52 protein-coding genes and 1 pseudogene (1 of these 53 only partly in view) are annotated in these 56103 nt (G+C 64.1%); 28 read left to right on the top strand and 25 right to left on the bottom strand.

The window, feature by feature from the left end:
* Positions 1–919, bottom strand: the 5' portion of a protein-coding gene (locus ACI48D_RS13105; protein ID WP_435571655.1) for an NAD-dependent succinate-semialdehyde dehydrogenase. It extends 536 nt beyond the left edge of the window; only the first 919 of its 1455 coding nucleotides appear in the window; it begins with the start codon at positions 917–919; the stop codon falls past the left edge of the window.
* Between the two features lie 372 nt (positions 920–1291).
* Here ACI48D_RS13105 and ACI48D_RS13100 point away from each other — a divergent pair, with 372 nt between their 5' ends.
* The 3 genes from ACI48D_RS13100 (at position 1292) to ACI48D_RS13090 (ending at position 5027) form a co-directional block, all read left to right on the top strand.
* A complete protein-coding gene (locus ACI48D_RS13100) occupies positions 1292–2053 on the top strand; it encodes a gamma-glutamyl-gamma-aminobutyrate hydrolase family protein (protein ID WP_435571654.1) in 762 nt (253 codons plus the stop codon).
* Between the two features lie 116 nt (positions 2054–2169).
* The gene (locus ACI48D_RS13095) at positions 2170–3540 is read left to right on the top strand and encodes a glutamine synthetase family protein (RefSeq protein ID WP_435571653.1); all 1371 of its coding nucleotides are present in this window, start codon (positions 2170–2172) and stop codon (positions 3538–3540) included.
* Positions 3541–3566: 26 nt separating this feature from the next.
* A complete protein-coding gene (locus ACI48D_RS13090) occupies positions 3567–5027 on the top strand; it encodes an aspartate aminotransferase family protein (RefSeq protein ID WP_435571652.1) in 1461 nt (486 codons plus the stop codon).
* A 29-nt stretch (positions 5028–5056) separates the two neighbouring features.
* Here the strand turns inward: ACI48D_RS13090 and ACI48D_RS13085 are convergent, their stop codons facing one another.
* A complete protein-coding gene (locus tag ACI48D_RS13085) occupies positions 5057–6514 on the bottom strand; it encodes a sodium:solute symporter family protein (protein ID WP_435571651.1) in 1458 nt (485 codons plus the stop codon).
* A 135-nt stretch (positions 6515–6649) separates the two neighbouring features.
* Here ACI48D_RS13085 and ACI48D_RS13080 point away from each other — a divergent pair, with 135 nt between their 5' ends.
* Positions 6650–8134: an aldehyde dehydrogenase gene (locus tag ACI48D_RS13080; protein WP_435571650.1), complete on the top strand. Its 1485-nt coding sequence runs from the start codon at positions 6650–6652 to the stop codon at positions 8132–8134.
* Positions 8135–8345: 211 nt separating this feature from the next.
* On the top strand, positions 8346–9695 hold the full coding sequence (locus ACI48D_RS13075) for a glutamine synthetase family protein (RefSeq protein ID WP_435571649.1): 1350 nt from the start codon (positions 8346–8348) through the stop codon (positions 9693–9695).
* Between the two features lie 33 nt (positions 9696–9728).
* Here the strand turns inward: ACI48D_RS13075 and thpR are convergent, their stop codons facing one another.
* From thpR to hda, 6 genes are all read right to left on the bottom strand, one after another.
* Entirely contained in the window at positions 9729–10235 is a 507-nt protein-coding gene (gene thpR, locus ACI48D_RS13070; RefSeq protein WP_435571648.1) for an RNA 2',3'-cyclic phosphodiesterase, read from the bottom strand.
* A 2-nt stretch (positions 10236–10237) separates the two neighbouring features.
* Positions 10238–11080, bottom strand: coding sequence for a 3-methyl-2-oxobutanoate hydroxymethyltransferase (panB, locus tag ACI48D_RS13065; protein WP_435571647.1), 843 nt, complete (start codon positions 11078–11080; stop codon positions 10238–10240).
* A gap of 133 nt (positions 11081–11213) precedes the next feature.
* A complete protein-coding gene (gene folK, locus ACI48D_RS13060; RefSeq protein WP_435571646.1) occupies positions 11214–11690 on the bottom strand; it encodes a 2-amino-4-hydroxy-6-hydroxymethyldihydropteridine diphosphokinase in 477 nt (158 codons plus the stop codon).
* Complete coding sequence (pcnB, locus tag ACI48D_RS13055; RefSeq protein ID WP_435571645.1) at positions 11687–13078, bottom strand: polynucleotide adenylyltransferase PcnB; 1392 nt, start codon at positions 13076–13078, stop codon at positions 11687–11689. The genes folK and pcnB overlap by 4 nt, the downstream gene beginning before the upstream one ends.
* Positions 13071–13745, bottom strand: coding sequence for an HAD family hydrolase (locus tag ACI48D_RS13050; RefSeq protein WP_435571644.1), 675 nt, complete (start codon positions 13743–13745; stop codon positions 13071–13073). The genes pcnB and ACI48D_RS13050 overlap by 8 nt, the downstream gene beginning before the upstream one ends.
* Positions 13742–14428 carry a DnaA regulatory inactivator Hda gene (hda, locus tag ACI48D_RS13045; protein ID WP_435571821.1) on the bottom strand — a complete coding sequence of 229 codons (687 nt, stop codon included), beginning with the start codon at positions 14426–14428 and terminating at the stop codon, positions 13742–13744. Before hda ends, ACI48D_RS13050 begins: the two co-directional genes overlap by 4 nt.
* A gap of 174 nt (positions 14429–14602) precedes the next feature.
* On the opposite strand from hda, the gene purM reads away from it, so the two are divergent.
* Positions 14603–15646 (top strand): phosphoribosylformylglycinamidine cyclo-ligase, encoded by a 1044-nt coding sequence (gene purM / locus ACI48D_RS13040; RefSeq protein WP_435571643.1) that lies wholly within the window; start codon positions 14603–14605, stop codon positions 15644–15646.
* A gap of 79 nt (positions 15647–15725) precedes the next feature.
* Here the strand turns inward: purM and ACI48D_RS13035 are convergent, their stop codons facing one another.
* From ACI48D_RS13035 to ACI48D_RS13020, 4 genes are read right to left on the bottom strand one after another with little or no spacing between them, the layout of a single operon-like run.
* On the bottom strand, positions 15726–17822 hold the full coding sequence (locus ACI48D_RS13035; RefSeq protein ID WP_435571642.1) for a sodium:solute symporter family protein: 2097 nt from the start codon (positions 17820–17822) through the stop codon (positions 15726–15728).
* Positions 17819–18151 (bottom strand): DUF4212 domain-containing protein, encoded by a 333-nt coding sequence (locus tag ACI48D_RS13030; protein ID WP_435571641.1) that lies wholly within the window; start codon positions 18149–18151, stop codon positions 17819–17821. The genes ACI48D_RS13035 and ACI48D_RS13030 overlap by 4 nt, the downstream gene beginning before the upstream one ends.
* On the bottom strand, positions 18141–19718 hold the full coding sequence (locus tag ACI48D_RS13025) for a sensor histidine kinase (RefSeq protein ID WP_435571640.1): 1578 nt from the start codon (positions 19716–19718) through the stop codon (positions 18141–18143). The genes ACI48D_RS13030 and ACI48D_RS13025 overlap by 11 nt, the downstream gene beginning before the upstream one ends.
* A gap of 18 nt (positions 19719–19736) precedes the next feature.
* On the bottom strand, positions 19737–20441 hold the full coding sequence (locus tag ACI48D_RS13020) for a response regulator (RefSeq protein ID WP_435571639.1): 705 nt from the start codon (positions 20439–20441) through the stop codon (positions 19737–19739).
* A gap of 212 nt (positions 20442–20653) precedes the next feature.
* On the opposite strand from ACI48D_RS13020, the gene recA reads away from it, so the two are divergent.
* The 7 genes from recA (at position 20654) to ACI48D_RS12985 (ending at position 27421) form a co-directional block, all read left to right on the top strand.
* A complete protein-coding gene (recA, locus tag ACI48D_RS13015) occupies positions 20654–21736 on the top strand; it encodes a recombinase RecA (protein ID WP_435571638.1) in 1083 nt (360 codons plus the stop codon).
* Between the two features lie 18 nt (positions 21737–21754).
* On the top strand, positions 21755–22210 hold the full coding sequence (gene recX / locus ACI48D_RS13010; RefSeq protein ID WP_435571637.1) for a recombination regulator RecX: 456 nt from the start codon (positions 21755–21757) through the stop codon (positions 22208–22210).
* Positions 22211–22418: 208 nt separating this feature from the next.
* Positions 22419–22976, top strand: a complete 558-nt coding sequence (locus tag ACI48D_RS13005) for a DUF2889 domain-containing protein (RefSeq protein WP_435571636.1) — start codon at positions 22419–22421, stop codon at positions 22974–22976.
* Positions 22977–23047: 71 nt separating this feature from the next.
* A complete protein-coding gene (gene sucC / locus ACI48D_RS13000; protein WP_435571635.1) occupies positions 23048–24217 on the top strand; it encodes an ADP-forming succinate--CoA ligase subunit beta in 1170 nt (389 codons plus the stop codon).
* Positions 24218–24234: 17 nt separating this feature from the next.
* The gene (sucD, locus tag ACI48D_RS12995) at positions 24235–25116 is read left to right on the top strand and encodes a succinate--CoA ligase subunit alpha (protein WP_056447154.1); all 882 of its coding nucleotides are present in this window, start codon (positions 24235–24237) and stop codon (positions 25114–25116) included.
* Positions 25117–25414: 298 nt separating this feature from the next.
* Positions 25415–25882, top strand: coding sequence for a pilin (locus tag ACI48D_RS12990; RefSeq protein ID WP_435571634.1), 468 nt, complete (start codon positions 25415–25417; stop codon positions 25880–25882).
* A 75-nt stretch (positions 25883–25957) separates the two neighbouring features.
* Positions 25958–27421: an O-antigen ligase family protein gene (locus tag ACI48D_RS12985; RefSeq protein WP_435571633.1), complete on the top strand. Its 1464-nt coding sequence runs from the start codon at positions 25958–25960 to the stop codon at positions 27419–27421.
* A 2-nt stretch (positions 27422–27423) separates the two neighbouring features.
* Here the strand turns inward: ACI48D_RS12985 and ACI48D_RS12980 are convergent, their stop codons facing one another.
* The 6 genes and pseudogenes from ACI48D_RS12980 to ACI48D_RS12955 form a co-directional block, all read right to left on the bottom strand.
* The gene (locus tag ACI48D_RS12980) at positions 27424–28077 is read right to left on the bottom strand and encodes a flagellar brake protein (protein WP_435571632.1); all 654 of its coding nucleotides are present in this window, start codon (positions 28075–28077) and stop codon (positions 27424–27426) included.
* Between the two features lie 176 nt (positions 28078–28253).
* Positions 28254–30368, bottom strand: coding sequence for a prolyl oligopeptidase family serine peptidase (locus tag ACI48D_RS12975; protein ID WP_435571631.1), 2115 nt, complete (start codon positions 30366–30368; stop codon positions 28254–28256).
* Positions 30369–30514: 146 nt separating this feature from the next.
* Positions 30515–30784: pseudogene (locus ACI48D_RS12970) on the bottom strand (cyclic pyranopterin monophosphate synthase MoaC); the annotation flags it as partial.
* A 205-nt stretch (positions 30785–30989) separates the two neighbouring features.
* Positions 30990–31646: a hypothetical protein gene (locus ACI48D_RS12965; RefSeq protein ID WP_435571630.1), complete on the bottom strand. Its 657-nt coding sequence runs from the start codon at positions 31644–31646 to the stop codon at positions 30990–30992.
* Positions 31647–31759: 113 nt separating this feature from the next.
* Positions 31760–32389 (bottom strand): hypothetical protein, encoded by a 630-nt coding sequence (locus tag ACI48D_RS12960; protein ID WP_435571629.1) that lies wholly within the window; start codon positions 32387–32389, stop codon positions 31760–31762.
* Between the two features lie 338 nt (positions 32390–32727).
* Entirely contained in the window at positions 32728–33327 is a 600-nt protein-coding gene (locus ACI48D_RS12955; protein ID WP_435571628.1) for a recombinase family protein, read from the bottom strand.
* 164 nt (positions 33328–33491) lie between these two features.
* On the opposite strand from ACI48D_RS12955, the gene ACI48D_RS12950 reads away from it, so the two are divergent.
* Positions 33492–34331: a hypothetical protein gene (locus tag ACI48D_RS12950; protein ID WP_435571627.1), complete on the top strand. Its 840-nt coding sequence runs from the start codon at positions 33492–33494 to the stop codon at positions 34329–34331.
* Positions 34332–34653: 322 nt separating this feature from the next.
* Positions 34654–35406 carry a DUF4145 domain-containing protein gene (locus ACI48D_RS12945; RefSeq protein ID WP_435571626.1) on the top strand — a complete coding sequence of 251 codons (753 nt, stop codon included), beginning with the start codon at positions 34654–34656 and terminating at the stop codon, positions 35404–35406.
* A 429-nt stretch (positions 35407–35835) separates the two neighbouring features.
* On the opposite strand, the gene ACI48D_RS12940 is transcribed toward ACI48D_RS12945, so the two are convergent.
* The 3 genes from ACI48D_RS12940 to moaC form a co-directional block, all read right to left on the bottom strand.
* Positions 35836–36588 carry a hypothetical protein gene (locus ACI48D_RS12940; RefSeq protein WP_435571625.1) on the bottom strand — a complete coding sequence of 251 codons (753 nt, stop codon included), beginning with the start codon at positions 36586–36588 and terminating at the stop codon, positions 35836–35838.
* Positions 36589–37094: 506 nt separating this feature from the next.
* Positions 37095–38081 (bottom strand): integrase, encoded by a 987-nt coding sequence (locus tag ACI48D_RS12935; protein ID WP_435571624.1) that lies wholly within the window; start codon positions 38079–38081, stop codon positions 37095–37097.
* 134 nt (positions 38082–38215) lie between these two features.
* Positions 38216–38713 carry a cyclic pyranopterin monophosphate synthase MoaC gene (moaC, locus tag ACI48D_RS12930; RefSeq protein WP_435571623.1) on the bottom strand — a complete coding sequence of 166 codons (498 nt, stop codon included), beginning with the start codon at positions 38711–38713 and terminating at the stop codon, positions 38216–38218.
* A gap of 97 nt (positions 38714–38810) precedes the next feature.
* Between moaC and ACI48D_RS12925 the strand changes: the two genes are divergently transcribed.
* Complete coding sequence (locus ACI48D_RS12925; RefSeq protein ID WP_435571622.1) at positions 38811–40607, top strand: M48 family metalloprotease; 1797 nt, start codon at positions 38811–38813, stop codon at positions 40605–40607.
* A gap of 3 nt (positions 40608–40610) precedes the next feature.
* Here ACI48D_RS12925 and ACI48D_RS12920 read toward each other — a convergent pair whose 3' ends face one another.
* From ACI48D_RS12920 to ACI48D_RS12910, 3 genes are all read right to left on the bottom strand, one after another.
* Positions 40611–41213: a DUF2946 family protein gene (locus tag ACI48D_RS12920; protein ID WP_435571621.1), complete on the bottom strand. Its 603-nt coding sequence runs from the start codon at positions 41211–41213 to the stop codon at positions 40611–40613.
* Positions 41198–42223, bottom strand: a complete 1026-nt coding sequence (locus ACI48D_RS12915; RefSeq protein ID WP_435571820.1) for a YheT family hydrolase — start codon at positions 42221–42223, stop codon at positions 41198–41200. Before ACI48D_RS12915 ends, ACI48D_RS12920 begins: the two co-directional genes overlap by 16 nt.
* A 63-nt stretch (positions 42224–42286) precedes the next feature.
* A complete protein-coding gene (locus tag ACI48D_RS12910; RefSeq protein ID WP_435571620.1) occupies positions 42287–42481 on the bottom strand; it encodes a zinc-finger domain-containing protein in 195 nt (64 codons plus the stop codon).
* 159 nt (positions 42482–42640) lie between these two features.
* Here ACI48D_RS12910 and ACI48D_RS12905 point away from each other — a divergent pair, with 159 nt between their 5' ends.
* From ACI48D_RS12905 to ACI48D_RS12850, 12 genes are all read left to right on the top strand, one after another.
* Positions 42641–43390: an AzlC family ABC transporter permease gene (locus ACI48D_RS12905; RefSeq protein WP_435571819.1), complete on the top strand. Its 750-nt coding sequence runs from the start codon at positions 42641–42643 to the stop codon at positions 43388–43390.
* Entirely contained in the window at positions 43383–43727 is a 345-nt protein-coding gene (locus ACI48D_RS12900; RefSeq protein WP_435571619.1) for an AzlD domain-containing protein, read from the top strand. The genes ACI48D_RS12905 and ACI48D_RS12900 overlap by 8 nt, the downstream gene beginning before the upstream one ends.
* A 48-nt stretch (positions 43728–43775) precedes the next feature.
* Entirely contained in the window at positions 43776–44990 is a 1215-nt protein-coding gene (locus ACI48D_RS12895) for a phosphoglycerate kinase (protein ID WP_435571618.1), read from the top strand.
* Between the two features lie 55 nt (positions 44991–45045).
* The gene (pyk, locus tag ACI48D_RS12890; protein WP_435571617.1) at positions 45046–46515 is read left to right on the top strand and encodes a pyruvate kinase; all 1470 of its coding nucleotides are present in this window, start codon (positions 45046–45048) and stop codon (positions 46513–46515) included.
* 79 nt (positions 46516–46594) lie between these two features.
* A complete protein-coding gene (gene fba, locus ACI48D_RS12885; protein WP_435571616.1) occupies positions 46595–47659 on the top strand; it encodes a class II fructose-bisphosphate aldolase in 1065 nt (354 codons plus the stop codon).
* 191 nt (positions 47660–47850) lie between these two features.
* A complete protein-coding gene (locus tag ACI48D_RS12880) occupies positions 47851–48747 on the top strand; it encodes a phosphoribosylaminoimidazolesuccinocarboxamide synthase (RefSeq protein ID WP_435571615.1) in 897 nt (298 codons plus the stop codon).
* A gap of 1 nt (position 48748) precedes the next feature.
* Entirely contained in the window at positions 48749–49249 is a 501-nt protein-coding gene (gene purE / locus ACI48D_RS12875) for a 5-(carboxyamino)imidazole ribonucleotide mutase (RefSeq protein WP_435571614.1), read from the top strand.
* A 13-nt stretch (positions 49250–49262) separates the two neighbouring features.
* Positions 49263–50459, top strand: a complete 1197-nt coding sequence (locus tag ACI48D_RS12870) for a 5-(carboxyamino)imidazole ribonucleotide synthase (protein ID WP_435571613.1) — start codon at positions 49263–49265, stop codon at positions 50457–50459.
* A 26-nt stretch (positions 50460–50485) separates the two neighbouring features.
* Positions 50486–51523, top strand: a complete 1038-nt coding sequence (locus ACI48D_RS12865; protein ID WP_435571818.1) for an L-threonylcarbamoyladenylate synthase — start codon at positions 50486–50488, stop codon at positions 51521–51523.
* Positions 51524–51654: 131 nt separating this feature from the next.
* On the top strand, positions 51655–53175 hold the full coding sequence (locus tag ACI48D_RS12860; protein WP_435571612.1) for an alpha/beta hydrolase family protein: 1521 nt from the start codon (positions 51655–51657) through the stop codon (positions 53173–53175).
* Between the two features lie 223 nt (positions 53176–53398).
* On the top strand, positions 53399–54754 hold the full coding sequence (locus ACI48D_RS12855; RefSeq protein WP_435571611.1) for an SGNH/GDSL hydrolase family protein: 1356 nt from the start codon (positions 53399–53401) through the stop codon (positions 54752–54754).
* A gap of 28 nt (positions 54755–54782) precedes the next feature.
* The gene (locus ACI48D_RS12850) at positions 54783–55463 is read left to right on the top strand and encodes an OmpW/AlkL family protein (protein WP_435571610.1); all 681 of its coding nucleotides are present in this window, start codon (positions 54783–54785) and stop codon (positions 55461–55463) included.
* 65 nt (positions 55464–55528) lie between these two features.
* Here the strand turns inward: ACI48D_RS12850 and ACI48D_RS12845 are convergent.
* Positions 55529–56103, bottom strand: a 575-nt coding sequence (locus ACI48D_RS12845; protein ID WP_435571609.1) for an acyl-CoA dehydrogenase family protein, incomplete at its 5' end; no start/stop codon positions are given.

The following is a 56103-nucleotide window of genomic DNA, read 5'->3' as shown; positions in this document are numbered from 1 at the left end:
CGAATTCGTCGTACACGCCGTCCTGTACGTAGATGCGGTTGGCGCAGACGCAGGTCTGGCCGGCATTGCGGTATTTCGAGGCGACCGCGCCTTCGACCGCGGCGTCGAGGTCGGCGTCGTCGAACACGATGAAGGAGGCGTTGCCGCCCAGTTCCAGCGACAGCTTCTTGATCGTCGGCGCGCACTGTTCCATCAGCAGGCGGCCAACCGGGGTCGAGCCCGTGAAGCTCAGCTTGCGCACGATCGGGTTGGCGCACATCTCGGCGCCGATCGCCTTGGCATCGCCGATCACGACCGAGAACACGCCTTTCGGCACGCCGGCGCGTTCGGCCAGCACCGCCAGGGCCAGGGCCGAGAACGGGGTCAGCTCGGCGGGCTTGAGCACGATCGGGCAGCCGGCGGCCAGGGCCGGAGCGACCTTGCGGGTGATCATCGCGGACGGGAAGTTCCAGGGCGTGATTGCGGCGCAGACGCCGATCGGCTCCTTGGTCACGATCAGGCGGCGGTCGCGCGCCGGCGATTCCAGCACGTCGCCCTCGATGCGCTTGGCCTGTTCGCCGAACCACTCGAAGAACGAGGCGGCATAGCTGACTTCGCCCTTGGCCTCGGCCAGCGGCTTGCCCTGTTCGGCGGTCATGATGGCTGCCAGGTCGTCCGCGTTTTCCAGCATCAGGTCGTTCCACTTGCGCAGGACCAGGGCGCGTTCGCGCGCGGTCTTCTTGCGCCATGCCGGCCAGGCGGCGTTCGCGGCCTCGATCGCGCGGCGGGTTTCCTGCGCGCCCATGTGCGGCACGGTGCCCAGCGATTCGCCGGTGGCCGGGTTGATGACCTTGACGGTTTGCCCCTCGGCAGCGTCGCACCATTCGCCGTCGATATACGCTTGCTGGCGCAGCAGGGAAGGATCTTTCAGGTTCAGCATGGTTTCCTCGTGCTTGTTCGTATAGAAGGCAAAGATACCACGCAATTCGCTACGTCGTCCCCGCGCAGGCGGGGGACCCATGCTGAGATTCCGGGAATGTTAGCGGCAGCAAATCGGGACGCGGGTCATGGCTCCCCACCTGCGGGGGACGACATGTGGGCGGTCGAACGCTGCCGTTTGTGTTGGCATGGTTCTCGAGTTGACGATAAGCTTTTGCTAGCGGTTTCTGAACAGAGGAACCTATCCCCCTAGCAGATTTTATCGATGCGCAGCGGAAATTCATGCGCCTCTTGATCTGGATTAACGGCCACCCGCATTCGGATCAGATTGCAGTATGATGGTCCGTGTGCGCCTCACTTCAAGGTAGAGACCATGCGCCCGATCGTTATCGTCCCCGCTTGCACCCGCGATTTCGGAGAACATCCGTATCACGCGGCCCAGCACAAGTATATCGACGCAGTCGTCATCGGCGCCGATTGCGCCCCCATGATCCTGCCGTCGCTGGGGGAGGCGCTCGACCTGGAAACCATGCTCGATCTGTGCGACGGCATCATGCTGACCGGATCGGCATCGAACGTTCATCCCAGCTATTACTCCGAGGAAGTGCTCGACCCGAGCCTGCCGCAGGATCCGGCGCGCGACCAGACCACGCTGCCGCTGATCCGGCAGGCGGTCAAGCGCGGCATCCCGATCATCGCGATCTGCCGCGGCTTCCAGGAGATGAACGTGGCGCTTGGCGGCAGCCTGTACCAGGCGGTGCAAACGGTGCCGGGACACTTCGACCACCGCGAGAATCCCGAGCTGGGGATGGACGAGCAGTACGGCGACGCGCACAAGATCAGGATCATGCCAGGCGGGATGCTGCATGGCATCCTCGGGGCGGACGAAATCCCCGTTAACTCCCTGCACGGCCAGGGCGTCCACGAACTGGCGTCCGGCCTGACGGTCGAAGCGGTGGCCGAGGACGGGCTGGTCGAGGCGTTTTCGGTGTCGATCTCGCCGGGCTTCACCCTGGCGGTCCAATGGCACCCGGAATGGCGCATCGCCCACAATCCGCACTCGATGAAAATGTTCGGCGCATTCGGCGACGCCTGCCGCGCCCGCTTTCAGGCCAAGAAACGGAAGAACTTATGACCGCCTATGAAAAATGGGCGGCCCGCTCCGTCCCATAGCGCCCCTGTTCAGACAAGCCCGCGCGCCGCGGGCTGCGTTTGCGCGCCCGCGACCCTTCAACGAACAGAGGAATCACCATGGCAATCCGCGACAATTTTTCTTATAACGACATGGACGAGTGGCTCAACGGCAAGAGAGTCACCGAAATCGAATGCCTGGTCCCCGACCTGACCGGTGTTGCCCGTGGAAAGATTTTGCCACGTGTAAAATTTACCGAAGACCGGGGCATGCGCCTGCCGGAAATCGTGCTGGGCATGACCGTCACCGGCAATTCGCCCGAGGACGACGACGCCTTCGACCGCGCGATCTCGACCACCGACCGCGACATGATCCTGAAGGCCGATCCGGGTACGATCACGATGGTGCCATGGGCCGTCGATCCGACCGCGCAAGTCATCCACGACTGTTATTTTTCCGACGGCCGCCTGGTCGACTTCGCCCCGCGCAGCGTGCTGCGGCGCGTGCTGAAACTCTACACGCAGAAGGGCTGGAAGCCGCTGGTGGCGCCGGAACTCGAGTTCTACCTGACGGCCAAGAACATCGACCCCAACCTGCCGCTGGCCGCGCCGATCGGCCGCAGCGGGCGGTCCGAGACCAGCCGCCAGGTCTACAGCATCGACGCCGTCAACGAATTCGACCCGCTGTTCGAGGACATCTACGACTACTGCGACATGATGGGCCTGGACGTCGACACCCTGATCCACGAGATCGGCGCCGGACAGATGGAGATCAACTTCCAGCACGGCGAACCGCTCGGGCTGGCCGATAAAGTCTTCTACTTCAAGCGCACGCTGCGCGAGGCAGCGCTCAAGCACGACATGTACGCCACCTTCATGGCCAAGCCGATGGCCGGCGAACCGGGTTCGGCGATGCACGTGCACCAGAGCGTGGTCGACGGCGAGACCGGCCAGAACATCTTCAGCAAGGAGGACGGCTCGCCGTCCGAGCTGTTCCGCTGGTATGTGGGCGGCCTGCAGAAGTACATGCCGTCGGCGATGGCGATCGTCGCGCCCTACGTAAACTCCTACCGCCGCATCGTGCGCCGCGCCGCCGCGCCGATCAATTTGCAGTGGGGCGTGGACAACCGCACGGTCGGCATCCGCGTGCCGGTATCGGGCTCGCAGGACCGGCGCGTCGAGAACCGCGTGATCGGCGCCGACGCCAACCCGTATCTGGCCCTGGCCGTGACCCTGGCCTGCGGCTACCTCGGCATCCAGGAGCAGCTCGAACCGACCCCGATGGTCGAGGGCAGCGCCTACAAGATGGCCGTGGAACTACCGCAGGGCCTGCCGGAAGCGCTGACCCTGCTGCGCCGCGAAGACCGCCTGCGCGACATCCTGGGCGAGCGCTTCATCGACGTGTATTCCGCGGTCAAGGAACTCGAGCACCAGGAGTTCATGACCGTGATCAGCCCGTGGGAACGGGAACATTTACTGCTCCATGTGTAAAGAACGGATAACAATGGGAGTCCATCATGGCAAGCGACATCATTGCGGGGGCAGACGTGCTCGCGCCGGTCCGGGAGGTCGACAGCCCGGGATTTGAGACGTCGGGTTTTGACACGCGCGCACTGCAGGAGCTCGACAGCGCGCACTACCTGCATCCCTTCACCGACCACGGCGCGCTGCGCGAACGCGGCGCGCGCGTGATGGTGCGCGGGGACGGCATCTATCTGTGGGATTCGGACGGCCACAAGGTCATCGACGGCATGTCGGGCCTGTGGTGCGTGAACGTCGGCTACGGCCGCGCCAGCATGACCGCCGCCGTCGCCAGGCAGATGGACACGCTGCCCTTCTATAACAGCTTCTTCAATACGACCAACGTGCCGGCGCTGATGCTGGCGGCGCGCCTGGCCGGGCTGGCGCCGCCGGGCATCGAGCACGTGTTCTTCACCGGTTCCGGCTCGGAAGCCAACGACACCATCGTGCGCATGGTGTGGCGCTACTGGCAGCTGATGGGACAGCCGCAGCGCCAGGCCATCATCAGCCGCCGCAACGCCTACCACGGCAGCACGGTCGCCGGGGCTTCGCTGGGCGGGATGGCGGGCATGCATGCGCAGGGCGCGCTGCCGATCCCCGGCATCCACCACATCGGGCAACCGCATTTCGCCGAGCACGGCCAGGGCATGAGCGAGGCCGAGTTCGGCCTGCGCGCGGCCGGCTGGCTGGAAGAGAAGATCCTCGAACTGGGGCCGGAGAATGTCGCCGCCTTCATCGGCGAGCCGGTGCAGGGCGCCGGCGGCGTGATCATCCCGCCGCCGACCTACTGGCCCGAGATCCAGCGTATCTGCGACAAGTACGGCATCCTGCTGGTGTCCGACGAGGTAATCTGCGGCTTCGGCCGCCTCGGCACCTGGTTCGGCTGCCAGCTGATGGGCTTCCGGCCCGACCTGATCGCCTTCGCCAAGGGCGTGACCTCGGGCTACGTGCCGCTGGGCGGCGTGCTGGTAGGCAGCCGCGTGGCGCACGTGCTGGTCGAGAAGGGCGGCGACTTCAACCACGGCTTTACCTATTCCGGCCATCCGGTCACTTGCGCGGCGGCCCTCGAGAACCTGCGCATCATGATCGACGAGGGCCTGGTCGAACGGGTGGCGCTGGAGACCGGGCCGCACCTGAAAGCGGCGTTCGCGGCACTGGCCTCGCACCCGCTGGTCGGGCATGCCGAAAGCATCGGCATGGCGGCGGCCCTGAACCTGGTGCGGCGCAAGGGAAGGACCGTGCACGACTGCGAAGCCTTCGCGCCCGGGCTGGCGGTGGGAATGGTATGCCGCGGGCACATGTTCGACAACGGCGTCATCATGCGCGCGGTGGGAGACCGGATGATCGTGGCGCCGCCGCTGGTGATGACCTGTGCGCAGATCGACGAGATGGTGGAGCGGATCAGGTTTTGTCTGGACCTGACCTTGGAAGACGTGGAACGGCGAGGATGGAGGTAGGGTGGGCACACCGTGCCCACCCTACGTGTTTAGACGCTCACTGCCGTCTTGTGCGGCTCATGCCGGTTCTTCAGCACCTGCGGCGCCAGCGAGCCCGCGATCATGCCCGCGAACGCCGCGATCAGGCCCGCCAGCTGGCCGGGGAAGGCTTCGCCCAGCGAGGAGATCTGCGGGAAGTACACGATCCAGGTGGTGATGCCGGCCGCCAGCGACAGGATCGCGCCCTGGGTGGTGGCGCGCTTCCAGTACAGGCCCATCACCAGCGGCACGAAGGCGCCGACCAGGGTCACCTGGTAGGCCGAGGACACCAGGTCGTAGATCGAGGTGCCCTTCATCGCGACCGCATAGGCCAGCACCATGGCCGCGAACACGACGATGGTCACGCGCATGGCCAGCAGCTGCTGGCGGTCGGTCATGCCCGGACGCAGGTTCTTGAGGATGTTCTCGGTGAAGCTGGTCGACGGCGCCAGCAGTGTGGCCGAGGAGGTGCTCTTGATCGCCGACAGCAGGGCGCCGAAGAACAGGATCTGCATGATGAGCGGCATGCGGGTCATCACGAAGGTCGGCAGCACGCGCTGGTAGTCGCTCTTGGCCAGCTCCATCGCTTCGTTGCCCATCACGATCACGGCGCAGGCGACGATGAACATCGGCACCGCGGCGAACAGGATGTAGCTGGCGCCGCCGATCACGGCGCCGGCGCGCGCGGTCGGCGCATTTTTCGCCGACATCACGCGCTGGTACACGTCCTGCTGCGGGATCGAGCCCAGCATCATCGTCACGGCCGAGCCGACGAAGAAGGCGACGTCGGTGAACTTCGCCTTCGGCAGGAAATTCCACAGGTCCTTCTGCTGAACCATGTGCAGCACGGCGTCGCTGCCGCCCGCCAGTTTCGACGAGAAGAAGGCGATGATGGACAGGCCCACCACCAGCACGATCATCTGGATGAAGTCGGTGATCGCCACCGCCAGGAAGCCGCCCACGACCACGTAGATCAGCACGGCGAGCGTGCCGACGATCATGCCGGCGGTTTCCGACATCGCGCCGCCGGTCAGCACCGAGAACACCAGGCCCAGCGCGGTGATCTGCGCCGCCACCCAGCCCAGGTAGGACAGGATGATGGCGGCCGAGCAGAACACTTCGATGCCCTTGCCGTAGCGGGCGCGGTAGTAGTCGCCGATGGTCAGCAGGTTGAGCTTGTAGAGACGGGCGGCGAAGAACAGGCCGACCAGGATCAGACAGGTGCCGGCGCCGAACGGGTCTTCGACCAGCGCGCCCAGGCCGCCCTGCACGAACTTGGCGGGAATGCCCATCACGGTCTCGGCGCCGAACCAGGTGGCGAAGGTCGTGGTGATCACCATGATCAGCGGCAGGCTGCGGCCGGCCACGGCAAAGTCGGCGGTATTCTTGATCCTCGTACCGGCCCAGACGCCCAGGCCGAGCGTTCCCAGCAGATAGAGCACGACAGACGAAATCAGGATGGTGTTCATTGCACTTGTGCTCCGGGCGAAAGAGGAATTTCGGGCGGGAAAAATTCGCGATTATAGCGGCATAAATCGGCAATCGGATCGATTTTGTTTGCTAGTATCGACCAGACAACAGCAACGCATCCAGAAGGAGACAAGATGACGTCGAACTCATGGCATGAACGCTCCAAAACAGTGCACATCGACGGCCGCGCGGTCATCGAAGGCAAGCGTATCGACGCGGCGTCCGGCGCCCGCTTCGACTGTATCTCACCGATCGACGGACGCAAGCTCGGCGAAGTCGCGCGCTGCGGCCTTGACGACGTCGATGCCGCCGTCGCCAGCAGCCGCGCCGCCTTCGAGGACGGCCGCTGGTCCGGCAAGGCGCCGGCCGAGCGCAAGCGCGTGCTGATCCGCTTTGCCGACCTGATGCTGGCGCACAAGGACGAGCTGGCCCTGCTGGAAACCCTCGACATGGGCAAGCCGATCCGCTACAGCCGCAGCGTCGACGTGCAGCTGGCCCAGAACTGCATCCGCTGGTACGGCGAGGCGATCGACAAGCTGTACGATGAAATCGCGCCGAGTCCGCAGGACAGCCTGGCCCTGGTCACGCGCGAGCCGGTCGGCGTGGTGGCCGCCATCATCCCCTGGAACTACCCGATGCTGATGGCCGCCTGGAAAATCGGCCCGGCCCTGGCCGCCGGCAACAGCCTGGTGCTGAAACCCTCGGAAAAGGCGCCGCTGACCGCGCTGCGCCTGGCCGAGCTGGCACTGGAAGCCGGGGTGCCGGAAGGCGTGTTCAACGTCCTGCCCGGCTATGGCGACGAAGCGGGCAAAGCCCTGGGCGTGCACATGGACGTCGACTGCATCGCCTTCACGGGTTCGACGCGCGTCGGCAAGCAGATCCTGCAGATGGCGGGCCAGTCGAACCTGAAGCGGGCCTGGACGGAGCTGGGCGGCAAATCAGCGAACATCGTCTGCGCCGATTGCCCGGACCTCGACGCGGCGGTGGCCGGCGCGATCGGTTCGATCTACTTCAACCAGGGCGAAAGCTGCAACGCGCCGTCCCGCCTGTTCGTCGAGGAATCGATCCGCGAGGCCTTCCTCGACAAGGCCATGGCCCTGATGCCGAAGTACGCGCCGGGCGACCCGCTGGACGAATCGACCGTGATGGGCGCGATCGTCGACGCGGTCCAGATGAAGACGGTGCTCGGCTATATCGAAGACGGCAAGGCGGCCGGCGCGCGCCTGCTCGCGGGCGGGCGCGCCGCACGCGCGGAGACGGGCGGCCTGTACATCGAGCCGACCCTGTTCGACGGCGTCGACGCCGGCATGCGCATCGCGCGCGAGGAGATCTTCGGGCCGGTGCTCTCCGTGCTGTCGTTCACCAGCCTGGACGAGGCGGTGCGCCAGGCCAACGGCACGCCCTACGGCCTGGCGGCGGCAGTCTGGACGTCGGACATGAGCAAGGCGATCCGCACTGCCCGCAGGCTGCGCGCCGGCACCGTGCACGTGAACCAGTACGACAGCGACGACATCACCGTGCCCTTCGGCGGCTACAAGCAGTCGGGCAATGGCCGCGACAAGTCGCTGCACGCGTTCGACAAGTACACGGAGCTGAAGACGACCTGGATACAAATTTGAAGAGACGGAGCGCTGCGATCGGCCTGCTGTCCTGATACGTCGTCCCCGCGAAGGCGGGGATCCAAATTTGCGTGAACGTTGTTAGCAAACGCTAGGGGGCGTAAGGCCCTTGGGTTCCCGCCTGCGCGGGAACGACGGTGTGTGTCTCGCGCGCGCAGTGGCGGCGCCTGGTGCTATATTTGACCCGCATCGGGGCAAGGCGGAGTCGATGATGAGCGAGGCGAGCGGCGGTTCGATGCGGGATTTTCTGCGTGACCACAACATCCACGAGGTGGAGTGCGTGATCGCGGACATGACCGGCATCGCCCGCGGCAAGATCCTGCCGAAAGACTTGTTCCTGTCCGGCGAGCACATGCGCCTGCCCAAAAGCGTGCTGCTGAACACGGTCCACGGCGAACAGCCGAACAATATGCCTTACGTCGGCGCGATCGACCCCGACATGGTCTGCGCGCCCGATCCCGCCACCATGCGGGTCGTGCCCTGGGCCACCGAGCGGGTCGCCTGCGTGATCCACGATTGCCAGAACTTCGACGGCAGCCCGGTCGAGCTGGCGCCGCGTTCGGTGCTGCGGCGGGTGCTGGCCAAATTCCGCGAACGCGGCTGGAAACCGGTGGTGGCGCCCGAGATGGAGTTCTACCTGGTCGCGCGCAACACCAACCCGCACGAACCCTTGAGCCCGCCGACCGGCCGCAGCGGCTTTACGGAGCAGGGGCGGCAATCGTATTCGATCGACGCCGTCAACGATTTCGACCCCTTCTTCCTGGAACTGTCCGCCTTCTGCAAGCAGCACGAGCTGGGCGTCGAAACCCTGATCCACGAGGCGGGTGCCGGCCAGATGGAGATCAATTTCACGCACGGCGACGCGCTCGAACTGGCCGACCGCGTGTTCCTGTTCAAGCGCGCGGTGCGCGAGACCGCCCTGCGGCACGGCATCTTCGCCACCTTCATGGCCAAGCCGATGGAAACCGAGCCGGGCAGCGCCATGCACGTGCACCAGAGCGTGGTCGACCTCGCCACAGGCCGCAACATTTTCTCGAACGAGGACGGCAGCGAGAGCACCTTGTTCCGTCAATTCATCGGCGGGCTGGAAAAATACGTGCCCCCAAGCACCTTATTATTCGCGCCCCATGTCAATTCCTTCCGGCGCCTGTCGCGCTTCCAGTCGGCACCGATGAACGTGCACTGGGGCTACGACAACCGTACTTGCGGCATCCGCGTGCCGAATTCGACGCCGGCCAGCCGCCGGGTCGAGAACCGCGTGCCGGGCGTGGACGTGAACCCGTATCTCGCGATGGCGGCCACCCTGGCCTGCGGCTGGCTCGGCATGACGGAAGGGCTGCAGCCGGCCGCGCCGACCGCGGAGAGCGCCGAGCACGTCCACGGCGAACTGCCGCGCAACCTGGAAGACGCGATCTTCCAGCTGCGCGCCTGCCCGGCACTCGGCGCGATGCTGGGGCCGCTGTTCGTGGCGGCGTTTTGCGAGGTCAAGGAGCTGGAGTTCGCGACGTTTTCGCGGGTGATCAGTTCGTGGGAGAGGGAGCATTTGATGCTGCTGGTGTAATGCTCCGTATGCCAGGGCAGCGTCACGCGGGCGTCAGCGATATTCGCGCAACACGGTATAGCCGCCGCCATCGCCCGGCCGCGATTCCACCAGCGTGTAGTGGTCGACCTGCCAGTCGATCGGCGGTCCATTCTGCGGAATCTCGGCACCGCGCGCGCGCCGCGCCATGGTCACGTGCGGCCGGTAGGTGCGCGCCTCCGGCTGCAGGCCAAGGCCGGGCAGGGCCGCCGACAGTGCCGCATGCAGGTCGAGCAGCTCCGGCGGCGGCGAAGGCGGCGACAGCACCGCGATCCCGTTGTGCCACAGTTCGGCCACGCCCAGCTGCAGCCGGAACGGCGAAAACGGCACCGCCAGGCCATCGAGCAGCGCAGGGAGCGAGTCGCTCGGCTGGTTGCCGAGGAAGTGCAGGGTCAGGTGCAGCTTGTCCGTGTGGACCGGCGCCGCGCCGCGCGGCCAGTCCCACAGGTCGCGCCACTCGCGCAATTGATGGCGCACGCCCGGATCGGGCCAGAGCGCCAGGAATAGTCGAGTGGTGCCCATCGTCAGAAGCAGTGTTCCGGCGCCGGGAAGCTGCCGTCCTTGACCGCCGCCACGTAGGCTTCGACGGCGGCGTCGATGCTGGTTTGTCCCTCCATGAAGTTCTTCACGAAGCGCGCCTTGCGGCCCGGGAAGACGCCCAGCAGGTCGTGCATCACCAGCACCTGGCCGGAGCAGTCGGGGCCGGCGCCGATGCCGATGGTCGGCACGTGCAGCAGCTCGGTCACTTCCTTGCCCAGCGCCGCCGGCACCGCTTCCAGCAGCACCATCGCCGCGCCGGCGTCCTGCAGCGCCCGCGCATCGCGCTTGAGTTGTTCCGCACCTTCATCGGTCTTGCCCTGCACCTTGTAGCCGCCCAGCTGGTGCACGAACTGCGGGGTCAGGCCGATGTGGGCGCACACCGGAATGCCGCGCTCGGTCAGGAAGCGTACGGTGTCGGCCAGCCAGGCGCCGCCCTCGATCTTGATCATCTGGGCGCCGGCCCGCATCAGGGCGGAGCAGCTGTCGTAGGCCTGCTGCTTGGTGCCGTAGCTGCCGAAGGGCAGGTCGGCCAGCACGAAGGCGTGCTTGCGGCCGCGCACCACGGATGCCGTGTGGTAGGCGATGTCGGCCACCGTTACCGGCAGGGTCGAGTCGTAGCCGGCGCATACCATGCCCAGCGAGTCGCCGATGAGCAGCATATCGACGCCGCAGCGGTCCATCAGCGATGCGAAGCTGGCGTCATAGCAGGTCAGCATGGCGATCTTCTGGCCGGCCGCGCGCATCGCCAGCAGCGAAGGCAGGGTCACGGCCTTGCGGGCCGGTTGTTCCGGGGTAGAAGTGTCCTTGCCCTGCAAATATCCGCTCATATTAATCCTTTGCAAATCGTAAAAAAGCCGCCGGGAACATGCACCGACGGCGTAGTGTAATGCCAACACAGGATTCCTGCCGGGGGTGCCCCGACCAGGCACACCGGCTAGGTGATCGCCTGCTGCAGGATCGTCATTTCAGTTTTTCGATGCCTTGGTCCGCGACGCCGGGCAGCAGGTCCGCCGCGCGTCCGCGGCCGGGAATGTGGAGCCCCGGCGCGAGTTCGGCCAGCGGCGCCAGCACGAAGGCGCGCTCGTGCATGCGCGGGTGCGGGACCACCAGGGTAGGGGCCTCGTCGATGAGCTCATCGCCGTACAGCAGCAGGTCGAGGTCGAGGGTGCGCGGGGCGTTGCGGTAGGGGCGCTCGCGGCCGTGGGCCTGCTCGATATCGTGCAGTGCGGCCAGCAGTGCACGGGCGCTCAGCGAGGTATCGACTTCGGCCACGGCGTTGATGTAATCGTCGCCGCAGGAATCGATGGGCGCAGTGCGGTACAGCGAGGAGGCGCGCAGCAGGCGCACGCCCGGCACCCATGCCAGGCGCTCCAGTGCATCGAGCACGTTCGTCTGGGCGTCGCCCAGGTTGGCGCCGATGCCGACCCAGGCGCTCATTCGCTGTCGGGGGCCGCGGACTGCGGCGCGCCGGAATCGAGCGGGAACGCGCTTTCCCCTTCGGTCTTGCGCGGACCGCGGCGGCGCGGGCGCTTCTTCTGGGCGGCGGCGCCCTGCGGTTCGCGCGCGGAGCTGATCAGGCGCTCGCGCTCGTTGACGTCGGCGCCGTAGAAGGTGGCCCACCAGTTGCCCAGTTCCGCATCGAGCTCGCCGGATTCGCAGCGCAGCAGCAGGAAGTCGAAGCCGGCACGGAAGCGCGGGTGCTCCAGCAGTTTATAGGGCGACTTGCCGGTGCGGCGTTCGAAGCGCGGCTGCATCGCCCAGATGTCGCGCATGTCGGTGGCGATGCGGCGCTGCAGGGCCAGGCTGTCGGTCTGGTTGTCGAGCACGTCGTCGGCGGCCAGGTGCAGGGCCGGGATCGGCGCTTCGCCGGCGGCGCGGTAGGCGTTCCACTTTTCCAGCACCTGGTGCCACAGCAGGGAGGCGAACAGGAAGCCGGCCGAGACGCCCTTGCCGGCCCTGACGCGGGCGTCGGTCGATTCCAGCGCCAGGGTCACGAACTTCATGCCGATCGGCTGTTCCAGCACCACGTCCAGCAGCGGCAGCAGGCCATGGTGCAGGCCGGAGGCGCGCAGCTCCTTCAGGCAAGCCAGCGAGTGGCCGGACTGCAGCAGCTTGAGCATCTCGTCGAACACGCGCGCGGCCGGCACGTTGTTGATCAGGGGTGCCATCACCGGGATCGGCGCGCGGGTGGCCGGCTCGATCGTGAACTGCAGCTTGGCCGCGAAGCGCACCACGCGCAGCATGCGCACCGGGTCTTCGCGGTAGCGCGCTTCCGGCTGGCCGATGATGCGCAGGACCTTGTCGCGGATGTCCTGGATGCCGCCGTGGTAGTCGAGCACCGACTGGGTGGCCGGGTCGTAGTACATGGCGTTGATGGTGAAGTCGCGCCGCTCGGCATCCTCGTGCTGCGGGCCGAAGTCATTGTCGCGCAGGACCCGGCCATGCTCGTCCTTCGGCGCGTTGACGGCGGCGTTGCCGCGGAAGGTGGTCACCTCCAGCAGCTCCTGGCCGAACATCACGTGCACGATCTGGAAGCGGCGGCCGATGATGAAGGCGCGCCGGAACAGCTTCTTGACTTCCTCCGGGGTGGCATCGGTGGCGATGTCGAAGTCCTTCGGCTTCACGCCCAGCAGCAGGTCGCGCACGGCGCCGCCGACGACAAAGGCCTTGAAGCCGGCTTCCTGCAGGGTCTGGGTAACGCGCACCGCGTTGGATGAGACGAGCCTGGGGTCGATGCCGTGCACCTCCGGGCCGAGGATCACGGGCTGGGTGGGGTCGCGCTGGTCTTTCACGCCAAGGATTTTACGGATGAATTTTTTAATCATTGAACAGATGGAGTAAAGGCCAGCCAAGGGTGCTTGCGTGTTCGGCCAGACGGTCGCTCGGGTTGGTCGCCACCGGGTGCGAGACGACGGACAGCAGCGGGATATCGTTGTGCGAGTCGCTGTAGAAATAGCTGCGCTCGAAAGCGCCGAAGGGCTTGCCCAGTCCTTCGAGCCAGGCATGCATGTGGGTGACCTTGCCGTGGCCCTGGGTAGGGGTGCCGAGCAGTTTGCCGGTCGGGTGGCCGCGTTCGTCGAGTTCCGGGCGTGCCGCGATCAGGTGTTCCACGTTCAGCGCGCGCGCGATCGGCGCCGTCAGCCAGCCGTTGGTGGCGGTGATGATGGCGACCAGGTCGCCGGCGTCGCGGTGGCGCCGCAGCAGTTCCACCGCGCGCGGGCGGATCGCCGGCTCGATCACTTCGCGCATGTACTGCGCGTGCAGGTCCTTCAGGTGCGCGGGGTCGAAGCCGGCCAGGGTGCCGAGCGCGAACTCCAGGTATTCAACCGGGTCGAGGGTGCCGGCCTGGTACTGGGCGAAGAATTCTTCGTTGCGGCGCTGGTAGGCGTCGCAGTCGACCACCCGGTGGCGCACCAGGAACTGGCCCCATTCGAAGTCGGAATCGATGGGAAGCAGGGTATGGTCGAGGTCAAACAGCGCAAGGTTGCTCATTCTTTTAAATCGGTGTGCGGGTTTCCCTGAAGCAGCAAGTCACGCAGCAGCGGCAGCGTGACCGGACGCTGGGTCTCGAGCGAGTATTGGTCGAGTGCATCCAGCATGGTCGACAGGGAGCGCATGTCGCGCTTGAAATGGGACAGCAAGTAGGGTAACACGCTGGCCGACAGCGTCAAACCGCGCGCCTCGGCGGCCTGGGTGAGGGCGGCGATCTTCTCGTCGTCCGACAGGCCGTGGATCTGGTACACCAGGCCCCATCCCATGCGGGTACGCAGGTCCTCGCGCACCGGCAGCACGGCCGGCGGGACCGGGCCCGTGCAGACCATGTAGGCGCCGTGTTCGCGCACCTGGTTGAACAGGGCGAAGGCGTCGATCTGCTGCTGCGGCGACAGGCGGTCGATGTCGTCCACCAGGTAGAGGCTGACGTCGGGCGCGTAAGTGAATTGTTCCGTGGAGGCATCGAACGCGATATAGCGCGAACCCGGGGTGGCGGCCAGGCCATGCAGGATGTGGGTCTTGCCGGCGCCGGTTTCGGCCCAGAGGTAGCAGAAATGCTCGCGCGAGGCGCGTTGCGCGAACTGGTGCATCAAGTGCGCCATTTCGGCATTCGCTCCTATCTGGAAGGTGTCGAGGCTCTGTGCCGGGTCGGCCGCGCCTAAATCGAGCACCAGCTGTTTCATGGCTTGCATCTCATCCGGGCAGAGGGAAAATAGGCATGTTGTTCTTGTTTTCGCGTTGTGGCGGGGCCGTTTTGCTAGAATAGCGGATTGACCAGTTGGCCGTTCCCGGCAGTGACGCGGGTGCGCTCAGTTGATCTGCCGCTATCTATTTTACCGCCTCTGCTGCCAAATATCATGAGCCAACCGTCTAATGTTTCTCTCTCCTACCGCGATGCGGGTGTCGATATCGATGCCGGCGACGCCCTGGTCGAAGCGATCAAGCCCTTTGCCAAGCGCACCATGCGTGAAGGCGTGCTGGGCGGAATCGGTGGTTTCGGCGGGCTGTTCGAGATCAGCAAGAAGTACAAGGAGCCGGTGCTGGTGTCCGGCACCGATGGCGTCGGTACCAAGCTCAGGCTCGCTTTCGAGCTGAACCGCCACGACACGGTCGGCATCGACCTGGTCGCCATGAGCGTGAACGACATCCTGGTGCAGGGCGCCGAGCCGCTGTTCTTCCTCGACTACTTTGCCTGCGGCAAGCTGGACGTGGCCACCGCCACCGCGGTCGTCAAGGGCATCGCCCTGGGCTGCGAGCAGTCCGGCTGCGCCCTGCTGGGCGGCGAAACCGCCGAGATGCCGGGCATGTACCCGGACGGCGAATACGACCTGGCCGGCTTCGCCGTCGGCGCTGTGGAAAAATCGCAGATCATCGACGGCAGCAAGATCGCCGCCGGCGACGTGGTGCTGGGCCTGGCGTCGTCGGGCATCCACTCGAACGGCTACTCGCTGGTGCGCAAGATCATCGAGGTTGCCAAGCCCGACCTGGAAGCCGACTTCCACGGCCGCAAGCTGGCGGACGTCCTGATGGCGCCGACCCGCCTTTACGTCAAGCCGCTGCTGGCCCTGATGCAATCGATGGAAGTGAAGGGCCTGGTGCACATCACCGGCGGCGGCCTGGTCGAGAACATCCCGCGCGTGCTGCAGGATAATCTGACTGCCGTGCTGGACGCGAAGTCCTGGACGATGCCGCCGCTGTTCCAGTGGCTGCAGCAGCATGGCGGCGTGGCCGACGCCGAGATGCACCGCGTGTTCAACTGCGGCATCGGCATGACGGTGATCGTGTCGAAGGAAAACGCCGACGCCGCCATGGCACGGCTAGCGGAGGCCGGCGAGACCGTCTACCGCATCGGCGAAATCCGCGCCCGCAACGAGGGCGAGGCGCAGACCATCGTCGTCTAAGGTAGGAACCGCCAATGAAGAATGGGCGCCCGGGTGGATCACCCCGGCGCCCATTGTCTTTGGCGGATGCGCTAGATGTTCACACCTCTTCCGGCGCCCGGATGTGATCGACCAGCCCGGCGCTTTCGCGCGGAGGCGCCGGCGTCAGCAGGCTGACCGCGACCAGCACCGCCAGGCCGGCCGGCACCCCGAATACGCCGGCCGAGATCGGCGCGATGTGGAACCAGGCGCTGTCGGCGTTCCCGCCCAGGATCGGATTCGTGTGCAGCATGTAATAGAGGCAGACCAGGAAGCCGGCCAGCATGCCGGCGATCGCGCCCTGGTGGTTGGCGCGCTTCCAGAACACGCCCGCCACCAGCGCCGGGAACATGGTCGAGCCGGCCAGCGAGAACGCGGCGCCGACCAGCGACAGGATGTCGGCCGGCTTCTGCGAGGCGACGTAGGCGGCGATGAAGGCGACTCCCAGCAGCAGCAGCTTGGAGATCGTGACCCGCTTCTGGGTCGAGGCGCCCGGATCGACTATCTTGAAGTAGATGTCGTGCGACAGCGCGTTCGAGATCGCCAGCAGCAGGCCGTCGGCGGTCGACAGCGCGGCCGCCAGGCCGCCGGCCGCAACCAGCCCCGAGATCACGTAGGGCAGGCCGCCGATCTCCGGTGTGGCCAGGGTCAGCACGTCGCCGTCGATCGCGATCTCGGCCAGCTGCACGATGCCGTCGCCGTTGATGTCGGCGATGCTGATGAGCGGATTGGCCTTGTCGACGTTGGCCCAGTACGACACCCAGGTCGGCAGCGAGGCGTAGTCGGTGCCGACCAGGGAAGTGTAGATGTCGTACTTGGCCAGCACCGCCAGCGCCGGCATGGTCAGGTAGATCAGCAGGATGAAGAACAGGGCCCAGAACACCGACACCCGGGTCTCGTCCACCGAGGGCGTGGTGTAGGCGCGCATCAGGACGTGGGGCAGGGCGGCGGTGCCGAACATCAGGCAGAACACCAGCGCCAGGAAGTTGTTGCGGCGCTGGTTCGATTCCTCGCGGGTCTTGCCGGGGAAAGGCTCGGCATGCGGCTCGGGCGGCTGGGCGCGCTCGAGGTTGGCGGCGCGCTGCTCGATCCACACATGCGCGGCTTCGTCGGCGGTGCGCGGATAGGCGATCAGTTCGCGCTCGGCGTTGCGGATCTCGCCGAGCGAGGCATTGCGGCCGCGCGCGGCGTCGAGCCGGCGCTGGGCCTCGACCCGGCCGGCCTCCCAGGACCGCGGCAGGCCGGCCAGGCGGGCGGAATATTCGTCGGCCTTGGCCTTGAAACGCGCCCGCACCTCCTGTTCGCGCGGGTCGAGCGCGAGCTGGGCTTCGCGCTTGGCCAGCTTGGGCAGCACCGAGCCGTAGGCGACCTGCGGCACCGGGTTGCCGGCGAACTTCACGGACAGCCACATGGTCGGGATCAGGAAGGCCACCAGGATGATGATGTACTGCGCCACCTGGGTCCAGGTGATGGCGCGCATCCCGCCCAGGAACGAGCAGACCAGGATCGACGCCAGGCCGAGGAAGATCCCGACCGAGAAGTCGACCCCGGTGAAGCGCGAGGCGATCAGGCCGACCGCGTAGATCTGCGCCACCACGTAGGTGAAGGAGACCACGATGGTGGCGCTTACCGCGAGCGCGCGCACCACGTTGCCGTGCCTGGCGCTTCTGCCGTCGCCGGTGCCGCCGTAGCGCGCGTCCAGGAAGTCGGGCACCGTGTACTGGGCAAACTTGCGCAGGTAGGGCGCGATCAGCAGCGCCACCAGGCAGAAGCCGCCGGTCCAGCCCATCACGTAGGCGAGGGCGTCGAAGCCGTGCAGGTAGAGCGTGCCGGCCAGGCTGATGAAGCTGGCCGCCGAGATCCAGTCGGCGGCCGTCGCCATGCCGTTGAACAGGGCCGGCACGCGCCGTCCGGCCACGTAGTACTCGGACACGTTGGAGGTGCGCGCCACCACGCCGATGGTGGCGTACAGCGAGATGGTGGCGAACATGTACAGGTGGCCGATCCACTGGCGCGGCATGCCCTCGTTTTCCAGGATCCCCAGCGCCACCAGGAACATGCCGAGGCAGGCCGTGAACCACAGGTAGTAGCGCGACAGGCGCCGGAAGTAGCTGCGCGTTTTCGCCTTGCCCGGCGCGGCATTGCTTGCGCCGGTCACGTGCTCTCCTTCAGCATCTTGCGGAAGTCGCGGTCCAGCACCCGCATGCGCCAGGCGTAGGCGCCGATGATGGCCAGGAAAATCAGCGACGCGCCCTGGGCCGCCAAATAGAACGACAGCGGCCAGCCGAACACCGACATGTGGGCCAGGTCGCGCGCGAAGAACACGGTGCCGAAACCGGTCGCCAGCCACAGCCCCAGCAGGGCCAGGATGAGGCGCCGCGCGCGGCGCCAGTGCAGGACGCGCGCGGCGACGATCCGCTCGCGGCGCGGCGCGGCGGCATGGCCGGAAGGGGGCGGGGGAGAAGCGGCGGCGCGGTCAGTCGGCATCGGGGACGGGCGGGGCGGATGGTGGCGGGAAGGTCAGCCGGAACAGGCTGCCCGGGTATTTCTTGCTGGTGCTGCGCGGGTTGTTGAAGATCTCGATCTCGGCGCCGTGCTGGCGCGCGATCTCGCGCACGATCGCCAGCCCGAGGCCGGAACCGGAGGCGCTCGAGCCGAGGATGCGGTAGAAGCGCTCGAACACGCGCGGACGCTCGCCCGGCGCGATGCCGGGGCCGGTGTCCTCGACCTCCAGCAGGGCCAGGCCGGCGTCGCCGCGCACGCGCACGGTGACGCTGCCGCCCGGCGGGGTGTAGCGCAGCGCGTTGTCGATCAGGTTCGACAGCAGCTCGCGCAGCATCATGCCGTCCCCTAGAATCTCCAGCGCGCCGTGAGGGTCTTCGTAGCCGAGGTCGATCTCGTGGGTGAACGAGGCCGGCACCCAGTCCTGCACCACGGCGCGCGCCAGCAGCGACAGGTCGAGCGGATCGAGCGCCAGGCCGGCGTGCGGCTGGTTTTCGGCGCGCGCCAGCGCCAGCAGCTGGTTGACCAGGCGCGTCGCCGATTCCGAGCTCTTCGCCAGCTGCTCCAGCGAGCGGTGGATCTCGCCGGGGTCGAGCTGGCGCAGCGCCAGTTCGGACTGCATGCGCATGCCGGCCAGCGGGGTCTTCATCTGGTGCGCGGCGTCGGCGATGAAACGCTTCTGGGCGTCGATCGTGTGCGCCAGGCGCGCCAGCATGTCGTTCAGCGAGCCCACCAGCGGCGAGATCTCTTCCGGCACCTGGCGCGAATCGATCGGCGACAGGTCGTCCGGCGGACGCGCGCGGATCCGCTCCTGCAGCTGGGCCAGCGGCGACAGCCCGCGCGACAGGGCAAACCAGACCAGGGCCAGGATCACCGGCAGGATGATGAACTGGGGCAGGATCACGCCCTTGATGATCTCGTTGGCGAGCTGGGCGCGCTTTTCCAGCGTTTCCGCCACCTGCACCAGGGCCAGGTGCGGCTCCGCGCCCTGGCCCGCACCGGCGCCGGTGTCCGATGCCAGCGGCTGCAGGTTGACCCAGGCATAGGCGATCCGCACCGGGGCGCCGTGCAGGCTCTCGGTGCGGAAGTGCACCCGGCCGCTGCGCTCGGCGTCGTCCTGCGGCGGCAGCGGCAGGTCGCGGTCGCCTTCCACGACCTCGGCGCGCGGCCCGGTGATCTGGAAGTACACGCTGTCGACGTCGTCGGCGCGCAGGATGTCGCGCGCGCTGGCGGGCAGGCGCGCCACCACCTTGCCGTCGACTTCCTTGACCTGCTGGGCCAGCACCGTGACGTTGTCTTCCAACGCATGGTCGAAGGGCTGGTTGGCGATCGACTTCGCCACCAGGTAGGTGATCGCGATGCTCATCGGCCACAGCAGCAGCAGCGGGGCCAGCATCCAGTCGAGGATCTCGCCGAACAGCGAATGCTGGATGCTCTCTTCGGGCTCGGGCCGGGGCGGCACATACAGCGGTTCCAGCGCCGCATCGGGCTCAGGCTCGTAGAGTGATTCCGCCTCGATGGCGCCGGCGCTGCGCCGCTGCAGGGACTTCATGCCGGCTTGCCTTCGGTCTTACTTGCCGCCGGCGGTGGAGGCCTTGCGCGTGCTGTCGGCATACCGCTCCAGGCAGTAGCCCAGGCCGCGCACGGTGGCGATGCGGATGCCGCCGGTCTCGATCTTCTTGCGCAGGCGGTGCACGTAGACCTCGATGGCGTTGTTCGACACTTCCTCGCCCCACTCGCACAGGTGGTCGACCAGCTGTTCCTTGGAGACCAGGCGCCCGGTGCGCGCCAGCAGGATCTCGAGCAGGCCCAGTTCGCGCGCCGACAGGTCGAGCATCTGGTCGTCGATGTAGGCGCTGCGCCCGACCTGGTCGTAGGCCAGCGGACCGTGGCGGATCACGGTCGAGCCGCCGCCCTGGCCGCGGCGGGTCAGGGCACGCACCCGCGCCTCCAGTTCGGACAGGGCGAAGGGCTTGGCCATGTAGTCGTCGGCGCCGGCGTCGAGGCCGCCAACGCGCTGCTCGATCGAGTCGGCGGCGGTGAGGATCAGCACCGGGAGCAGCGAGCCGCGCGCGCGCAGGCGGCGCAGCACGTCGAGCCCGGACAGTTTCGGCAGGCCGAGGTCGAGGATCAGCAGGTCGAACTCCTGGGTCGACAGCGCCGTATCGGCATCCTGGCCGTTCTTCACGCAGTCGATCGCATAGCCGGACTGGCGCAAGGAGCGCGTCAGGCCATCGGCGAGTACGCTATCATCCTCGGCTAGTAAAATACGCATCGCATCTCCCTTTTGGTGGCCCTGTTCGCTTACTTTTTTATTCGTTGGAGCTAGCTTACCCGCATATTGTGTGTGATGTTTCGCAACATGTCGAATCGATCAGGCGACGGTAAATATCGCTTGCCAAAACTACTGGGATTTTATACAGTACTACCTATTGAAATCGCGCGAGCGGTCCCTATCTTGGTTCACTCTAGGACTGAAAGAAAATTATGGACGACAAAAAATCCGCAGTAAACGCAGCAGAGAAGGGCAAGGCGCTGGCAGCAGCCCTCGCGCAGATCGAAAAGCAGTTCGGCAAAGGCTCGGTCATGCGCATGGATATCAATGCGCCGGTCGAGGAAGTGCAAACCGTGTCCACCGGCTCGCTGGGCCTAGACATCGCGCTGGGCGTCGGCGGCCTGCCGCGCGGTCGTATCGTCGAGATCTACGGTCCGGAGTCGTCGGGTAAAACCACGCTGACCCTGCAAACCATTGCCCAGATGCAGAAACTGGGCGGTACTTGCGCCTTCATCGACGCCGAGCACGCGCTGGACGTCGGCTATGCGCAGAAGCTGGGCATCAAGCTGGACGAGCTGCTGATCTCGCAGCCGGACACCGGCGAGCAGGCGCTCGAAATCACCGACGCGCTGGTGCGCTCGGGCAGCGTCGACCTGGTGGTCATCGACTCGGTGGCGGCATTGACCCCGCGCGCCGAAATCGAAGGCGACATGGGCGACTCCCTGCCGGGCCTGCAAGCCCGTCTGATGTCGCAGGCGCTGCGCAAGCTGACCGGCTCGATCAACCGTACGAACACCCTGGTGATCTTCATTAACCAGATCCGTATGAAGATCGGTGTCATGTTCGGCAGCCCGGAAACCACGACCGGCGGTAACGCGCTGAAGTTCTACGCCTCCGTGCGCCTGGACATCCGCCGTACCGGTTCGATCAAGTCCGGCGACGAGGTGATCGGTAACGAAACCAAGGTCAAGGTCGTCAAGAACAAGATCGCTCCTCCGTTCAAGGAAGCCCACTTCGACATCCTGTATGGCGAAGGCACTTCCCGCGAAGGCGAGATCATCGACCTGGGCGTGGACAACAAGATCGTCGAGAAGTCGGGTTCGTGGTACAGCTATGGTGGCGAGCGCATCGGTCAAGGTAAGGACAATGCACGCCAGTACCTGAAAGACCGTCCGGCCCTGGCCCGCGAGATCGAAAACAAGGTCCGTGCCGCCCTGGGCGTGCGCGAACTGGGCCCGGTTGCTGCCGGTGAGGCTCCGGCCGCGGCAGCTGCCGCAGTCGGCGGCGACGAGTAATCGTCGGCCCGCGCCCCGGTGAGACAGGTTCTGAGCTTAAAGGCTCGCGCACTCAAGTATTTGTCGATGCGCGAGCACAGCCGGATCGAGCTGGGGCGCAAGCTGGCTCGCCATGCCGAGGAGGGCGACGACGTCGAAGCCCTCCTCGATTTCCTTGAAAAGAACAACTGGCTGTCGCAGGAACGCTTCGCCGAATCGCTGGTGCACCGCCGTGCCGGCCGCTACGGCAACAGCCGCGTGCTGGCCGAACTCCAGCAGCACGGCCTGAAGGGCGAAGAGCTCGACGAGCTCAAGTCCGGCCTGAAGGAAACCGAAACCACACGCGCCAGGGAAGTCTGGCGCCGCAAGTTCGGCCGGGTTCCGCAGGACGCCGAGGAACGCAGCAAGCAGATGCGCTTTCTCATGGCGCGTGGTTTTTCGCAGGGCGCGATCCGCAGCGCACTGCAGGGACGCGACGAGGACGACGAGTCCTGACGTTGAAGCGCGTCTAACAAAGCCCTTAGAGCTTTCCCTCCTAAACTGCCTGCCGAATTGGCGACCGGGTGCATCCGCCTGCTTGCTGTGCTAAACTTTCGTGGTTTAAGCAGCGCCGCAAGAGCGGTTGTTGCCGTAGAAGCTGCGGCAACGTGCATCAGGCACAACGGCTGCATACTTTTTTCGCCGCATTCCGGCATTGGTGTTTATGCCCCTGTCTTCCCCCACTCCGCGTAAGCTAAGGCACACGCGCGCCATTACCGTCGAAGCGTACGCGCGCGACGATGGGCTGTGGGACCTCGACGCTTGCATCCGCGACATCAAGACCCACGATCTCGACCTGCCTTCCGGCCGTCGTCCGGGCGGCCTGCCTGTGCATGACCTCAAGCTGCGCGTGACCATCGACCGCGACATGGTCATCACGGACGCCGAAGCCGCTTCGGATGCCGTACCCTATCCCGGTTATTGCGACACCATCGCTCCCGCCTACAAGAAATTGATTGGCTTGTCGCTGCTGAAACATTTCCGGCTGCACCTGAAAGACCGCCTGTCCGGCGTCCTCGGATGCACCCATTTGACCGAGCTGGCACAGGTCCTGCCCACTGCGGCAATCCAGGCCTTTGCCGACGACGCCATGGAAAAACGCGAGGCCGCGCAATCGGCCGAGCGTCCTTACGAACTCGACCGCTGCCATGCGCTGCGCATCGACGGTCCCGCCGTCGCAAAGTACTACCCGCGCTGGGCCTTGAAGGTGGTGTCGGGGTAGTATTCGACTCTTGTAGCTCTATATTTATTCAACCGTATTTCTAAATCAGTAACAGAAGAAGGGAAGCCAGCATGAAAATCCATGAGTATCAAGGCAAAGAGATCCTCCGAAAGTTCGGAGTGACCGTTCCGCGCGGCATTCCGTGCATGTCGGTGGACGAAGCCGTCAAGGCAGCTGAAGAGCTGGGCGGCCCGGTCTGGGTAGTCAAGGCGCAGATCCATGCTGGCGGCCGCGGCAAGGGCGGCGGCGTCAAGGTCGCCAAGTCGATCGACCAGGTTCGCGAATATTCGAACCAGATCATGGGCATGCAGCTGGTGACCCACCAGACCAGCCCGGAAGGCCAGAAAGTCCGTCGCCTGCTGATCGAAGAAGGCGCCGACATCAAGAAAGAACTGTACGTGTCGCTGGTCACCGACCGTGTCACCCAGAAAGTCGTGCTGATGGCCTCGTCGGAAGGCGGCATGGACATCGAAGAAGTCGCGCACAGCAACCCGGAAAAGATTCACAACGTCGTGATCGAGCCGTCGGTCGGCCTGACCGATGCGCAGGCTGACGACGTCGCCCGCAAGATCGGCGTGCCGGAAGCGTCGATCGCCGACGCCCGCGCCAACCTGCAGGGCCTGTACAAAGCCTACTGGGAAACCGACGCCTCGCTGGCCGAAATCAACCCACTAATCCTGACGGGCTCGGGCAAGGTCATCGCCCTGGACGCCAAGTTCAACTTCGACTCGAACGCTCTGTTCCGTCACCCGGAAATCGTCGCCTACCGCGACCTGGACGAAGAAGATCCGGCCGAAGTCGAAGCATCGAAATTCGACCTGGCTTACATCTCGCTGGACGGCAACATCGGCTGCCTGGTGAACGGTGCCGGCCTGGCCATGGCCACCATGGACACCATCAAGCTGTTCGGCGGCGAGCCGGCCAACTTCCTGGACGTGGGCGGCGGTGCGACGGCTGAGAAAGTCACCGAAGCATTCAAGATCATGCTGAAGAACCCGGGCCTGAAAGCCATCCTGGTCAACATCTTCGGCGGCATCATGCGCTGCGACGTGATCGCCGAAGGCGTGATTACCGCATCGAAGGCCGTGTCGCTGCAAGTGCCGCTGGTCGTCCGCATGAAGGGCACCAACGAAGACCTGGGCAAGAAGATGCTGGCCGACTCCGGCCTGCCGATCATCTCGGCCGACACCATGGAAGACGCAGCGAAGCAGGTCGTTGCCGCCGCTGCTGGCCAAGCCTAATTCGCAAAGGAAATAACATGTCGATTCTGATTAACAAAGACACCAAAGTCATCACCCAAGGTATCACCGGCAAGACCGGCCAGTTCCACACCCGCATGTGCCGCGACTACGCGAACGGCCGTGAAGCCTTCGTGGCCGGCGTGAACCCGAAGAAAGCCGGTGAAGACTTCGAGGGTATCCCGATCTTCGCCAGCGTCAAGGAAGCCAAGCAGAACACCGGCGCCAACGTTTCCGTGATCTACGTGCCGCCGGCAGGCGCCGCCGCCGCGATCTGGGAAGCCGTCGAAGCCGAGCTGGACCTGGCAATCTGCATCACCGAAGGCATCCCGGTCCGTGACATGATGGAAGTCAAGGACCGCATGGCCAAGGCCGGTTCGAAGACCCTGCTGCTGGGCCCGAACTGCCCGGGCCTGATCACCCCGGACGAGATCAAGATCGGCATCATGCCGGGTCACATCCACAAGAAGGGCCGCATCGGCGTCGTCTCGCGTTCGGGCACCCTGACCTATGAAGCAGTCGGCCAGCTGACCGCGCTGGGCCTGGGTCAGTCGTCGGCAGTCGGCATCGGCGGCGACCCGATCAACGGTCTGAAGCACATCGACATCATGAAGATGTTCAACGACGATCCGGATACCGATGCGGTCATCATGATCGGCGAGATCGGCGGCCCGGACGAGGCGAACGCTGCTTACTGGATCAAGGACAACATGAAGAAGCCGGTCGTCGGCTTCATCGCTGGCGTCACCGCGCCTCCGGGCAAGCGCATGGGCCACGCCGGCGCGCTGATCTCGGGCGGCGCCGACACCGCGCAAGCCAAGCTGGAAATCATGGAAGCCTGCGGCATCACCGTCACCAAGAACCCGTCGGAAATGGCGCGCCTGCTGAAGGCCATGCTGTAATCCACCGGTTCAGCAAGCAGTAACAAAGGATGGGGAGCTTCGGCTCCCCGTTTTTTTGCGGGTGCGGCGACAATTTCTGTCAGCTGGACAATTTTTGACAGGCCTGGTGACGAAAATTGTCATGCGATAAGGATAATGCTGACAAAAATTGGTACGGATACGGCATTTCGATGTCTTCATGCAAACGATTCCGTATGGAAATGACCTGGCACAGGCTTTGCATATAGTAGAGGGCAGAAGCAAGCAGTACCGGACAAGCAGTACCCCATTCAACGTTGTACCAAACTGGAGAAATACCATGAAAGCACCGAAAATGATCAAGAAGGCCCAGGCCGGTTTCACCCTGATCGAACTGATGATCGTCGTCGCGATCATCGGTATCCTGGCAGCAGTCGCTATCCCGGCTTACAGCGACTACACCGCCAAGGCCAAGGCTGCGAATGCCCTGTCTGCTGCTGACCCGTACAAGACTGCTGTCGCCATGTGCGCACAGGAAGCCGGTGCTGCCACCAATTGCAATACCACCGACAATGCCAGCCTGTTTGCCGCTTTCACCCCGACCAAGGAAGTCACCGGCATGACCGTCACCGGCGCCGGCGTCGTCACCATGACGCTGGCAGACATTGGTAAGAACACGTCGGGCACTACCGTGATCTTCACCCCGTACCTCGGCACCAGCGCCGTGACCTGGGCAATCGTTTCCAACAGCACGAACGCCGCCGTGAAGGCAGCCTTCGAGAAGAACTCGGTTGCCGCCGGTTCGTAATCCCCGGCAGTAGCATGCAAAGCCGCCTTCGGGCGGCTTTTTTATTCTCGGTCCATTTGCCCCAGCGAGTAGCCGATGCCCTGGTACGATACCGCAGCAGTTCGAAAGCCCGTCAGCCTGGTTCTCCCGGCGGCCCCCTTCATCACTTTGGCCGTGCTCGGCGTGCTTTGCCTGAACTTCGTGTGGGCGTACCGCCACGACGAGCAGCGCTGCATCGAGATCGTGCTGTTGTGCGCCGGCGCCCTGACGATCCTGGGGTGCGTCGTCATGGGCGGGGCTGTTTCCATCCGGCTTTCCGCCCACCGGCCTCTGCTGGCGTTCTTTATCCTCGGCCTGCTTTCGACCGCGTCCGCCTTGTCGCTGCGCCACGCCATCTACGAATGGTCCAGTTTCGTCCTGCTGGCCTTGCTCGCTGGCGCCATCGCCACCGAACTGGCGAAGAGCGGCACCACCGGCCTGTCCGGCATTCTGCAACTCGCCGGGATCGCCTGCGCGCTGCATTCGCTGCGCGTGTTGATCATGTACGCAGCCTCCCTCGCCAGCGGTTACCAGCCCGACATGCACGCTCTGGCGGTCGGCTTCAGCAATGCCCGCTTCCTCAACCACACACAGACGGCGCTATTGCCTCTGATAGTCCTGCTGAGCCTCCAGGCGCCGGCCGCCTCGGCTGCACGCCGCACGTGGTTCGTACTGGCTGCGTTCTGGTGGTCCCTGTTGTTCGTCAGCGAAGCGCGCGCGACCATTCTCGCGCTGGGCGCCGGCGGCGTCCTGGCGCTGGCGCTGCGCGGCTCACACGCACGCGGTTTTCTCCGGACGATGGCCTTGGCCGCGCTTGCCGGCGCCATCCTTTACGTGTTGGGATTCATCCTGCTGCCGACGCTGGTGGGTCTGCATCCGGTCGGCATGCCGTCGAACGTGGTGGCGCGCACGGCTTCCGACCCATCCTCCGGCCGCACGCTCTTGTGGACGCTGGCGCTGCAGTGGATCGCTGCCCATCCCTGGCTGGGCATCGGTCCCCATCATTTCGCGCACGTAGGCCACAAGCTGTACATCGGCGCCCATCCGCACGACTGGCTGCTCCAGATCGGCGTCGAATGGGGAATTCCAGCGCTGCTGTGCCTGCTGGGCGCGCTTGCACTCGGGGCACGCGCACTGGTGCGCAGCGGTCAACGCATCGCCGACGACGACTTGCGCAACCAGCGGATCCTGGTCGCCTTGCTGACGACGTGCGCAGCCATTTTTGTCGACGGCCTGTTTTCAGGCGTGCTGGTCATGCCGCAGAGCCAACTGGCCATCGCACTGGTCATCGGCTGTGCCGCCGGCTGGGTACGTTCGCTCGGCGCAGCCGCCGAGACGGCGCCGTCCCGGTGGACCCGTCCCATAACCGGCGTGCTGGCCGCGGCCGCGCTGTGCGGGCTGGTGTGGTCGGTGGCCCCCAGCTTCATGCAGCATGCGCGGGGCGAGCCGCTCACGCCCGCCGAGCAGGCCATCAACGACAAGGTGAACTGGCCCCGCATGTGGGAAGCGGGTTATTTCTAGATCTAGACGATATTCTGCCGGTCCGCCAGCAGCACCTCATACGTCAGGTTCTGCAGCATGGTGTAGTGCACTGGGTCGAGCTCCAGGAACTGTACGCCATAAGCGAAGAATTCCGCCCCATCCGACTCGCGGCGCAGCGCGTTCACGTTGCGTACCGCGGCCCGCGTCCTCACCTGCACATCGCGGTCGCCCAGCGGTGACGGCAGGCCGAACTCCACCATGATCTCGCCGCCCTCGGGCAGGCTGCTCGGCGACTCGATGCGCGCGCCGTTGACGCTGACGTTGGTGAGCGTACAGCCGACCGCGGCGCCGCCCTGCGCCGGCAGGATCCGGGCCGGAATGTCGACCTTGACCCGCATCGCCGCGCGCAGGCTGGTTCCCTGGATCGAGTCGGGGAAGGAGAGGTGGACGTAGAGCAGGGGACGGTCGAACACGCGCTCGACCGTGCAGGCGAAGGAGCACACGTTCACGCCCGAGAACACGCGGATCGTGATCCGTTCGCCTTCCACTAGGCTGGCCGGGGTACCGTTTTCCAGCGGCACCTTGACGATCAGGTACTCATCCTTGACGTAGCCGATGAGGGTCGAAAAATACTGCACCGGCTTGATGCGCCGGTAGGTGATGAACTGGAGCCGGACACCGACTTGCAGGTTCATCGACTCGAATCCGAATTCCTTTGACGCGAGTTCCCGCTCCGTCTGCATGTTGCTTACTATCATCTTACCTGTCCCGCTTGCACATCCGGCGCGCATCATAGCATCTGCATAACTTCGTGACATTGTCTAGACGAAAAAATGCCCGCACGAAGCGGGCATCTGTGGCGAAAATGCGATTAAGGCTTGACGTGCTGGTCGAGCCAGTCGATGACGGTGTGGTGCCACAGCAGCGAATTGGCCGGCTTCAGCACCCAGTGATTCTCGTCCGGGAACACCAGCAGCTTGCTTTCGATGCCGCGGCGCTGCAGGGCGGTGAAGGTCGACAGGCCCTGGGCGGTCGGGATGCGGAAGTCCTTGTCGCCTTGAACAACCAACATCGGCGTTTTCCACTTGTTGACGTGCAGGACCGGGTTGAAGCGCTCGTGCTTTTCCGGCACCGAGAAATAGGGACCGCCGTTTTCCCAGTCGGTAAACCACTGTTCCTCGGTCGAATAGGCCATGCCGCGGGTGTCGAATACGCCGTCGTGGTTGACGATGCACTTGAAACCGTCCGGCCAGTTACCCTCGATCCAGTTCATCATGTAGCCACCATAGGATGCGCCGAGGGCGCAGGCCTTCGAGCGGTCCAGCCACGCATATTTCGCCACGGCCGCCGCCAGTCCCTTCTTGAGGTCCTCGAGCGGCTTGCCGCCCCAGTCGCCGCTGATGGCATCAGTGAACTTCTGGCCGTAGCCGGTGGATCCGTGGAAGTCGATGAACACGGTGGCGTAGCCGGCGCCGGCATACACCTGCGGATTCCAGCGGTAGCTCCAGCCGTTGCCAAAGCTGCCCTGCGGGCCGCCGTGCACCAGGAAGGCGATCGGGTATTTCTTGCCCGGCTCGTAGTTCCACGGTTTCATCACATGGCCGTACACGGTGTCGCCGTTCGCGCCCTTGAACGAGAATTGCTCGTACTCGCCCCAGCGCACGTCGCCCAGGCGCTCGGTGTTCACGTCGGTCAGCCTGACCGGATTGCCGGTACCAAGTTTCATCGCGTACAGCTGCGCGCCGGACGCCAGGCTGGTCTGGGTGAAGGCGACGGTGTCGCCGCGCACGTCGAAGCCGCCGATCGAGCCCTTGTCGGTCAGCGGCGTGACCTTGCCACCGGCCACGTCGATCGAGAACAGGCGGTGCTGCCCGATGTCTTCGGCATCGGCAATCAGCGCCTTGCCGTCGCGGGTCCACTGGATGCTGCCCGGCGAGCGGTCCCAGCTCTCGGCAATGTTGCGCTTCTTGCCGCTGGCCAGGTCGAGCAGCACGATGTGGTAGCGGTCGGCTTCGAAGCCGGGACGCGTCATCGACAGATAGGCGAGAAGGCGGCCGTCCGGCGAGAACACGCCCTTGGCGTCCCAGGCTTTATTGTCCGCGGTCAGGTTGCGCGGCTGGCTGCCGCGGTCCGGCATCCCGGCGGCCGGGACCGCGTACAGGTCGAAGTTGGTCGACCAGGCTTCGGTCTTGCCGGCGATGCGTACCGAGAACACGACGGTCTTGCCGTCCGGGCTGAAGTGGAATTCCTCGCGGTCGCCGAAGGGTTTCGACGGCACGTCGCCGTCCAGCGAGCCGGACAGGCTGACGGGCGCGCCGCTCACGCGGCCATTGGCGTCGAGCGGTGCGGAATAGAGCACGGCGTTGCGGCCATCGGCCCAGGTATCCCAGTGGCGCACGAACAGGCGGTCGTAGACCTGGCCGGTGGCCTTGTCCTTCTCCTTGGCGTCGGCCCTGGCCTTGGTGCAGGCGAGGTCCGGGCAGTCGCGGAACACCGACATGCTGAGCGCGATACGGTCGCCAGTGGGCGAGACGCGGTAGGCATCGACGTCGATCGGCATGTCGGTCACACGGACGGGTTCGGGCAACTGAGCGCCGCCATCGGCCGGCACGCGCCAGACCTGCGACGAGCCCGAGCGGGCGGACAGGAAGTAGACCGCATCGCCGGCGGCCGACCATTCCGGATCGGTGCTGCTGGCGGCGTCCGAGGTCAGGCGCCGCGGCGCCGGGGTGGCGGCGCGCAGGTCGACCATATACAGATCGGTATGGCCCTTGTTCTTCGCCATGTCGGTGCTGCGCACCGTGTAGACGACGCGGGTACCGTCGGGCGACACCACGGGCGAGCCGATGCGCTCCATCGACACCAGGTCCTCGACCGTGAAACCGCGTCCGGTGCTTGCGGTGGCGGTGGCTGCTGTTGCCGTCGACGCCATGGTGACGGCGGTCGTGGCAAGGGTCGCGGCAACGGTGGCTGCCAGCGTTAGCATGCGTACTTTCATCCTGTCCTCGTGCTTCAGTGAAAGGAAGCAATTTAACATGTGGAAAGGATAAAGGGATAAGTTGTTCTCACACAGAATCCTCTGCGTGGGCTGAACCAGGTTGACCACGCAGCCGCCTCCTGGACCCGGATCGATTACTGATCGATTTCCGCGGTCCAGTCCCCCGACTTCCCGCCGTGCTTCTCCAGCACCCGCACATTGGTCATGACCATGCCCCGGTCGGCCGCCTTGCACATATCGTAAATGGTCAGCAGCCCCACCTGCACCGCCGTCAGCGCCTCCATCTCGACCCCGGTCTTGCCGACAGTTTCGACCTGCGCCCGGCAGTGCACACTATTATTAGCTGCATCGATCTCGAAATCGACCGCCACCCGCGTCAGCGCCAGCGGGTGACAGAGCGGCAGACACTAAGCTAAGAAATCTTCGTTCTCGTCCCACGAGTGGGACAAAAATGGGACAGGATTATTGCCCTGTCTCCGCCCAGTGTAAGGCTTCAAATAGCCGTTATCAAGTTCGCATAGAATTAAGTACTATTGCGACCGGCACAGCGCTAAGGCTGCTGTGATCCACGCACGTCGCCGCGATACCTCGGCTGCTGTAAGATGGGCGTTAAGGCAGGAATCCACTCTGCGGCAGGTGCCCTTGCCTCAGCAGAGTAAATGCAATTCTGCCCCCGATAGTCGGGTCGGTTTGCCCAGCGAATCTGACTGTCTGGGCTGCAACTTGAAGTAGGGTCGGAATAATAGTCCGGTGATCACTAACGCCAGACGCGAATGTATGCCTAACAAGCTCATCAAAGTAAGTAGAAGCGCCAGCTTCTTCGCCGCCAAGGAAAAACCGTATCAGCGTAGTGTCGACACATCGAGAGGTTGATGAACTTGTTTCCCTCGTTTCTGAACTGAACACTGCGCCAGTCAAATATGCTCCGTTAGTGTCGATGCCTCCAGCAATCAAACCGACACGGAGCTTAAGTGGCGTTACTGGATCAGGTATCACTTGCTGAAGAACAGAGCTGCCGGCAGCGAATACACAACCATGAACACGCGTGGCCATCTCATCGCCAACAACTGGCGCTCCCCCCTGCTGTACCCACTGCAACGCGAGACTAGAACCAATTACAGCGCCAAAACTGATAACGGCAAGATCGTCGCGTATAACAGTAATCTTCTCCGTTGTTTCCGATTCCACTTTTCCAGCGCACGTCGTTCTCCCATCAGCAACAAGTAATATAGTGTCTGATGTAGCTATAGCGATGCCGATAGTCATCTTGCGCTCCCCAGAATGGATTGCGAAATATTAACACTGTGCGTCCGGAGCAACCTCAAGGTTTTTATGTAAGCGGTTCTTAATCGGCTTTCTGAGGCTGTGGCGCAGTGTGTTTACTGGACTGTATAGTGCAACTCTTCAAACCCGGCACTACGTAAGCGGACCTGATCGCCAGATGCGAACTGGACGCCTTCGAGATAGCCGATCTCAACCTTCTTACCGGGTGCAACTTGAAATGATTTTTCCTTTACAGCTTCGGTTGTCGGGTTACGGGTTGCCATCAAGACGGACAGTTGCATGGCCGATGTGTTCGTGAACATCGCGACGAGGCCGCGACCAACGGCAGAACGGCGCATCTCGATTCGGACTGGTACAGGGGGCAGACGGGCCTTTTCCTGATCGAGCGCCGCCTGTACGGACTCTGCCCTCGATTTCTCCGCTGCTAGCGCCTGCTCTTTGCTTTCCACTTCGGATGAAAGCTGGGCTGACTTCGTTGCTTGAGTCTGGGCGTCGGAACGTGCGGCGTTCAGGTCTGACTTGAGTTCGGCAGCGCGCGCTACTTCCTTGGCAAGCTCCAACTGCAAGCCGGCGACGGTTGCCTTCTGGGTTTCGATGTCGCGGGTAGCTTGGTAGTAGAGCGCGCCCAGCGCCACGGACGTGACGGTAAGAGCGGCCACGGCGACCTTCAAAGCAATTGGCGAAGTGCGTTGCTGAGGCTGGATTACAGACGCTTGTAAACTCATGGCTTCCTTCTGGGGCAGTAGGGTCGAAGTGGCGAAAGCAGGAATCAGTCAGTGTAGCGGTTGACACAGTAAGTGTCCAATAAGCAATACAACAGACGACATGAGGTGGCCTGTCGTTTCAGACGACAAGACAAAAAATAAAAAAAATTTCCGGGGATGTGCCTGTAGCGGCAGGAGTCGGGCAGCTCGGAAAAGTATCTGAGGTCGGAAGTGTGGCTTAACGCGGTCGGGGCGTGGTTATATTCGCGCTGGCGCTGGGAAAAATATCGTTCGGCGCGCTTCGCGGCGCTAGCGAGGGGTGAGCCACGACCGGGGCGGGATCGTGGCTTATAGGCTTCTCAGGCGGCTTGAGCGGCCTTATCGGTGCAATAGCGCTTGATGGTCGATTCTGACAACTCGAAGTGCTTAGCGGTGGCGCTGATCGACGCCTTGTTCTTTTCTTTCCATTCCTTCACGGCTGCTGCATCTCCTTTCGCAGGACGGCCCAGCGATTCCTTACCCTTGTGCGTCTTTCCGGTAGCGGCCAGCGTTGCCTTTGCCAGTTCGCGGCCCGATGCCGTACGCTCGTTGATACGCTGGCGCTCCATGTCTGCGACCTGAGCCAGCACGGCAACGATCAATTCTCCTACGCCGGGTGCAATCTGGCCCAGCCCGCGAACCTCTACAGTCACCTTCTTAGCCAGCAGGGCGCGGATGGTGGTCTGTACGTCGATGGCATCGCGGCCCAGACGGTCTACAGCGTACACATGGATAGTGTCACCTTCCCGCACGTAGTCCAGCATGGCAGCGAAGCCCGGACGGTTGGCAGCAGGGACAGCGCCCGATACACCTTCATCCGAGAACTCGCGGTCGAACTGGCGACCGTTCGACAGTGCAGCGCGCTGCGCGTCAATCGACTGGCTGTTGCTGCTGACACGGTAGTAAGCGATCTGGGTCATGTTAGTGTCTTTGCGGGTCAGAAGTTAGTTGCGCAATTATGACCTAGTTCATAAGTCGTGAATAGTATCTTTTGAGCTAAGCAGCTCGGCTGTTTTAATGGTGGGTCAGAAGGTACAAGATTCGAGCCAGTCATTTGCTCGGCTAAAAATGAATTTGCGGGACCGTGTACAATAAGATTTTGCTAACCTGCTATTTCTTCACTATGTCAGCTGCTCCCAAAGCAAGTCTCGACCCTGCTGAGTTCTACATCAATGCCCCATTGTACGAAGTGGTAACGGTCGCAGAAGACGATAGCGTAGCGGCCCATGCCCTCATCTATTATCAAGGCCCGTTAGACACCTTCTGTCCAGAATGCGGAACGCATAGTATTTTCCATCGGTGGCTTCAGAACGTGCCCAATCTCATTACTGCATGGATGAACGACAGACGCCCAGATGTGGTGTTGCACTGCTCCCGAAATGCTTCACATCAACTTTCATTTCTATTAAAGGTCGACAAGGAAAAACGTACCATCCAGAAGATCGGACAGTATCCATCGCTTGCCGCCCTGAATATGTATGACGTTAGGAAGTATTCGGAAGTGCTTGAAAAGGCAGTTTTTAAGGAGCTGACCAAGGCAATCGGTCTTGCTGCCCACGGCGTCGGCGTTGGATCGTTTGTATATCTACGGCGTATCTTCGAGAGCTTGGTGGAGGAAGCGCATCAAGCGGCCACGAATGATGCGGGCTGGGACGAGGGCGAGTATCAAAAAGGAAGAATGGGTGAGAAGATCCTCCTGCTGCGCGGACATCTGCCTGAGTTCCTTGTTGAAAATCGAGCGATCTACGGCATTCTCAGTAAGGGTGTACACGAACTTTCCGAAGACGAATGCCTTAAAGCGTTCCCGGCCGTGAAGGTAGGGATCGAAATCATTCTTGATGCGCAAATCGAGGAAGCTGCCCGTCGGAAGAAACTGGAAGCGGCCACAAAGTCGATCCAAGCGCTTGCCGCTAACAATCGCTAGTTCTCAGAAGTAGTCACGATTCTGCGCGTCCGCTTCCTCGCCCTTGGCAGCGGTAATCCCAGCTTCATACTTAGCACGGTTCGCGTTGGCGATCTGCTCGGAGGTAAAGCCTTCACACTCCGGGTTCGGGGGCGGGTTGACCGTGATACTGTAGCCGCTGCTCGGAGCGTGAACGGGTAATGGAGGCCGTGAGCGGCAAGATCGGCCTACTACGTAGTCGGCTAACGTCACTTCGTCGTCAACATAACGCTGCGCTGAATAATGTAACCATTATAAAAGTTGCATACATTTACATCTGACGTTGTTACTTTGCAGGCCAAAGATGCCGGTTAACAGAAAACTCTATACATCACACATCACGTACGATGCTTCACCTCACTACCCTTGTCCGCGTTGCGGTGGTGGGCACTACCGGCTTGTTAAAGATTCGCTGAAAGCACAACGTACAGCGGATGTAAGAGCAGTAGAGGACGAAGAATGGTTTGATGCAGAGCACGATGAGACCCGTTTTGTTGCAATACTGGAATGCGACAACGCGAGATGTAAAGAAGCAGCCGTGGTAGCGGGCAAGGGGTGGGTAGAGGAGTGGCACGATGAGTACGAACGTCATTACACCAGCATTTTCTTGCCCTACTACATTCTCCCTTCGCCACGCATGATTTCCATTCCTACGAAATGTCCCCGCGAAGTAATTACAGAGCTGGATCATGCGTTCGTAGCATCATGGCATGACTTCGCGGCGGCAGGTAACCACATTCGATCTGCTACGGAACGAGTGCTGGACTCCCTGAAGGTTCCTAAGCAAATCCTTAACGTGAAAAGAAAACGTGTACCGATCCTACTGCACAATCGGATTCAGAAACTGGAGAAGACCCATCCAGAGGTACACGACTACCTCATGGCAATAAAATGGCTCGGAAATGCTGCAAGCCATTCCAGTGCGCTAACTCGTGATGACGTATTCGACGCACTGGATATCTTTGAGACCGTGCTTGACAAAGTGTACTCCACACATACAGCCAAGATCAGACGATTGGTGAATGCGGTTATAGCCAACCGTGGCCCAGCTAGGTAGTTATCTATACAGCAATCATCGGTATAGGAGGGGGCGCAGATTCTGTACTACATGGCTACGCCATACCCGGTACTGGAAGGGGCACCCGTAGGGTGTAGAGGGGGAAGTAGTCGTGTATAGGTGTATTTCGCATGGAATGCGGCAGAGGAGGTAGTGTACAGAATGCAGCAGTTACCGGGTTACTGATACGTGCTTCCAATACTTTCCCAATCAACTACCGCCTCGCTACCGCACGCTCTACCTGTACAACTCCTCTGTACAATCAAGGCCTAACGGCTCATCCTTACAGGATTGCTTGGCTATACGCTGGCCTCGCTTCGCACGGCCTTTATAGGTGGCGTTAAATCCCTTGGCAGTTCATGCCTGCTGACCTGTACAACTCAGAGGTACACGAGCCTCGCTTACGCACGGCTCTTTATTAGGTGGCGTTTAATCCAGATCCGACCAGTCGACCTCGCTCGGCGCGTACCAATGCGCCTGCGCCACCTTAAAGGCCGTGCGTTCGATTATCCGAAGGCACATAGCGATCCGTTGAGAGTGACGCAAGGACAGACCCTTGTCTTCTTGGATGGCCTCGGCTGTGATCTGATCCAAACCTTGAAGCAACGAGACCATCATCGTCTTCGACAGCGGCCTCGTGTTCCCGCCTGAATCCTTGACCGCCCCAGTAACGATGTCATCGAACATCGGGAGCCCTGCAAGTGCCTCACGTGGGAATATGAAATGCTTGAGGTACGGTTTCAGTCTGTTCAGGGCTACCTTCTTCGGTGCGCCTCGGGCCTTCTTTGCTACAGACTCAGTGGCCTTGACGGCGATTGCTTGTTCGGTATTTGCGCCGCTGCTGCAACGTGGTTGGGTGATTCCTCGCCTGTCGCTATTCGTGGCGATGTAGTTCTCATGCAGGAGATGGAGATTGTCTAGCCATCCGTGGATTTCACGTGCTCGTGCTTGACGTTCCCACTCGGCTTGTCGCGTTGCTGGACGCGTTTTCTTCGTTCGTGGTTTGATCGGGGCTGCTTCGCCCGGACTGGCTGCCGACTTGGTAATGCCGGGAGTAGGTGGCTCGGTCAGCGTGATCGCCGTTGGAGGGCGGTACGCCGCGTACTGCGGGGCTTCGTAGAAGTTGTACGGTAGGAATGGCGGGTATTTACCGGCTCGGGGGAGGCAGGCTGTATTGATCATAAATGTCCTTTCGGTCAAGGCCGCGAACGGCGTCGGTTGTCTTGTGCATGGCAAGCTTCCTAACAGTGAAAAAAAACGAACCGTCCTATGCCGGAAGCGGGTCGCAGGTTGTACGAGGAGTGCAGCAGTTCAGGCTGTACTAGCTCGGGGCACGGATTTTCGCACAGCAAAACGGCTTCGTCAAAAATATGTTGACAAGATGTTTTATGTGTGGATCAAAAGGCTAAACGTCCGTTTAGCTTTTTGAGGGCCGAACATGAGCTATCTTGCCGTTACATATAAAAGTGGGTAAATACGATGGCGACGAGTGCAGACTCATGTACTTCTGCTTAGCTAGTGTGAAGTTTTCTATCGTGTGTATAGAAGCTAGCTGTTGACGAGCTACGGCGCACTCAACCGCCGTAGGGCATATCTCTCGCATCTCAGCAAGGCTACAGACGCTGCAAACCGGTTCCGTGGCTTCAGCCAGCAAGAAGACCGGTCTGTAACGTCCTGCGGCGGCTGCACTATCCGAGTTTCTGTGCCATAACCTCTGCTCTCGGGTGGTAGTACCTCTTCAGCATCTGTATTGTTTGGTGGCCTGTAACAGCTGCTAGTTCGATCACGTTGGGTAGCTTCTCGGATAAGCGGCTCGTGGCCGTATGCCGCAGATCGTGGAATCGTAGATCGGTGATCCCGGCTCGGTGACATGCGGCCACAAAGCAGTTGTGCATGGTCATGTGGGAGATCGGGAAGACAGGCCCGACTGTTCCGCAGTTCGGTAGCCCTTCCAGTATCGCTACAGCCTTCTTAGAGAGCGGAACGGTTCGCGCTGTGCCGTTCTTCGTAAGGGGAAGGAATGCCGTCTGTGCAGCACGGTTAATGTTCTCCCATCGCAATGACAGTAGCTCGCCACGTCGCATTGCGGACTCCAGCGCCAGCATTACCAGCGGGACCATCCAAGGACTTCTGCGGCGAACAGGTTTGAGTTCATCGAGCAGCCGTGCCTCTTCCTGTGTAGTCAGGAGTCTTGTTCGTCCCGGTGGCGTTGGAGGTTTGCGGACGAGAGCGCAGGGGTTCGCTATTGGGAGGCTCCATTCCTTCCGAGCGTGGCTAATGATGCCCGAGAGGATGCTTAACTCTCGAATGATCGTTCCTGCACCGACTGTCTTCAGCCGATCATCCCGATATCCAGCGATCACTGCTGGGGTCAGGTTCGTCATGCTGTAGCTCGCGATCTTCTGGCGCATCATGAACTGGATGCCTTCGGCTTCGCGCTGAGCGCCTCGTTTCGAGGGCGTCACCTCGTGCATGTATCGCTTTAGTACATCCGCAAGCAGAATGTCCTTTGCGGACTGGGTGCTTTGATACGAACCTTGATCCATTGCGGACTCAATGCTTCGTGCCCATGCCTGTGCTTCGGTCTTGGTCTTGAAGGAAGCTACCTCGTCCGGGTAGCCCTTGCGTCGTACACGAGCTTGCCATGTACCTGAACGTTGCCTGATTGATGCCATACGCCTTCCTGTGGGACGAGCGTGGGACAAGAACCAGTTTTCTTCGCTTACAGCAGCTAATACCGGATGAGATGGCTGGACGGCTGACTCAGGCTGTCATCGGAACAGCAGGGGCGATTCCTCAAGCAGATCAGTCACTTATCAATCTCGGCCGTCCAATCCCCCGACTTCCCACCATGCTTCTCCAGCACCCGCACATTGGTCATCACCATCCCCCGATCCGCCGCCTTGCACATATCGTAAATGGTCAGCAGCCCCACCTGCACCGCCGTCAGCGCCTCCATCTCGACCCCGGTCTTGCCGACAGTTTCGACCTGGGCCCGGCAGTGGACACTATGATTGGCAGCGTCGACCTCGAAATCCACCGTCACCCGCGTGATGGGCAGCGGATGGCACAGCGGCACCAGGTCGCTGGTGCGCTTCGCGCCCATGATGGCGGCGATGCGGGCGATGCCCAGCACATCCCCCTTCTTGGCCGAGCCGGAACGGATCAGCTCGAGCGTCTCCGGCTTCATGCGGATCGTGCCGGCGGCGACGGCGATGCGGTGGGTTTCCTGCTTGGCGCCGACATCGACCATGTGGGCCTGGCCGGCGGCGTCGAAGTGGGTCAGCGGCGAATCCTGAATACTCATGTCGTCTTAAAAGAAGGTTAAGCGGTGCGTAGCCCGACGGTGACAAGGCCGCGGAAGCGGGTATCATAGCATCGTGAAACCGAACCCGAATCCAGCGATGTTGCAGCTTTCACTACCGGGACGCCGCCGCCCGCGCTGGCGCTCCCTGCTCACGGCCGCCTGCCTCGGCGCTTCCGCCACCCTCGCGCTGGCGGCGCCGACCACGCCCGTCCTGCGCACGCCCGACGCCAGCCTGCCCACGCTCGGCGATGCCGCGCGCGTCGACCTGTCTCCCGTCATCGAGCGCAAGCTCGGCGAGGAGATCATGAACGATATCCGGCGCGACCGCGACTACCTCGACGACGATGCCATCCTCGAGTACCTGAACAACTTCGGCGAGAACCTGGTTTCCTTCGCGCCCGGCGCGCGCGGCGAGACGAATGCCGATTTCTTCTTCTTCGCCGTGCGCGATCCGATGATCAACGCGTTCGCGCTGCCGGGCGGCTTCATCGGCGTGCACTCGCAGCTGCTGATCGCGGCGCAGAACGAGTCCGAGCTGGCCTCGGTGCTGTCGCACGAGATCGGCCACGTGCAGCAACGCCACATCGCGCGCATGCTGGGGCAGCAGAAGCAGGATGCGCTGCTGCCGCTGGCGGCGCTGATCCTGGCGGCGCTGGTCGGCAAGGCCGGCGGCGGCGCCGATGCGGCGATGGGCGTGGTGATGGGCGGGCAGGGCCTGGCCATCCAGCGCCAGCTGAATTTCAGCCGCGATGCCGAGCGTGAGGCCGACCGTGTCGGCTTCCAGACCATGCGCGCGGCCGGCTACGACACCTCCGGCATGGTGTCCTTCTTCAAGCGCCTGCAGGGAACCACCCGTCTTTACGGCGAAGCGCCGGCCTGGCTGTCCAGCCACCCGCTGACGGGCGAGCGTATCGCCGACATCCAGAACCGGATCCGCGAAGCGCCCAAGCCCGGCCGCATCCGGCCGGACGCGATCGACTTCCACCTGGTGCGCGCGCGCGCCCGCGTGCTGCAGGACGAAAGCGCGAAGGGCCGCGAGGATACCAAGGCGGCCTTCGAGAGCCAGCTGAAGCAGGACAACACCCAGCAGCAGACCGCCGCCATGTACGGACTCTCCTTCCTCGCCCTCCGTCAGGGAGACTTGAAGACGGCGCAGGGCTGGCTCGACAAGGCGAAGGGATCGATGAAGCCGCGGCCCGGCGTGCTGTCGGCCGAGCGCAGCGGCCCGGACGGCGCGGCCATGTTCGCCAGCCTCGGCGTCGAGATCAAGCTGGCACCCGGCCAGCCGCCGGAAGTGCAGGCGCAGGCGGTGCAGGAAGCCGAACAGGCACACCAGAAATTCCCGCTGTCGCGCATGCTGGCGCGCCAGTACGCCGATGCGATGATCGCGTCCGGCAAGCTCGAGCAGGCGGCGTCCTTCCTGCGCGACCAGGTCCAGCAATACCGCGAAGAGCCCAAGCTCTACGACCAGCTGGCCAAGACCTATGCGGCCCAGGGCAAGATCGCGCTGCAGCATATGGCGCTGGCCGAATCCTATGTCCTGAGCGGCGCGGTGCCGGCCGCGGTCGACCAGCTGAACATGGCGCGCAAGGCCCAGGACGTGTCTTTCTACGACCAAGCCGTGATCGACGCCCGCGAGCGCGAGCTGCAGCAGCGCCAGCGCGACGAGAAGCAGGACAAGAAGGACAAGGACAAATGGGCGGCCGGCCCCGATGGCGGACCGAAGCTCAAAATTGAAACCAGCAGCGAGACCGTGCCCGCATCGGGATTCGGAACGGGCCCGGCATTCGGGCCGGGTTCCGCGGCCGGCCCCGGAAGAGGGACGGCGGGCGGTGCGCCTTTCGGCCGTGATCCCGGCCGGCTCACCGATCCCTTGCCCTTGCGTAGTCAGTAAATATTATTGTTGGGCCGTCAGCAGGTCCGGCCTCTGCACGAAGCCGAAGCGCCGTGGCGCTTCATCCGGCGCCAGGCGTTCCACCTCGATCTCCCGGCCTTGCCAGCGCAGGGCCAGCCGGCCCGGGCCGCCCTCCAGCCACGCCAGCAATCCTTCATCCACGGCCGGCTTGCCGTCCAGTTCCATCGCCTGCAGCAGCTGGGCCACGTCGCGGTCGTCGAGCTGGGCCAGACATTCTCCGGCGCGGATCAGCATACTGCCGTCTTCCGGCATGAATAGCTGTTCGGGTGCCGGCATCGGCTGGCCGGTGTGCAGGACGAAGCCGTGGGCCGGGTCGGTGCGGGCGATGAAGGGCGTGGTGTCGAGGTTCACGTAGACCCGTTGCGGACCGTTCTGGAAATACCAGCAGCCGCGCTCGTCGTGCAGGTAGTTGCGGTTGATGAAGCCGACCAGGGCGGCGTTGCTCAGCCTGTCGCCGGGCGCGCCGGCGCGTTGGGCGGCCTCGTCGCGCATGCGCCAGGTGCCGCGCGCGTCGAGTGCCAGCCAGCCATAGCAGTGCGGCACGTTCGGCCACTTGGCCATTGCCTGTTTTACGATGTCGTCCATGTGTCCAAGCTTGGCATAGTTGGGCGGCCGCCGGCGCGCGCATGTTCGCCTTGACGGCGCTGTCCGCCCGCCTGGTCGAAGAAGTGCAGGATGCGGCGCGGCAGCCAGTCGATGTGTCCGGGAAAGGGGCCGACCGGAAAGCCGACGTGGCCGCCGGTGGCCGGATATTCCAGCGTGACCGATGGCGCGGCCGTCTCCGGCAGGTGCCGGCCCGGTAAAAAGGGATCGTTGCGCGCGTTCAGCACCAGGGTCGGCACGGTGATGTCGTGCAGCACGTGCCTGGCGCTGGCGCGGTGCCAGTAGTCATCGGTGTCGCGGTAGCCGTGCAGCGGCGCGGTGACGACGTTGTCGAAGCTGTACAGGTCCTTCGAGGCGAGCAGGGCGGCGCGGTCGAACAGGCCGGGAAAGCGCTCCAGCTTGGCCAGGGCCTTGGGCTTGAGCGTGTCCAGGAACATGCGCGTGTACAGGCGGTTGAAGCCTTTCGAGAGCGCCGCCCCGCCGGCCGCCAGGTCGAGCGGCGCGGAGACGCTCACGGCGGCGTCGACGATCTCGGCACCATGCTGCTGCTCGCCCAGCCAGCGCAGCAGGGCGTTGCCGCCCAGCGAGACGCCGGCCACGTAGAACGGGCTTGATGCGCGCGGACGCAGGCGGCGAATGATCCAGTCCAGCTCCTCGGCGTCGCCCGAGTGATAAAAGCGCGGCGCCAGGTTGGCTTTGCCCGAGCAGCCGCGGAAATGCGGGATCGCGCCATGCCAGCCGCGCGCCGCAAGCGCCGCCATCAGGCCGCGCGCGTAATGGCTGTCCGACGAACCTTCCAGACCGTGGAACAGCATCACGAACGGCATGCCGGGCTGGCCGTCGACGAAATCGACGTCGATGAAATCCTGGCCGCAGGGCGTGTCCCAGCGCTCACGCCGGAAGGCGACGTCCGGCTTTGTGATGGCGACGGCCGGGTAGATCGTCTGCAAGTGGCCGCCGGGCAGCCAGAGCGGCGCGCGATAGTCCGGCATGCCTGCGAACAGGCCGCTGCACTCGGCGCAGTAGTGGCTCACGGCCCGGCTGGCGCTACGAAATTAATGGTGCGACAGCGTGGTGCCGGGCGCCAGCTGGTACTGGGTGCCGCAGTACGGGCACTTGGCATGGCCGTGGTGATCGAAATCCAGGAAGACGCGCGGGTGGGACGACCACAGCGGCATCGCCGGATTCGGGCAGTAGGCCGGCAGGTCCTTGGCTTCCAGTTCCACCACAGGAATGGTCTTCTCGTTCATGTTTGACTCTCCGTCATTGGGAATTATTCGAAACTGCGATTTTAACGGATTCACACTGATTGCCGGAATGGTCCGGTAGAATAGTGGTCGATTATTGTCGAGTAGACGTTTTCCTGTTCCATGTCCGACCGTTCCCCATCCGCCGTGCCCTTGGTTTCCATGCAGCTGCACCCGGACATGCCGGTCGATCCGCAAGCCGATGCGCGCGGCTGGCGCGAAGGTTTCCAGACCGGTTTCCCAACCCTGTTCGGTATCGGCGCCTGGGGCATGGTGGTCGGGGTCGCGATGGTCAAGAGCGGCCTCACGGTGGGCCAGGCCAGCGGTATGACCCTGATCGCGTTCGCCGGTTCCGCCCAGCTGGCGTCGCTGCCCCTGATCGCCGCCGGCGCCCCGGTCTGGGTGATCTTCCTGACCGCGCTGGTCGTCAACCTGCGCTTCGTGATCTTTTCCGCCCTGCTGGGTCCGCATTTCTCGCGCCTGCCGCTATGGCAGCGCTTCTACCTCGGCTACATCTCCGGCGACGTCTCGATCGCCCTGTTCCTGCAGCGTTATCCGACGCCGGCGCCCGAACCCGGCAAGCTGGCCTTCCTGAAGGGCTTGATGTATCCGAACTGGATCGCCTGGCAGGTCGGGTCGCTGATCGGCATCTTCCTCGGCAGCGCCGTGCCGGCCGAATGGCAGCTCGGCTTTGCCGGCTCGCTCGCCATCCTGTGCATCACGGTACCCCTGATCATCAACAGCGCGGCCCTGTGCGGCGTGCTGGTGGCCGGTGTGACGGCGCTGCTGGCGCACGGACTGCCCTATAAACTGGGCCTGCTGGCGGCGGTGCTGGCCGGCATGCTCACCGCGATGGCCTACGAGGAAATCATCGAAAAACGCAATCGAAGGGGCAGAATCGGCCATGGCTGACTGGGAAATCTGGGTCGTGATCCTGGTGCTGGGCGTGGCCACGGCCTGCACGCGCAGCACGTTCTGGCTGATCGGCCACCGGGTGACGATCCCGCCGCGGGTCCAGGAAATGCTGCGCTATGCTCCGGCCTGCGCGCTGGCCGCGATCGTCTTTCCCGACATGGTGCTCGGGCCGCAGGGCGAGCTGCAGGTGACGCTGGCGAATCCGAGGCTGCTGGCCGGCCTGGCTGCGCTCGGGTTTTACCTGTGGCGGCGCGCGATGCTGCAAACCATCGTATTCGGCATGCTGGTGCTGACACTGTTGCGTGTGTTTCATGTTTTCGGCAACATCGGCTAAGGTAAAATAACGTTTTTTCCACTATTTCCACTCCGGATACACGCTCACATGGCTGTCCTCAATTTCACCCGCTTGCAAGACCTGATCGACCAGGGCGCGCTGAAAGGCAAGCGCGTCTTCATCCGCGCCGACCTGAACGTCCCCCAGGACGATGCCGGCAACATTACCGAAGACACCCGCGTGCGCGCCTCGGTACCCGCGATCCGCGCCGCCCTGCAGGCGGGCGCGGCCGTGATGGCGACTTCCCACCTGGGCCGTCCGACCGAGGGCGAATTCAAGCCGGAAGACAGCCTGGCGCCGGTCGCCAAGCGCCTGTCCGAGCTGCTGGGCATGCCGGTCGAGCTGAAGCAAAACTGGGTAAACAGCGGGGTCGACGGCGTGGACGTTGCGCCGGGCCAGGTCGTGTTGCTGGAAAACTGCCGCGTCAACAAGGGCGAAAAGAAAAACGATGACGAACTGGCCCGCAAGATGGCCAAGCTGTGCGACGTCTACGTGAACGACGCCTTCGGCACCGCGCACCGCGCCGAAGCGACCACCCACGGCATCGCGAAATTCGCGCCCGTGGTCGCCGCCGGTCCGCTGCTGGCCGCCGAACTCGACGCACTGGGTAAAGCCCTGCACGCGCCGCAGCGTCCGCTGCTGGCCATCGTCGCCGGCTCGAAGGTGTCGAGCAAGCTGACCATCCTGCAGAGCCTGGCCGACAAGGTCGACAACCTGATCGTCGGCGGCGGCATCGCCAACACCTTCATGAAGGCGGTCGGCCTGAACGTCGGCAAATCGCTGATGGAAGCCGACCTGGTGGGCGAAGCGAAGACCATCATCGACAAGATGTCCGCGCGCGGCGCGACCGTGCCGATTCCGGTGGACGTGGTGTGCGCCAAGGAGTTCTCGCCGACCGCCGCCGCCACCGTCAAGGATGTGAAAGACGTGGCGGACGATGACATGATCCTGGACATCGGTCCGAAGACCGCGGCCCAGCTTGCGGACCAGATCGCCAAGGCCGGCACCATCGTCTGGAACGGCCCGGTCGGCGTGTTCGAGTTCGACCAGTTCGCCGAAGGCACGAAGACCCTGGCCACCGCCATCGCGCAGTCGAAGGGCTTCTCGATCGCCGGCGGCGGCGACACCCTGGCTGCCATTGCAAAATACAATATTGCCGACCAGATCGGCTATATCTCGACCGGCGGCGGCGCCTTCCTCGAGTTCCTCGAAGGTAAGACGCTGCCGGCGGTTGAGATCCTGCTGCAACGCAGCGCCCAGTAGAAGCCGAGTGAGACCCTAGCGCAGCCGAGCTTGCGCTTTTCCTTGAAGGATAACCATGTACCGTGGCACCAAGATCGTAGCAACCATCGGCCCTGCATCGACCGATTTCGACATTCTCGTCAAGATGATTCGCGCCGGCGTCGACGTCGTGCGCCTGAATTTCTCGCATGGTCGGGCGCAGGACCACATCGATCGCGCTGCCCTGGTACGCCGCGCGGCCGCCGAGTGCGGCCGCGAAGTGGCGATCATGGCCGACATGCAGGGTCCGAAGATCCGCGTCGGTAAATTCGAGCAAGGCAAGATCTTCCTGAACAACGGCGACGCCTTCATCCTGGATGCCAAGTGGGGCGAGAACGGCGAGCTGGGCAACCAGGAACGCGTCGGCCTCGACTACAAGGCGCTGCCGCGCGACGTCAAGCCGGGCGACAAGCTGCTGCTGAACGACGGCCTGATCGTGCTGGTCGTCGACAAGGTCGTCGGCAGCGAGATCTACACCACCACCAGGGTCGGCGGCGAACTGTCGAACAACAAGGGCATCAACCGCCAGGGCGGCGGCCTGACCGCGCCGGCCCTGACCTCGAAGGACATGGAAGACATCAAGACCGCGATGAGCTTCCAGGCCGACTACCTGGCGATTTCCTTCCCGAAGAGCGCCACCGACATGGAAATGGCACGCCAGCTGGCCAACATCGCCGGCGAGCCCTTCGGCCACAAGCCGATGATGATCGCGAAGATCGAACGTGCCGAAGCGATTCCGGTGCTGCAGGAAATCCTGGATGCCTCCGACGGCATCATGGTCGCCCGCGGCGACCTGGCCGTCGAAGTCGGCAACGCGGCGGTGCCGGCGCTGCAGAAGCGCATGATCCGCATGGCGAGGGAGTCCAACAAGCTGGCGATCACCGCGACCCAGATGATGGAGTCGATGATCGTCAACGCCGTCCCGACCCGCGCCGAAGTGTCGGACGTGGCCAACGCCGTGCTGGACGGCACCGACGCCGTGATGACCTCGGCCGAGACCGCATCGGGCAAGTACCCGGTCGAGACCGTCGAGATGATGTCGGCGATCTGCGTCGAAGCCGAGCAGTCCGAATATAACAAGCTGGAAGCCGACTTCCTGAACGTGCAGTTCACCCGCATCGACCAGTCGATCGCCTACGGCACCCTGTTCACCGCCCACCACCTGCGCGTGAAGGCGATCGTGGCGCTGACCGAATCCGGCTCGACCGCGCTGTGGATGTCGCGCCATTCGATCGACACCCCGATCTTCGCGCTGACCCCGTCGCAGACGACCGAGCGCAAGGCTTCGCTGTACCGCAACGTGCGCGCCTTCCACCTGCTGCAGGAAGGCGGCAGCCACGCCGTGCTGCGCAAGGCTGAGGAACTCCTCATGCGCGAAGGCGTCGTACGCAAGGGCGACCTGATCGTTGTGACCTGGGGCTCGCCGATGGGACAGGCCGGCGGCACCAATGCGCTCAAGATCGTGCGCGTGGGCGATGCGGAAAATTTTTTGAAGGAAACCTCGTAAATAAGCCCGTCGTCCCCGCGGAGACGACGGTGACGGGCGAGGTTCCAACCACAGTTTTTTTATTGTTTGGAGCATAACCATGGCACTCGTATCAATGCGTCAACTGCTGGACCACGCCGCCGAACACGGCTATGGCCTGCCGGCGTTTAACGTCAATAACCTGGAACAAGTCCAGGCCATCATGGCCGCGGCCGATGCCACCAACAGCCCGGTGATCATGCAGGCATCGGCCGGCGCCCGCAAATATGCCGGCGAAGCCTTCCTGCGCCACCTGATCGATGCCGCGGTCGAAGCCTATCCGCACATCCCGGTCGTGATGCACCAGGACCACGGCCAGTCGCCGGCGGTCTGCATGGCCGCGATCCGTTCGGGCTTCACCTCGGTCATGATGGACGGTTCGCTGGAGGCCGACGGCAAATCGGTCGCTTCGTACGAATACAACGTCGACGTGTCGAAGGAAGTCGTGAAATTCGCGCACTCGATCGGCGTCACCGTGGAAGCCGAACTGGGCGTGCTCGGTTCGCTGGAAACCATGAAGGGCGACAAGGAAGACGGCCACGGCGCGGACGGCACCATGACCCGCGAACAGCTGCTGACCGACGTGGCCCAGGCCGCCGACTTCGTCGCCCGCACCCAGTGCGATGCGCTGGCGATCGCGATCGGCACCTCGCACGGCGCCTACAAGTTCACCCGCAAGCCGACCGGCGACATCCTGGCCATCGACCGCATCAAGGAAATCCACGCGCGCATTCCGAACACCCACCTGGTGATGCACGGTTCGTCCTCGGTGCCGCAGGACCTGCTGGCGATCATCCGCGAATTCGGCGGCGACATGAAGGAAACCTATGGCGTGCCGGTCGAAGAGATCCAGGAAGGCATCAAGCACGGTGTCCGCAAGGTCAACATCGACACCGACATCCGCCTGGCGATGACGGCCGCGATCCGCAAGTACCTGTTCGAGAACCCATCGAAGTTCGACCCGCGCGACTACCTGAAGCCGGCCCGCGAAGCCGCCACCCAGATCTGCAAGGCCCGCTACATCTCCTTCGGCTGCGAAGGCATGGCTTCGAAGATCAAGCCGATTCCGCTGGACAAGATGGCGGAGCGCTACAAGGCTGGCGAACTGGCGCAGATCGTCCAGTAAGTAATAGCCGTCGTCCCCGCGCAGGCGGGGACCCAAGTTCGAGGCATACTGGCCAAACTTAGGTTCCCGCCTTCGCGGGAACGACGGGGTGAATGCCGCGCTAATGCGGCAGCGCGTCAAAAATGACGTAAAATATCGCACTCCTCACCGGCGGACCCCCGCCGGTTTCGCTTTATCAAGATATCCCCTCTATGAAAAGCCTCTACCAATCCACTATTTCCTCCCTGCCACTGCTCGGCCGCGGCAAGGTCCGCGACAACTATGCCGTCGGCGACGACAAGATCCTGATCGTCACCACCGACCGCCTGTCCGCCTTCGACGTCGTCATGAACGAGCCGATCCCCGGCAAGGGCATGGTGCTGAACCAGATGAGCGACTTCTGGTTCGAGAAACTCGGCCACATCGTGCCGAACCACCTGACCGGCGTGGCGCCGGAATCCGTGGTGGCGCCTGAAGAAGTGGATCAGGTCAAGGGGCGTGCCGTGGTCGCCAAGCGCCTGAAGCCGATCCTGGTCGAGGCCGTGGTGCGCGGCTACATCATCGGTTCCGGCTGGAAGGATTACCAGGCCACCGGCGCGATCTGCGGCATCCACCTGCCGGCCGGCCTGCGCCAGGCCGACAAGCTGCCCGAGCCGCTGTTCACCCCGGCCGCCAAGGCCGACCTGGGCGAGCACGACGAAAACATCAGCTATGAAGAGATGGAGCAGCGCATCGGCATCGAACTGGCCGAGAAGATCCGCGACGTCAGCATCAAGCTGTACAGCGCCGCCGCGGAATACGCGGCCACGCGCGGCATCATCATCGCCGATACCAAGTTCGAATTCGGCCTCGACGACAAGGGCGTGCTGCACCTGATGGACGAAGTCCTGACCGCCGATTCCTCGCGTTTCTGGCCGGCGGATTCCTACGCACCGGACATGTCGCCGCCGTCCTTCGACAAGCAGTTCGTGCGCGACTACCTGGAAACGCTGAAGGACTGGAACAAGACCCCGCCGGCGCCGCCGCTCCCGCAAGACGTCGTCGACAAGACCCAGGCCAAGTACTTCGAGGCCATCGAACGCCTGACCGGCGAAAAGCTGAAGGTCTGAGATGGCGGACCAGAACAAACCTGTCGTCGGCATCATCATGGGTTCCAGTTCGGACTGGGACGTGATGCAGCACGCGGTCGCCATCCTCGAGCAGTTCGGCGTCCCGCATGAAGCGCAAGTGATCTCGGCCCACCGCATGCCGGACGAGATGTTCGCCTATGCGACCAGCGCCCGTGCGCGCGGCCTGCGCGCCATCATCGCCGGCGCCGGCGGCGCCGCCCACCTGCCGGGCATGGTGGCCGCCAAGACCATCGTGCCGGTGCTGGGCGTGCCGGTGCCGTCGCGCTACCTGCGCGGCGAGGATTCGCTGCTGTCGATCGTGCAGATGCCGAAGGGCGTGCCGGTGTCGACCTTCGCCATCGGCGAGGCCGGCGCCGCCAACGCGGCCCTGACGGCGGTGGCGATGCTGGCCGCGCTAGATGATGCGCTGGCCGCGCAGCTGGAAGACTTCCGCGCGAAACAGACCGAGGCCGCGAAGGCCATGACCCTGCCGCCTCAGTGATAAGTGATGAGTGATGAGTGATCAGCAACCGAAACCCCTGCTGCCCGCCGCCGACCCGTCCACCTGGCTGGGCGTGATGGGCGGCGGCCAGCTCGGCCGCATGTTCGCCCAGGCCGCGCAGGCGATGGGCTACAAGGTCGCCGTGCTCGAACCGTCGAAGGAATGTCCGGCCGGGCAGGTTGCCGAGCACCTGGTCGAGGCCGGGTACACGGACGTCGCTGGCCTCGATGCGCTGGCAGCCCGGTGCGCAGCGGTCACCACCGAGTTCGAGAACGTCCCGGCCGACAGCCTGTCGAGGCTGGCGCAAACAGTGTTCGTCGCCCCGGACGCGCACGGCGTGTCGGTGGCCCAGGACCGCATCGCCGAGAAATCCTTTTTCGTCGCCTGCGCCGCCAAGTCCGGCGTGATGCCGGCGCCGCACAAGGTCATCGCGACACTCCAGGACGTCGAGGCGATCTCCGACGAGCTGCTGCCCGGGATCCTGAAGACCGTGCGCATGGGCTACGACGGCAAGGGCCAGGTGCGCGTGCGCACCCGCGCGGACGTGCGCGCGGCGTGGGAATCCATGGGGCAGGTGAGCTGCCTGCTGGAGAAGATGCTGCCGCTGGCCTACGAAGTGTCGGTGCTGACCGCGCGCGGCGCGGACGGCGCCTCGGTGGTCTATCCGATCGCCGAGAACGTGCACCGCGACGGCATCCTGTTCACGACCACGGTGCCGGGCCCGAACGTCTCGGCCGAGTGCGCCTCGACGGCGCAGGATGCGGCGCGCGCCATCGTCGCCGAACTCGCTTATGTCGGCGTGCTGTGCATCGAATTCTTCGTGCTGACGGACGGTTCGCTGGTCGTCAACGAAATGGCGCCGCGTCCGCACAACAGCGGCCACTACACCATCGACGCCTGCGTCACCAGCCAGTTCGCGCAGCAGGTGAGGGCGATGGCGCGCCTGCCGCTGGGCGATTGCCGCCAGCATTCGCCGGCGGTGATGCTGAATATCCTGGGCGATGTCTGGTTCGACGGTGACAGCGACAAGCTGCGTGAACCGGCCTGGGACCGGGTCCTGGCGCTGCCGGGCGCGAACCTGCACCTGTACGGCAAGAACGACCCGCGCCGCGGCCGCAAGATGGGCCACCTGACCTTCGTCGCGCCGACGCTCCATGAAGCGCAGCGCCAGTTCGAGGCCGCCTGCGCGATCCTGGGAATTCAGCTGTGACCCGCAGCGTGACCCAGCAGCAAGCAATGGAAGCCGGCCAGGCCGACATCGACGCCGCCGCGCGCGCGCTCGAAGCCGGCAGCCTGGTCGCCTTTCCCACCGAAACCGTGTACGGCCTGGGTGCCGACGCCGAGAATCCGGCAGCCGTCGCCGCCATCTATGCCGCCAAGGGCCGCCCGCAGGACCACCCGGTGATCGTCCACGTGGCGCCCGGCGCCGCACTGGATTACTGGTGCGCCGAGATTCCGTCGGAGGCCCGGCAGCTGGCCGACGCCTTCTGGCCCGGCCCGCTGACCATGATCCTGAAGCGCGCCCCGAACATCCCCGACGCCGTCTCCGGCGGCCAGGACACGGTCGGCATCCGCTGCCCCTCGCACCCGGTCGCGATCCGCCTGCTGCAGGCATTCAAGGGCGGCAGGGGAGGCGTGGCGGCGCCCTCGGCCAACAAGTTCGGCCACGTCAGCCCGACCACGGCCCAGCATGTACGGGATGAATTCGGGGCCGATCCGCGCATCGCCGCGGTGCTGGACGGCGGCCAGAGCGAGGTCGGGATCGAATCGACCATCGTCGACCTGTCGCGCCTTGCCACCCATGGCCCGGTACTGCTGCGCCCTGGCCATATCTCGGCAGAAAGCATCGCCGCCGTGATCGACCGGATGCCGGTCCGTCCGGACGCCCTCGGGGCAGACCCCTCGGCTCCGCGCGCTTCCGGCACCCTCGAATCGCACTACGCACCGCATACGCCGGTCGCGATGCAGGACACGGCCACCCTGGCCGCGACCCTGGAGCGCCTGCACGGAGCCGGTCGCAAGGTTGCGCTGATCCATTACTCGGCGCTGCCGCCCGTGCACGCCGAGGTCGCCCTGCCGCCGACGCCGGAAGGGTTTGCGCACGCGCTGTACGCGGCCTTGCGCACGATGGACGGCGCCGGCGCCGACCTGATCTTGGTCGAGGCGCCGCCGCAGGATGGCGCCTGGCTGGGCGTCAACGACCGCCTGCGCCGGGCTGCGCATGGGTCCACCGGCATCGTGCACGGACTGATAAACAACACTACCGACCTCTGATACAAACCAGGGCTTCTCAAAAACGCATGCAGAGTGCATGCTTTCGGGAAACTGAACTATCGTCGTCCCCGCCTGTGTGGGGACGACGTTTTTTTATGCCTCGAAATTGGCACTTTGTCCCGTTTGTCATCATGAAATCCTTGCGTCCGCTCCATACCCCGGGCCTGAGCCTCGGCCTGGGCCTCCTGCTTGCCGCCTGCAGCGGCGGCACCACGACCGGTGGCACCCCGGTCGGCGTCACCAATCCCGCTCCCTTGCCCGGCCTCGCCCGCGGCAGCCTGGTCGGCCAGGCCGCATCCGTCGCCGTGAATGTCGGCGGCAACAGCCTGGCCACCTTGTCGCCGTCCGTGCTGGCCGGCTTCCTGGAATCGGCCCAGACCGGTACGCTGGCGGTGGCCGGCCAGCCGCAGTGTTCGGTCTCGGTTTACCGCGTGCACTACAACACCATCGGCGGCGCCGGCGAAACGACCGATGCCAGCGCAGCCATCTTCGTGCCTTCCGGCAGCGGCAACTCGTGCAGCAGCTCGCGCCCGGTGCTGCTGTACGCCCATGGCACCTCGCTGCAGAAGTCGTATGACATGGCCGACATCGCCAACAACACGGAAGCCCGCCTGGCCGCCGCCGTGTTCGCGGCCCAGGGCTTCATCGTGGTCGCCCCCAATTACGCCGGCTACGGCGGCTCCTCGCTCGGCTATCACCCCTACCTCGACCGCATCCAGGAAGCGGCCGACATGATCGATGGCCTGCGCGCGGCGCGCAGCAGCTTCGACGCCATCGGCGTGCGCGATTCCGGCAAGCTGATGGTCACCGGCTATTCCCAGGGCGGCTATGTGGCGCTGGCGACCCAGCGCGCGATGCAGGAGCTGGGCAACGCCGAGTTCACGCTCACCGCCGCGGCCGGCATGTCGGGTCCGTATGCGATCGCCCGCTTCGGCGACGACCTGTTCGGCGGCGCGCCGCGCGACGGCGCGACCGTCATCGTGCCGACCATCATCAACGCGGCCCAGCACGCCAGCGCGGCGATCTACCGCACCCCCGCCGACGTGTACGAGGCGCAGTACGCCACCACCATCGTCGACCTGGTGCCGGGCACCCTCGGCAGCAGCGAGCTGGTCAGCCAGGGCAAGCTGCCGGAGAGCAGCTTGTTCGCGGCCGATTCCATGCCGCAGGCGCCGGGCCATACCCAGTACTTCGGCGCCAACAACCTGATCCGCAGCGACTACCGTGCCGGCTACCTGGCGGACATGGCGCTTCACCCCTGCGACCAGAGCGCCACCGCGCCGCTCAACTGCGCGCCTCAACACAATCTGCGTAAATGGCTGGTGCGCAACGACTTGCGCAGCTACCTGCCGGCCGCGCCGACCCTGTTGTGCGGCGGTCACGATGACCCGACCGTGCCGTACTTCAATACCACGGCGACGGCCGCGTATTTCCGTGCGCGCGGCGCGGCGATCACCGAGCTCGATATCGACGACAAGCCCAGCCTGAACGACCCCTTCCGCAGTGCGAAAGCAGGGTTCGTGACGGCCCGGACTCTCCTGCGCGCGGCGAACGGCGACGGCGCCGTCGCGTCCAGCTACCACGCCGGCCTCGTGGCGCCTTTCTGCATGGCCGCGACACGCGATTATTTCCAGTCGGTACTGGCTCGCTAGGTCATCGTTCCCGCCACTTTTTACATAGGACAAGCTCGGCAGCGTTGCTATAATCGCCAGCGCCGCCGGGCTTCATTCGTACCGTGTTGCAAATATTGTTGCAGGGCATGGTACGAAAGGCTTTTCCGCTATACAAGCACGTTGAACACTGGCATATTAGTTGTGATACGAATAGCACGGGCGTTCGTTTCAAAGCAAAAGAAAACCTCATCTAGGAGACACAATGCGTAAGACCTCTTTCGCGCTCGCGCTGCTGACCGCAGCTGTCCTGACCGCCTGCGGTGGCAATGGCCCACGCGGCGGCGACCAGACGCCCAAGACCAAATTCAGTAGCCAGATCACCTTCGGCGACAGCCTCTCCGACGTCGGCACCTATGCCGTCGGCGGCGTTGCAGCCCTCGGTGGCGGCCAGTACACCATCAACGGCAACAACACCTCGATCGCTCCTGAGCTGACCGGCAAGAACTACACCACGCTGATGGCCGCCCAGCTCGGTCTGCCTGCGCCATGCGCGGCCCAGACCGGCCTGCAGGGCACCGCATCCGCCGGCTTCTCGGTGCCGGTGACCGATCATCCGGAATGCTTCAACTACGCCCAGGGCGGCGCCCGCGTGACCAATCCGATCGGTCCGGGCAACAAGGCGCTCGACAAGCCGGGCGCGATCTCGTTGGGCCAGATGACCGTGCCGGTCGTGACCCAGATCGTCAACCACCTGAAGAAGGTCAACGGCAAGTTCAAGGGCGACGAGCTGGTCATCGTGATGTCAGGCGGCAACGACGTGCTGGAGCAGTTGGGCGAACTGTCGGCCGCCGCCACCGCGGCCGGCGGCCAGGCCCTGGCGCAGAGCCTGGTGACCCAGCTGGCTCCGGGCACCACCAACCCGCAGACCGGCGTGGCCGCGATCGGCGCCGCGATCCAGGCTGAAGCCGCCAAGCCGACGGCCACGCCGCAGACCATCATCGCCGCCGCGATCGGCGCCGCCGCCCAGAACGGCAATACCGCCGCCGTCGCCAACGCCGCCACCATCGGCGCCACCGCCGGTGCCGCAGCGACCGCCGCCGGGACCGCCTACTCGACCGCCCACGGTCCGGACCTGGTCAAGGCCATGGCCACCGCCGGCGCCGAACTGGGCGCCCTGGTCAAGACCCAGCTGGTCGCCAACGGCGCGAACTACGTGGTCGTGAACAACCTGCCGGACGTGTCGATCTCGCCGTCGGCCAAGGCGCAATCGGCCGATACCCAGAAGCTGATCCAAGCCATGGTCGCCACCTTCAACGACCAGCTGAAAACCGCCGTTGCCGGCGAGTCGAAGGTGCTGTACGTCGACCTGGCCGCCATCAGCCGCGACCAGGCGACCAATCCGGCGCCCTACGGCCTGACCAACACCACGACCCCGGCCTGCGACCTGAGCCCCGCCAAGAATCCGCTGGGTTCTTCGCTGGTGTGCAACAAGAACAACCTGATCGCCGGCGACGTCAGCCACTACATGTTTGCCGACTCCGTGCACCCGACCCCGTTCGAGTACTCGCTGATCGCGCGCTACATGCTGGAGCAGATGGCAGTCAAAGGCTGGCTGTAATTTTCACGAATAAGAATCAGGAGAAAACATGAAAGTACGTATCAATGTCGTGAAGATGCTGGTCGCCGCAGGCACCCTGGCCGTCGCGACTGGCGCCGCGGCGCAGTCGCAGGGCCAGTTCACCGTGTCGGTCGGCGCCAACCAGCTGAAGCCGAAGGTCGAGAGCGGCCCGATCTCGGCGCCGGCACTGCCGAACTCGCTGGGCGACGTCAGCAAGGACACCCAGCCGGTGGCCGTCATCACCTACGGCCTGACCGACAACATCTCGGTCGAGACCGCGGTCGGCACCCCGTACAAGCACAAGCTGTATGGCGCCGGCGCCATCACCGGTACCGGCCAGCTCGGCACCGTCGAAGCCCTGCCGGCGATCGCGCTGCTGCAGTACCGCTTCTTCGACCCGAGCTCGCGCATCCGTCCCTACGTCGGCCTGGGCCTGGCCTACGCCATGTTCCAGAAGGAGACCGGTTCGTTCGGCATGACCGCGCTGACCAACCCGGGCGGCGGCACCGCGACCACCTTCAGCATCGACAACAAGTGGACCTATGCCGGCCAGCTCGGTCTGCAGTACAACGTCAACGAGAAGTGGTTCGCCAACGCGTCCTACATCAAGACCCGTCTGCGCACCGACTTGCACTTCTCGACCGGCCAGCATCAGCACGTGAAGCTGGATCCGGACTCGTTCATCCTGTCGGTCGGCTACAAGTTCTGAGCTGATTTTCAGGCATGAAAAAACCCCGCCTCGGCGGGGTTTTTTTACGTCGCGGCGTTACGCGATCAGAACGCCGCGATGCCGGTCTGCGCGCGGCCCAGGATCAGGGCGTGGATGTCGTGCGTGCCTTCGTAGGTATTCACCACCTCGAGATTCACCATGTGGCGGATGATCCCGAACTCGTCCGAAATACCGTTACCGCCCAGCATGTCGCGCGCGACCCGGGCGATGTCCAGCGACTTGCCGCAGGAATTGCGCTTCATGATCGAGGTGATCTCGACCGCCGCGGTCCCCTCGTCCTTCATGCGGCCCAGGCGCAGGCAGCCCTGCAGGCCCAGCGTGATCTCGGTCTGCATGTCGGCCAGCTTCTTCTGCACCAGCTGGTTCGCGGCCAGGGGTTTGCCGAACTGCTTGCGGTCCAGCACGTACTGGCGCGCGGTGTGCCAGCAGTCTTCCGCCGCGCCCAGCGCACCCCAGGCGATGCCGTAGCGCGCCGAGTTCAGGCAGGTGAACGGACCCTTCAGGCCGCGCACCTCCGGGAAGGCGTTTTCTTCGGGGCAGAACACCTCGTCCATGACAATTTCGCCGGTGACGGAGGCGCGCAGGCCGAACTTGCCGTGGATGGCGGGGCTTGAGAGGC

It is taken from the genome of Massilia sp. LXY-6, assembly GCF_051233485.1.
Lineage (GTDB): Bacteria > Pseudomonadota > Gammaproteobacteria > Burkholderiales > Burkholderiaceae_D > Telluria.
This window is presented reverse-complemented; position numbering and strand designations above follow the sequence as displayed.

What these genes read in the sequence shown, in the direction of transcription:
- ACI48D_RS13100 (WP_435571654.1), top strand. Translation starts at nt 1,292, where the DNA reads ATGCGCCCGATCGTTATCGTCCCCGCTTGCACCCGCGATTTCGGAGAA.
- ACI48D_RS13095 (WP_435571653.1), top strand. Translation starts at nt 2,170, where the DNA reads ATGGCAATCCGCGACAATTTTTCTTATAACGACATGGACGAGTGGCTC.
- ACI48D_RS13090 (WP_435571652.1), top strand. Translation starts at nt 3,567, where the DNA reads ATGGCAAGCGACATCATTGCGGGGGCAGACGTGCTCGCGCCGGTCCGG.
- ACI48D_RS13085 (WP_435571651.1), bottom strand. Translation starts at nt 6,514, where the DNA reads ATGAACACCATCCTGATTTCGTCTGTCGTGCTCTATCTGCTGGGAACG.
- ACI48D_RS13080 (WP_435571650.1), top strand. Translation starts at nt 6,650, where the DNA reads ATGACGTCGAACTCATGGCATGAACGCTCCAAAACAGTGCACATCGAC.
- ACI48D_RS13075 (WP_435571649.1), top strand. Translation starts at nt 8,346, where the DNA reads ATGAGCGAGGCGAGCGGCGGTTCGATGCGGGATTTTCTGCGTGACCAC.
- thpR (WP_435571648.1), bottom strand. Translation starts at nt 10,235, where the DNA reads ATGGGCACCACTCGACTATTCCTGGCGCTCTGGCCCGATCCGGGCGTG.
- panB (WP_435571647.1), bottom strand. Translation starts at nt 11,080, where the DNA reads ATGAGCGGATATTTGCAGGGCAAGGACACTTCTACCCCGGAACAACCG.
- folK (WP_435571646.1), bottom strand. Translation starts at nt 11,690, where the DNA reads ATGAGCGCCTGGGTCGGCATCGGCGCCAACCTGGGCGACGCCCAGACG.
- pcnB (WP_435571645.1), bottom strand. Translation starts at nt 13,078, where the DNA reads ATGATTAAAAAATTCATCCGTAAAATCCTTGGCGTGAAAGACCAGCGC.
- ACI48D_RS13050 (WP_435571644.1), bottom strand. Translation starts at nt 13,745, where the DNA reads ATGAGCAACCTTGCGCTGTTTGACCTCGACCATACCCTGCTTCCCATC.
- hda (WP_435571821.1), bottom strand. Translation starts at nt 14,428, where the DNA reads ATGAAACAGCTGGTGCTCGATTTAGGCGCGGCCGACCCGGCACAGAGC.
- purM (WP_435571643.1), top strand. Translation starts at nt 14,603, where the DNA reads ATGAGCCAACCGTCTAATGTTTCTCTCTCCTACCGCGATGCGGGTGTC.
- ACI48D_RS13030 (WP_435571641.1), bottom strand. Translation starts at nt 18,151, where the DNA reads ATGCCGACTGACCGCGCCGCCGCTTCTCCCCCGCCCCCTTCCGGCCAT.
- ACI48D_RS13025 (WP_435571640.1), bottom strand. Translation starts at nt 19,718, where the DNA reads ATGAAGTCCCTGCAGCGGCGCAGCGCCGGCGCCATCGAGGCGGAATCA.
- ACI48D_RS13020 (WP_435571639.1), bottom strand. Translation starts at nt 20,441, where the DNA reads ATGCGTATTTTACTAGCCGAGGATGATAGCGTACTCGCCGATGGCCTG.
- recA (WP_435571638.1), top strand. Translation starts at nt 20,654, where the DNA reads ATGGACGACAAAAAATCCGCAGTAAACGCAGCAGAGAAGGGCAAGGCG.
- ACI48D_RS13005 (WP_435571636.1), top strand. Translation starts at nt 22,419, where the DNA reads ATGCCCCTGTCTTCCCCCACTCCGCGTAAGCTAAGGCACACGCGCGCC.
- sucC (WP_435571635.1), top strand. Translation starts at nt 23,048, where the DNA reads ATGAAAATCCATGAGTATCAAGGCAAAGAGATCCTCCGAAAGTTCGGA.
- sucD (WP_056447154.1), top strand. Translation starts at nt 24,235, where the DNA reads ATGTCGATTCTGATTAACAAAGACACCAAAGTCATCACCCAAGGTATC.
- ACI48D_RS12990 (WP_435571634.1), top strand. Translation starts at nt 25,415, where the DNA reads ATGAAAGCACCGAAAATGATCAAGAAGGCCCAGGCCGGTTTCACCCTG.
- ACI48D_RS12985 (WP_435571633.1), top strand. Translation starts at nt 25,958, where the DNA reads ATGCCCTGGTACGATACCGCAGCAGTTCGAAAGCCCGTCAGCCTGGTT.
- ACI48D_RS12980 (WP_435571632.1), bottom strand. Translation starts at nt 28,077, where the DNA reads ATGAACCTGCAAGTCGGTGTCCGGCTCCAGTTCATCACCTACCGGCGC.
- ACI48D_RS12975 (WP_435571631.1), bottom strand. Translation starts at nt 30,368, where the DNA reads ATGCTAACGCTGGCAGCCACCGTTGCCGCGACCCTTGCCACGACCGCC.
- ACI48D_RS12965 (WP_435571630.1), bottom strand. Translation starts at nt 31,646, where the DNA reads ATGACTATCGGCATCGCTATAGCTACATCAGACACTATATTACTTGTT.
- ACI48D_RS12960 (WP_435571629.1), bottom strand. Translation starts at nt 32,389, where the DNA reads ATGAGTTTACAAGCGTCTGTAATCCAGCCTCAGCAACGCACTTCGCCA.
- ACI48D_RS12955 (WP_435571628.1), bottom strand. Translation starts at nt 33,327, where the DNA reads ATGACCCAGATCGCTTACTACCGTGTCAGCAGCAACAGCCAGTCGATT.
- ACI48D_RS12945 (WP_435571626.1), top strand. Translation starts at nt 34,654, where the DNA reads ATGCCGGTTAACAGAAAACTCTATACATCACACATCACGTACGATGCT.
- ACI48D_RS12940 (WP_435571625.1), bottom strand. Translation starts at nt 36,588, where the DNA reads ATGATCAATACAGCCTGCCTCCCCCGAGCCGGTAAATACCCGCCATTC.
- ACI48D_RS12935 (WP_435571624.1), bottom strand. Translation starts at nt 38,081, where the DNA reads ATGGCATCAATCAGGCAACGTTCAGGTACATGGCAAGCTCGTGTACGA.
- moaC (WP_435571623.1), bottom strand. Translation starts at nt 38,713, where the DNA reads ATGAGTATTCAGGATTCGCCGCTGACCCACTTCGACGCCGCCGGCCAG.
- ACI48D_RS12925 (WP_435571622.1), top strand. Translation starts at nt 38,811, where the DNA reads ATGTTGCAGCTTTCACTACCGGGACGCCGCCGCCCGCGCTGGCGCTCC.
- ACI48D_RS12920 (WP_435571621.1), bottom strand. Translation starts at nt 41,213, where the DNA reads ATGGACGACATCGTAAAACAGGCAATGGCCAAGTGGCCGAACGTGCCG.
- ACI48D_RS12915 (WP_435571820.1), bottom strand. Translation starts at nt 42,223, where the DNA reads ATGCCGGACTATCGCGCGCCGCTCTGGCTGCCCGGCGGCCACTTGCAG.
- ACI48D_RS12910 (WP_435571620.1), bottom strand. Translation starts at nt 42,481, where the DNA reads ATGAACGAGAAGACCATTCCTGTGGTGGAACTGGAAGCCAAGGACCTG.
- ACI48D_RS12905 (WP_435571819.1), top strand. Translation starts at nt 42,641, where the DNA reads ATGCAGCTGCACCCGGACATGCCGGTCGATCCGCAAGCCGATGCGCGC.
- ACI48D_RS12900 (WP_435571619.1), top strand. Translation starts at nt 43,383, where the DNA reads ATGGCTGACTGGGAAATCTGGGTCGTGATCCTGGTGCTGGGCGTGGCC.
- ACI48D_RS12895 (WP_435571618.1), top strand. Translation starts at nt 43,776, where the DNA reads ATGGCTGTCCTCAATTTCACCCGCTTGCAAGACCTGATCGACCAGGGC.
- pyk (WP_435571617.1), top strand. Translation starts at nt 45,046, where the DNA reads ATGTACCGTGGCACCAAGATCGTAGCAACCATCGGCCCTGCATCGACC.
- fba (WP_435571616.1), top strand. Translation starts at nt 46,595, where the DNA reads ATGGCACTCGTATCAATGCGTCAACTGCTGGACCACGCCGCCGAACAC.
- ACI48D_RS12880 (WP_435571615.1), top strand. Translation starts at nt 47,851, where the DNA reads ATGAAAAGCCTCTACCAATCCACTATTTCCTCCCTGCCACTGCTCGGC.
- purE (WP_435571614.1), top strand. Translation starts at nt 48,749, where the DNA reads ATGGCGGACCAGAACAAACCTGTCGTCGGCATCATCATGGGTTCCAGT.
- ACI48D_RS12870 (WP_435571613.1), top strand. Translation starts at nt 49,263, where the DNA reads ATGAGTGATCAGCAACCGAAACCCCTGCTGCCCGCCGCCGACCCGTCC.
- ACI48D_RS12865 (WP_435571818.1), top strand. Translation starts at nt 50,486, where the DNA reads ATGGAAGCCGGCCAGGCCGACATCGACGCCGCCGCGCGCGCGCTCGAA.
- ACI48D_RS12860 (WP_435571612.1), top strand. Translation starts at nt 51,655, where the DNA reads ATGAAATCCTTGCGTCCGCTCCATACCCCGGGCCTGAGCCTCGGCCTG.
- ACI48D_RS12855 (WP_435571611.1), top strand. Translation starts at nt 53,399, where the DNA reads ATGCGTAAGACCTCTTTCGCGCTCGCGCTGCTGACCGCAGCTGTCCTG.
- ACI48D_RS12850 (WP_435571610.1), top strand. Translation starts at nt 54,783, where the DNA reads ATGAAAGTACGTATCAATGTCGTGAAGATGCTGGTCGCCGCAGGCACC.